This window comes from Streptococcus sp. FSL W7-1342 (genome assembly GCF_037966635.1).
GTDB lineage: Bacteria > Bacillota > Bacilli > Lactobacillales > Streptococcaceae > Streptococcus > Streptococcus salivarius_D.
Window position 1 is genome coordinate 633,335 of record NZ_CP150200.1, and the last position, 57,671, is coordinate 691,005.

General features: G+C 42.9%; 26 protein-coding genes and 3 pseudogenes (2 of these 29 running past the window's edge). 28 read left to right on the plus strand and 1 reads right to left on the minus strand.

What is annotated here, in order from left to right; genetic code table 11:
* The 25 genes and pseudogenes from NSQ79_RS03035 to NSQ79_RS03155 all read left to right on the plus strand — a co-directional run.
* Positions 1-3,907 carry the 3' portion of a ZmpA/ZmpB/ZmpC family metallo-endopeptidase gene (locus NSQ79_RS03035; RefSeq protein WP_164332110.1) on the plus strand. Its footprint begins 2,213 nt before the window's first position, so only the last 3,907 of its 6,120 coding nucleotides appear in the window; its start codon lies beyond the left edge, outside the window; the stop codon is at positions 3,905-3,907.
* Between the two features lie 456 nt (positions 3,908-4,363).
* A complete protein-coding gene (locus tag NSQ79_RS03040; RefSeq protein ID WP_045001585.1) occupies positions 4,364-7,546 on the plus strand; it encodes a YSIRK-type signal peptide-containing protein in 3,183 nt (1,060 codons plus the stop codon).
* A gap of 186 nt (positions 7,547-7,732) precedes the next feature.
* Positions 7,733-8,941 (plus strand): exonuclease SbcCD subunit D, encoded by a 1,209-nt coding sequence (locus tag NSQ79_RS03045; protein WP_045001586.1) that lies wholly within the window; start codon positions 7,733-7,735, stop codon positions 8,939-8,941.
* A complete protein-coding gene (locus tag NSQ79_RS03050; protein ID WP_164332109.1) occupies positions 8,938-12,117 on the plus strand; it encodes an SMC family ATPase in 3,180 nt (1,059 codons plus the stop codon). The genes NSQ79_RS03045 and NSQ79_RS03050 overlap by 4 nt, the downstream gene beginning before the upstream one ends.
* Positions 12,118-12,473: 356 nt before the next feature.
* Positions 12,474-12,701: pseudogene (locus NSQ79_RS03055) on the plus strand (FAD-binding protein); the annotation flags it as partial.
* Positions 12,702-13,110: 409 nt separating this feature from the next.
* Positions 13,111-13,980 (plus strand): CatB-related O-acetyltransferase, encoded by an 870-nt coding sequence (locus tag NSQ79_RS03060; protein ID WP_013990263.1) that lies wholly within the window; start codon positions 13,111-13,113, stop codon positions 13,978-13,980.
* Between the two features lie 123 nt (positions 13,981-14,103).
* A complete protein-coding gene (locus NSQ79_RS03065) occupies positions 14,104-16,197 on the plus strand; it encodes a glycosyltransferase (protein ID WP_155164751.1) in 2,094 nt (697 codons plus the stop codon).
* Position 16,198: 1 nt separating this feature from the next.
* Entirely contained in the window at positions 16,199-17,074 is an 876-nt protein-coding gene (locus NSQ79_RS03070; RefSeq protein WP_138261658.1) for an acyltransferase, read from the plus strand.
* A 139-nt stretch (positions 17,075-17,213) separates the two neighbouring features.
* Positions 17,214-18,422 (plus strand): glycosyltransferase family 8 protein, encoded by a 1,209-nt coding sequence (locus tag NSQ79_RS03075; RefSeq protein ID WP_155164750.1) that lies wholly within the window; start codon positions 17,214-17,216, stop codon positions 18,420-18,422.
* A gap of 60 nt (positions 18,423-18,482) precedes the next feature.
* Positions 18,483-19,985: a glycosyltransferase gene (locus tag NSQ79_RS03080; protein WP_164332108.1), complete on the plus strand. Its 1,503-nt coding sequence runs from the start codon at positions 18,483-18,485 to the stop codon at positions 19,983-19,985.
* On the plus strand, positions 19,966-21,189 hold the full coding sequence (locus NSQ79_RS03085; RefSeq protein ID WP_164332107.1) for a hypothetical protein: 1,224 nt from the start codon (positions 19,966-19,968) through the stop codon (positions 21,187-21,189). The genes NSQ79_RS03080 and NSQ79_RS03085 overlap by 20 nt, the downstream gene beginning before the upstream one ends.
* A 12-nt stretch (positions 21,190-21,201) precedes the next feature.
* The gene (locus NSQ79_RS03090) at positions 21,202-22,212 is read left to right on the plus strand and encodes a sugar transferase (RefSeq protein ID WP_164332106.1); all 1,011 of its coding nucleotides are present in this window, start codon (positions 21,202-21,204) and stop codon (positions 22,210-22,212) included.
* A 35-nt stretch (positions 22,213-22,247) separates the two neighbouring features.
* The gene (locus NSQ79_RS03095) at positions 22,248-23,456 is read left to right on the plus strand and encodes a glycosyltransferase (RefSeq protein ID WP_164332105.1); all 1,209 of its coding nucleotides are present in this window, start codon (positions 22,248-22,250) and stop codon (positions 23,454-23,456) included.
* Between the two features lie 38 nt (positions 23,457-23,494).
* Positions 23,495-24,379, plus strand: coding sequence for a glycosyltransferase family 2 protein (locus NSQ79_RS03100; RefSeq protein ID WP_138261653.1), 885 nt, complete (start codon positions 23,495-23,497; stop codon positions 24,377-24,379).
* Complete coding sequence (locus NSQ79_RS03105; protein ID WP_164332104.1) at positions 24,372-26,831, plus strand: SP_1767 family glycosyltransferase; 2,460 nt, start codon at positions 24,372-24,374, stop codon at positions 26,829-26,831. Before NSQ79_RS03100 ends, NSQ79_RS03105 begins: the two co-directional genes overlap by 8 nt.
* 9 nt (positions 26,832-26,840) lie before the next feature.
* Positions 26,841-28,082, plus strand: coding sequence for a glycosyltransferase family 8 protein (locus tag NSQ79_RS03110; RefSeq protein ID WP_164332103.1), 1,242 nt, complete (start codon positions 26,841-26,843; stop codon positions 28,080-28,082).
* A complete protein-coding gene (secY2, locus tag NSQ79_RS03115; RefSeq protein ID WP_013990275.1) occupies positions 28,082-29,302 on the plus strand; it encodes an accessory Sec system protein translocase subunit SecY2 in 1,221 nt (406 codons plus the stop codon). The genes NSQ79_RS03110 and secY2 overlap by 1 nt, the downstream gene beginning before the upstream one ends.
* Positions 29,303-29,441: 139 nt before the next feature.
* Positions 29,442-31,007, plus strand: coding sequence for an accessory Sec system protein Asp1 (gene asp1, locus NSQ79_RS03120; protein ID WP_164332102.1), 1,566 nt, complete (start codon positions 29,442-29,444; stop codon positions 31,005-31,007).
* Positions 31,000-32,529 (plus strand): accessory Sec system protein Asp2, encoded by a 1,530-nt coding sequence (asp2, locus tag NSQ79_RS03125; RefSeq protein ID WP_004182206.1) that lies wholly within the window; start codon positions 31,000-31,002, stop codon positions 32,527-32,529. The genes asp1 and asp2 overlap by 8 nt, the downstream gene beginning before the upstream one ends.
* A gap of 2 nt (positions 32,530-32,531) precedes the next feature.
* Positions 32,532-32,978 carry an accessory Sec system protein Asp3 gene (asp3, locus tag NSQ79_RS03130; RefSeq protein WP_013990277.1) on the plus strand — a complete coding sequence of 149 codons (447 nt, stop codon included), beginning with the start codon at positions 32,532-32,534 and terminating at the stop codon, positions 32,976-32,978.
* Positions 32,971-35,346 (plus strand): accessory Sec system translocase SecA2, encoded by a 2,376-nt coding sequence (gene secA2, locus NSQ79_RS03135; protein ID WP_138261648.1) that lies wholly within the window; start codon positions 32,971-32,973, stop codon positions 35,344-35,346. The genes asp3 and secA2 overlap by 8 nt, the downstream gene beginning before the upstream one ends.
* A gap of 13 nt (positions 35,347-35,359) precedes the next feature.
* Positions 35,360-35,539: an accessory secretory system protein Asp4 gene (gene asp4, locus NSQ79_RS03140; protein ID WP_004182209.1), complete on the plus strand. Its 180-nt coding sequence runs from the start codon at positions 35,360-35,362 to the stop codon at positions 35,537-35,539.
* 3 nt (positions 35,540-35,542) lie between these two features.
* Positions 35,543-35,767: a hypothetical protein gene (locus tag NSQ79_RS03145; protein ID WP_041817196.1), complete on the plus strand. Its 225-nt coding sequence runs from the start codon at positions 35,543-35,545 to the stop codon at positions 35,765-35,767.
* A 240-nt stretch (positions 35,768-36,007) separates the two neighbouring features.
* Positions 36,008-42,628: an accessory Sec-dependent serine-rich glycoprotein adhesin gene (locus NSQ79_RS03150; protein WP_339313977.1), complete on the plus strand. Its 6,621-nt coding sequence runs from the start codon at positions 36,008-36,010 to the stop codon at positions 42,626-42,628.
* Between the two features lie 401 nt (positions 42,629-43,029).
* Positions 43,030-45,381, plus strand: a pseudogene (locus tag NSQ79_RS03155) (accessory Sec-dependent serine-rich glycoprotein adhesin); the annotation flags it as partial.
* Positions 45,382-46,019: 638 nt separating this feature from the next.
* Here the strand turns inward: NSQ79_RS03155 and NSQ79_RS03160 are convergent.
* Complete coding sequence (locus NSQ79_RS03160) at positions 46,020-46,205, minus strand: hypothetical protein (protein ID WP_041817198.1); 186 nt, start codon at positions 46,203-46,205, stop codon at positions 46,020-46,022.
* An 811-nt stretch (positions 46,206-47,016) separates the two neighbouring features.
* On the opposite strand from NSQ79_RS03160, the pseudogene NSQ79_RS03165 reads away from it, so the two are divergent.
* The 3 genes and pseudogenes from NSQ79_RS03165 to NSQ79_RS03175 all read left to right on the plus strand — a co-directional run.
* A pseudogene (locus NSQ79_RS03165) lies at positions 47,017-53,322 on the plus strand (accessory Sec-dependent LPXTG-anchored adhesin); the annotation flags it as partial.
* A gap of 3,156 nt (positions 53,323-56,478) precedes the next feature.
* Positions 56,479-56,625 carry an LPXTG cell wall anchor domain-containing protein gene (locus NSQ79_RS03170; RefSeq protein WP_142917835.1) on the plus strand — a complete coding sequence of 49 codons (147 nt, stop codon included), beginning with the start codon at positions 56,479-56,481 and terminating at the stop codon, positions 56,623-56,625.
* A gap of 402 nt (positions 56,626-57,027) precedes the next feature.
* Positions 57,028-57,671 carry the 5' portion of an accessory Sec-dependent serine-rich glycoprotein adhesin gene (locus NSQ79_RS03175; RefSeq protein ID WP_339313979.1) on the plus strand. It continues 9,025 nt past the right edge of the window, so 644 of the gene's 9,669 nt are visible here — the first part of the coding sequence; the start codon lies at positions 57,028-57,030; the stop codon falls past the right edge of the window.

The following is a 57,671-nucleotide window of genomic DNA, read 5'->3' on the forward strand; positions in this document are numbered from 1 at the left end:
CTTGACTGCTGACCTAACCAACTTAGACTATTACAAGCCTTATACTCTTACAACAACCATGACCTTTGATCGTGGCAATGGTGAGGAGAGTCAGGTTTTGGCAGACCAAACTCTCCAACTGGATCTCAAGAAGGTTGAGCTTAAAGATTTTGCACGTACAGATTTGATCAAGTATGACAATCAAACAGAAGTGGATGAGACTCGTCTGACAGCTGTGCCTCAAGATCTCACGAATTACTACTTGAAACTGACTTCTGCGGATCAAAAGACGACTTACTTGGCAGTGAAAGCCATCGAAGAAACAACAGTTGATGGCAAGGCGGTTTATAAGGTAACTGCAGAAGCGGACAATTTGGTACAACGTGATGCCCAAAACCATTTTGCACAAACCTATAGCTATTACATTGAGAAACCTAAGGCTAGCCAAGCCAATGTCTACTATGATTTTGCTGAGTTGGTCAATGCCATTCAAGCAAATCCATCAGGTGAATTTAGACTTGGTCAAAGCATGAGTGCTCGTCACGTCGTTCCAAACGGCAAATCATACATCACGACAGAATTTACTGGTAAGTTGCTCAGTGATGGTGACAAACGCTTTGCCATCTATGATTTAGAGCATCCATTGTTTAATGTTATCAATGGCGGAACTATCAAGAACATCAACTTTGAAAATGTAGACATCAATCGCCCTGATCAAAATCAAATCGCGACACTTGGATTTAACCTTAAAAACAAAGGTCTGATTGAAGATGTTAAGGTGACTGGTTCGGTTACTGGTAACAATGACGTGGCAGGTATTGTCAATAAGATTGATGAAGATGGCAAAATTGAGAATGTCGCCTTTGTCGGTAAGATTAACTCTGTCGGTAATAACTCGACAGTTGGTGGGATTGCTGGTTCAAACTACATGGGATTCGTCAACAGAGCCTATGTCGATGCGACTATTACAGCTCAAAATGCCAATGCAAGTATGCTGGTGCCATTTGTTACCTACATGCTCAACAGCTGGAAGTCAGGAACTAAGGCCAAGGTGACCAATTCAGTAGCCAAGGGTGTGCTTGATGTCAAAAACACACGAAATGTCGGTGGTATTGTCGCTAAGACTTGGCCATACGGTGCTGTTCAAGACAACGTGACCTACGCCAAGGTTATCAAGGGCCAAGAAATCTTTGCTTCGAATGATGTCAATGACGAAGATGGTGGACCACATATCAAAGACCTCTTTGGTGTAGTTGGTTACAGCTCCGCCGAAGATGGCACTGGTAAAGATACTAAGAGTCCTAAAAAACTCAAACATTTGACCAAGGAAGAAGCTGACAAGCGTGTTGAAGGTTACAAGATTACAGCTGATACATTTGTCAGCGAGCCATACGCGTTGAACACCCTTAACAACGTTTCTAGTCAAGCAGATTTTGCCAATATTCAAGACTATAATCCAGCATACAAACAGGCTTACAAGAATATTGAGAAATTCCAGCCATTCTATAATAAGGATTATATTGTCTACCAAGCCAACAAACTGGCTAAAGACCACAACTTGAATACCAAAGAGGTGCTCTCAGTAACTCCAATGAATGACAGTAATTTTGTTACAGACTTAAGCGATGCTAATAAGATTATTGTTCATTATGCTGATGGAAGCAAAGACTACTTCAAGCTTTCAGAGAGTTCAGAAGGGTTGAGCAATGTTAAGGAGTACACTGTCACTGATTTGGGTATCAAGTACACTCCAAATATCGTTCAGAAAGACCACTCAAGCCTTATCAATGGCATCGTTGATATCCTAAAACCGATTGAGTTGCAGTCTGATCCAATTTACCAAAAACTTGGTCGTACAGGTCCAAATAAGGTCAATGCTATCAAGAACCTCTTCTTGGAAGAAAGCTTTGAGGCTGTTAAGGCTAATTTGACGAACCTTGTGACTAAGCTGGTTCAAAATGAAGATCACCAGCTTAACCAATCACCAGCTGCTCAACAAATGATTCTTGACAAGGTTGAGAAGAATAAAGCAGCCCTCTTGCTAGGCTTGACCTACTTGAATCGTTATTACGGTGTGAAGTTTGATGATCTTAACATCAAAGAAATCATGCTCTTCAAACCAGATTTCTATGGTAAAAATGTGGATGTCCTTGACCGTTTGATTGAGATTGGCTCTAAGGAAAATAATATCAGTGGTTCAAGAACCTACGATGCTTTCGGTGAAGTTCTCGCTAAGAGTACCCTTTCTAGTGATCTTACCGACTTCCTCAACTACAACCGAAAACTCTTTACCACTATCGACAATATGAATGATTGGTTCATTGATGCCGCTAAGGATAAGGTCTACGTTGTAGAGAAAGCGTCTCAAAATGAAGGTGTTGGTGAGCACAAGTATCGTGTTTATGACAACCTCAGTCGTGGTCTCCACCGCAAGATGATTTTGCCATTGTTGAACCTTGATAAGACAGAAATGTTCCTGATTTCTACCTATGACACCATGTCTTATGGTACAGCTAACAAGTACAACACAACCCTAGAAAAGTTGAAACCTGAGATTGATCTAGCGGCTCAACGTCAAATCAACTACCTTGATTTCTGGCAAAGATTGGCCGCAGATAATGTCAAAAACAAATTGTTCAAAGACATTGTCAATCCAATCTGGGAAGGTTTCTATGTCTGGGGTCATGGTTGGCCAGGTTGGCCAGAGCGCTACGGCCAATTTAAGAACAGTACGGAAGTCTATGCGCCAATCCGTGAAATCTATGGACCAGTCGGTGAGTACTACGGTGATAACGGAGCTATGGCTGGTGCCTATGCTGCCATCTACGACAATCCATATGATAATCGTGCCAAGGTTACCTTCGTCATGTCTAACATGATTAGTGAGTACGGTGCATCAGCCTTCACTCATGAAACAACCCATATCAATGACCGTATTGCCTACTTTGGAGGTTTTGGTCGTCGTGAAGGAACAAATGTCGAAGCCTATGCACAAGGTATGCTACAGTCACCAGCTACTCAAGGTCACCAAGGTGAATACGGTGCCCTAGGCCTTAACATGACCTTTGAAAGAGCCAACGATGGTAACCAGTGGTACAACACCAATCCAAACAAGTTGAACTCTCGTGAGGCCATCGACCGTTACATGAAGGGCTACAACGATACCCTTATGCTTCTAGATTCACTTGAAGGAGAAGCAGTCCTTGGTCAAGGCAAGCAAGAGCTCAATAACGCATGGTTCAAGAAGGTAGATAAACAGCTACGAGGCAATAGTAAAAACCAATACGACAAGGTGCGTGCTCTAAGTGATAGCGAAAAGGCTATTAGTTTGACCACTATTGATGACCTTGTGGATAATAACCTCATGACCAATCGTGGACCTGGAAATGGTGTTTATAAACCGGAGGACTTTTCTTCTGCCTATGTCAATGTGCCTATGATGTCTGCTATTTATGGTGGTAATACCAGTGAGGGCTCTCCAGGTGCTATGTCCTTCAAGCACAATACCTTCAGACTCTGGGGATACTACGGCTATGAAAAAGGTTTCCTAGGTTATGCGACCAACAAGTATAAACAAGAAGCAAAAGCGGCTGGTAAGGATACCCTTGGAGACGACTTTATCATTAGCAAGATTTCTGATGGTCAGTTCAACTCCCTAGAAGACTTCAAGAAAGCTTACTTCAAAGAAGTCAAAGAAAAAGCGTCACATGGTTTGACGACAGTTACGATTGATGGCGCATCAGTAAGCTCTTACGATGATTTGTTAGCCTTGTTTAAAGCGGCAGTCGCCAAAGACGCTGCAAGTCTTAAAACAGATAATAATGGCAATAAATCTGTGTCAACAAGCCATACGACAAAACTCAAAGAAGCTGTCTATAAGAAACTCCTACAAGAGACAGATAGTTTCACAAGTTCTATTTTCAAGTAATAGATGAAAGAAACCCTTTTGGTAAATGCCAAAGGGGTTTTTGATACTGTCGGGAATGCGGGTGGTAGGAGCCTTTAGGTCAGTGTTGGCAAGGGATTGAGAAAGATGTGAGTTAAGCCATTAAAAAAATTCCTTTTGAAGGGAGAGAATTTTGAATTTTAATAAATATCACTATAACTAAAAAATAAGGTTAGAGTGACGAACGTTTTTAATAAAAGATGGTTTGATATAAAAGTATTTTGAAAATTATAGAACTGACAAAATAGGGGATTGTGCTAAACAAAAGTACGAACAATTTGATGTTTCAAAGGACTTAGATAAAAGTTTTAAATTAATGTTTTTTAATAAAAGTTAAACTTTTACACGATTATTAGTATATATTTGACAATTTAATAATTATAGTATAAAATGGAAATCGTATATAAAGTAATTTGGATATTGAGGAAATTTATTATTATGAGAGATATGTTTAATAAACGCCAACGTTTTTCATTAAGAAAATATAGCTTTGGTGTGGCCTCTGTCCTTTTGGGAGTTTCAATCTTCTCAAATGCACAGGGTGCCCAAGCTGACGAAACGGTAGCACCAACTACCGCAGGTATGGAAACAACTGCTGAGCCAGATGTCGTCGTGGAGCAATCAACACCAACAACAGCATCAGTAGCTCCAGCAACAACAGAAAACACACCAAGTTCAATCTCTACTGTGGCCTTGGCTAGTGAACAACCCCAATCAGTAGCTCAAAACAGCCAAGCAACTTCAACAACTAGTCAAACAGCAGCTAGTTCAGAAGTAGCTTCTCAGGCTGCATCGCAAGCGAGCTCTGAATCTGCAGCAGCGGCTGCTTCATCTGTAGTTACTAGTGCACAAGCTCTTAGCTCAGCAGCTGTAGCAGAAACTCCAGCTGCTGGTCAAGTATCAGCACAAACAAGTGTGGCTGCTTCAGTTGCGACTGTAGCAGAAACTGCCAGTGCAGAGTCTACGACTAACGCTGTAAATAGCGTCCTTAAAGTAGCGACTAGCGAGTTGGCTGTGACAAGCAGTGAATTGAATGCTGCTGAAGCAAGCCTTAACTCTGAAAATCTCATCAACGCTATGGGTCTTGCAGTATCAAACCGTAGCCTTCGTACAGCTGATGCGGTTGCTGTTTTGACAAATGCTGGAGCAGGCTCAACAAACCCTGACTTGACAAACCTCGGCTACAAACTTGACTATTTACCAGGGCGTCAACAATACTTTGTTAACATTGACTACATCAACCACCTCAAAGTCGGTCGTGATAACCGTGGAGTAATGAGACCTTATGACTACGTTACAAACGGTAATTACATGGTTGTCGTTAACTATGCCAACCTTGGTATTATTGACTATGTTGATGAAGCAGGAAACAAGATTCCTGGATCTTCAACCTACCGTATCAATAACTCAACTGAAACAATCACAGCAAACGGTAAGACTTACAATAAAATCTACGATGCTGGTGTAACAGAACTTCCACCAGTACCAGCAGGATACCGCATCAAGTATGCAACTGCTGACAAATCAAAAGCTAATGCTTACGTAGATGTCTTGAAGTCAGAACGTCAATACGACTATAACAACGGTGTTGCAACTATCCGTTCTGAACGTGCTTGGGACCGTAACCAAAGTCGTGTGGTTGACCTTGTTCAATTTGCTAACGGTTCACAAGGTTTGGATGCTTCAATTGATGCCAATGGTGGTGGTCAATACCTAGCTCCAGGTTACCATTACCACATTATCGTTGAAAAAGACACTAGAGATGTCACTAAAGCAACAAGTCAAACAGTGACTTACACTGGTGCTGATACGAAGACACCAGCTGCCAACACTCAAAATGACTTTAGCTTCAACGGTAAAGAAGATCCTACAACTAATACAACAACTTGGACTGAAACGACTCACACTTATGGAACAGTTAAGACTCCAGTTGTTACTGGTTACTATGCCGATAAAGCTGTAGCAGGTGGTAAGACAGTTACTCCAGATGCACCAAATGCAACAGACACAGTGACATACAAAGCCTTTGGTAAATTTATCGCTGTGGATGAAAATGGAAATCCAATTCCAGGTGTATCAACAACTGCCTACACAAACGATCCTAATGATGCGACTAAGATGATTGCTATCGACAAGACGCTTCCAAGCATTCCTGGCTACACTGTTAAGGTTGTACCTGCCACACCAGGTGACTTGTCTAGCGATACTAAGGTTGTTTACGTTAAGAACGATCAAAAAGCAAGTGTTACTTACCGTGATGAAACAAGTGGTTCAATCCTTGAAACGGTTGCTTTGGCTGGTAAGTCTGGCGAAGCGATTAACTACTCAACAGCTGAACGTATCAAACACTATCAAGACCTTGGCTATGCCCTTGTGACAGATGGTTACCCAGCTGGTGCAAGCTTTGACTTGGATAGCACAGTTGACCAAGCTTGGACAGTAAGCTTCAAACGTGTAGCACTTGACTTTAATCCAGACAATGCACACGAACCAGGAACTCCAATCTACCCTAACCAACCAAACGGTCCAAAATGGCCAGCTAAGGATGCTTACCTTAAAGATGTTACTTACACTGTTCACTATACAAGCAAGAACAGAAATGCTAAATTGCCAGCTGACAGTGTTCAAAAGGCACAATGGAAACGTTCATTGACCCTTGATTCTGTAACAGGTGACATTCTTGCTGCAGGTGAATGGAAGGCTGATAAGACTAAGTTCGACCTCGTAATCACACCATTGGTTAACGGTTATTTCGCCGATAAAGGCCGTGTGGCTTCTCAAGATGTCACTATGGACAACAAGGTTGAAACTGTTACTTACACTAAATTTGGTAAGATTATTGCCGTTGACGAAAAAGGTAATCCAATCCCAGGTGTTGAAGCAGTTACTTACACAAATGATCCTAACGATCCAACTAAGGCTGCCATGACACTTGTTCCTGAAGTGAAGGGTTACAAGGCCGAGAAGACTGCTGTGACACCAAGCAACCCTGGTGCTGATACAAAGGTTATTTATAAGTTAACTAACGCAGAACCCGCTAAACCGACAACTAACAAAGACCTTGGTACTATCGTTGTCATCTACCGTGATGAATATGGCAACCAAATCAAGATGCCACTCGTTATCACTAACTCTGTTGGTTCTGAAGTTAACGTTCACGGTGACCGTTATATCTACCGGAATGGTGTGAAATACGAATTGATTCGTCAAGAAGGTAAATCTACAGACAAGATGACAAAAGGTCAAACAGTCGTGACCTATATTTATCGTAAGGTCGAAGATGGCTCAACACCTTCAAATGGTAATAATGGTCAATCTGGAAATGGTGGAAATTCAACTTCTAAAGCTGTAAAAGCGGCCTCAAACGGATCTAAAGGATCTAAAGGATCTAAAGGTTCTGGATCAGCAGCCGATGGCGCTTCAGATGGTAAAGGTTCAGATAAGAAGAAATCTGGAAACAAAGATGGTAAGAAGGCAGATGGTTCTGATAAAGCTAAAGAAGGCGACGAACAATTGCCAGTAACAGGTGAGTCAGATAACAACCTCGCAGCAATGGGTGTTGTTGTTATGGGACTTATGTCAGGACTTGCGGCTATGAATCGTCGTAAAAACCAAGACTAAGATTTCCACACCTTATCTCTCATAAATTCCAAAAATAAAATCTCTCTCGAGTGAATTGCTCGGGAGAGATTTTTTGGGTCTTTGTAGATAAAACTCAAGAAAGCTCCGAATGTTTGTGAATCTTTTAAGCAGTATTTAGCTTGATAAGGTACAATAGAGTAAGACAAAACGAATGAGGAGACTGTCATGAAGTTTTTACATACGTCAGATTGGCATGTGGGGCGAACCCTCAATGGCTGGTCTTTGCTGGAGGAGCAGGAGTGGGCCTTTCAACAAATAGTGGATTTGGCAATTCGTGAACAGGTGGATGGGGTCATCATTGCTGGGGATCTCTATGACCGTGCGGTGCCGCCTGTGGATGCGATTAAACTTTTTAATAAGACCTTGGCACGTTTGGTCTTGGAGGAGCAGATTCCCGTCTATGCCATTAGTGGTAATCACGATGGGGCTGAACGCTTGCATTTTGGGAGAGACTTTTTTCAACCTCAGGGTCTTCATTTAAGCACACGTTTGGAGGAGGCCTTTGAGCCGATTGAGTTGGAGGATTGCCAGATTTTCCTACTTCCCTTTATAGATCCTATTGATGCTCGGATTTATTATAAGGACGATGAGGATAAGGAGATTCAGGGGATTGGTGATGCTTTAGCCTACATTCTTGAGGATATGGAGAAAGCTTTTGATCCCGACAAATCACATATTTTGGTGACGCATTTTGCGGTTTCTAAGAAGGATGATAGCGATGGTCAAAGTCTTCGAGAACTGATGTTGTCTGAAACTAGCAATACAGTAGGTGGGCTTACCAATGTGACCAGTGACCTTTTCAGGGCCTTCGATTATGTGGCCTTGGGGCATATCCATACCCGCTTTGCCAGTCCGACCCAGCGCGTGCAATATTCAGGCAGTCCGGTCGCCTTTAATGTCAAAGAAGCCAAGCGCAAGGAAGAAAAGGGTGTTTATATTGTTGAATTGGATGCGACTGGTAACTTGTCTCAGACCTTCCATTCTCTAGAGGTTAGACGGCCGATTTTGACCTTGCAGGCGCCTTTTGAAACCTTGATGTCACCTGAATTTTATAAGAACCAACCCTGTCAAAAGGCTTGGTTTGCCTTTGATATTCAACTGTCCAGCCGTAAGGAATTAGAGGGTATCAATGTGCGTGCCCGTCTGGAAGAAATTTATGGGACAGATATTGTAGAAATCACCTTCAGTCGTCTGGGTGATGTTAGGGAAGAAAACGTGACTGTTGATCAGCACTTAAAAGAGTTGGAAATGCAGTCGCCGCAGGAAATTGTCTCTGATTTTTACCAGACAGTGACTGGGGGCGATGTCTTGTCAGAAAGACAGACTGCCCTTGTGGAAAGTATTTTTGAGGAGATTGGAAGGAGCCGACAATGAGACCAGTCCAGTTAGAATTGACCAATTTTGGACCTTATCGTAAGGAGGTCATCAATTTCACCCAGTTTGACCATGCTCCTCTCTTTTTGATTGGTGGGGACACGGGGGCTGGTAAGAGTACTCTCTTTGATGCCATGACAGTGTCCTTGTTTGCGACAACCAGTGGTGATCGTAATGTCGAGGAGATGCGGTCGACCTTCGCTAGTCCAGAGGATGATTTGACCAAGGTGACTTTTTACTTCCAACAAGGTAACCATCTTTACCGCATTGAGCGAATTCTCCAGCAGGAGAGGGCAAAGCGAGGCGGTGGCACGACCATGCAAAAAGCAACGGCTTCTCTAGTCATTGTGGATAAGATTGGTGGTCAGGAGATTGAAAAGCTAGGAGATAAAATCAAGGAAGTGAGTGACCAGATTGAGCAGATTTTGGGTCTCGATGCTGAGCAGTTCAAACAGATTATCCTTCTTCCGCAAAATGATTTCAGTCGTTTCTTGAAAGAAGATTCCAAGACCAAGACTCAAATTTTGAAGAAAATCTTTGGAACGGGTATTTTTGACCGTTTTCAAAAGAGTTTGGAAGAGCGTCTTCGTCAGAGTAATAAGGGTATGGATAAGCGCCAGGCTCAGCTAGATGGCCATTTTGCCAGTCAGGTTTGGTCTGAGGAGGAATTAGCTGTTCTGGCCCAAACGCCAGCCTCTGAAAAATTGGTACGTCTTGAAGACCTTTTGGCACAACGTCAAGAAAATCTTGAAGAGCAGAAAAGCATTTTGAAGGATGCCCATGAGGATTTGGCTAAGCTGCAAAAGAGCTTACAAACTGCGCAAGATGTAGCAAAGATTTTCCAAGAATTGGAGCAAGCCAAGGAGCGTTACCGTCTGGAAATTGAGGAAGGTGCTCAGGAACAGGCAGAGGCTAAAGTGCATCTGGAGGAATTGCAGTTTGCCCAAGGGTTGCAGGAAACCATTAGTAGCTTGAAGCAGTATCAGAAGCAGTTGTTGCAAGTAGAACATGACCTTGAAATTGCTCAGGAGGAATTAAAGGCTAAGGAGCAGGCTTTTGAGGAAGTCAAGGCTCAAAAAGTGGCACTTGCAGCTCAGACTGAGGATTTTCTTCAAAAAGAAGAGAAACTGGAAGCGTGGAAAGAGGCTATTATCTATGCCCAGAGTCTTGCCCAAGAGCAGGAGAAAATCAAACGGTCGAGTGCTAACTACAAGCAGTTGGAAGAAACTTATCAGCAGGCTTCGAAAGAGATTGAGTCTCTAAACAAGTCTTTGACAGATTTGGAGGCCAATCGTCTTAGTTTAGAGAGTTTACATGAGGCTGAAAAACTCTTCCAGTCTGTGGGCTACAGTGTGGATAAGCAACTGACTCAGGCCCTGAAAGAAATAGAGGCCTTGAATCAGGAGTTAGAAAAGACGGAAAAACGTCATCAAACCTTATCTTTGGATAGTGACCAAGCTCAAGAAATCTTAAATGAACTGGAAGAGAAGTTAAGAACGACTTTGGCTTCACGTCGTCAACTCATGATTGCCCAGTTGCAGGCAGAATTGGAGGATGGACAGCCCTGTATGGTCTGTGGTTCCTTGGATCATCCTAAGGTCGATGGGACACAGGCTGATGAAACGGCCTTGAAGGATCTCATGGACCAGGTGGAGGAGCTTCAAGCTCAAAAAGAAAAGCAAGTTGCCACCTTGTCAAACCGTCAGGCTACCTTGAGCGAAGTTGAGTCTAAACATCAAGATCTGCTTGACCAAGTGGCTAAAGTTAAGTTAACTCTTGAAAAACACTATCAAGAACTCGAAGAGCAAGTTAAGGGACAGTTTGATTTTAACTTTTCAGAGGATTACGGAGCTGTCCGTGGGCAAGCCTTGTTGAGTGCTGTTGAGAAGCATTATCAAGAACTCCAAAAACGCTATGATAAGGAAGAGGCAGACCGTGTCCATTATCAAGAGAAGTTAGGGCAAGTCCAAGAAAAAGCGATAGATTTGGCTAAGAGCTATCAAGAGGCCAAGGCAGCTCTCGATCAAGCTAAGGAGCGTCTAAAAGAATTGCAGGAAGCTCATCCAGAGCTGGAGTCTGTAGAGGTCTATCAAGAACGAATTTCCCTTGCGAAGCAGGAGTTGGACCTCTACAATAGGCAAGTCAAGGAAAATGGTGAAGCCTACAACCAACTTCATGCCGACATTCAAGGCATCAAGGGGCAGCTTGAGAGCTTGACCAAGTCTAAAGAAAAGACCAGCCAAGAAATGAAACGTTTATCAGCTGAGTTGGACCAAAGTCTTAAGGTCGAAGGTGCCCTCACCAATGACCTAGAGCAAATCCAGCTTTGGCTGCTTGAGGTGAACAAGCAAGCTATTCCTAAGCTTCAGGCCCAATTGACAAGTTACCAAACCCTTAAACAAGAATTGCAGACCCAGATTAGTAAGAGCCAAGAGCTTCTCCAAAATCAAGAAAAACCAGATTTGGTCGCTTTAACACAAGAGGTCCAAACCGGTCAGGAAAGTTACGATACGCAATTGGCTCAGGTCTCTGTCATGGAGAAGGGGCTTAAGGATGCGAATGCTACCTACCAGGCAGCCAAAACCCTTCAAGACAGCAATCAAGAGGCCTTTAAGGCCCACCAAGAACTCAGTGATTTGGTGAAGGTGGTTAAGGGAGAAAATACTGCTCTGACTGGTCGTCTCAATCTTGAGGTCTACGTTATCCGTCAGTATTTCCAACAAATCTTGGACTATGCCAATGCCAACTACATCGGTCTCTTAACGGATAATCGCTATTCCTTTGTCTTGAGCGAGGAAGGACGCAGGGCGCGTGATCACTTTGGTTTGGATATTAACGTCTATGACCAGTTGACAGGTAGTGAACGCTCCGTTAAATCCTTGTCTGGTGGTGAAACCTTTATCGCCGCACTGGCCATTGCCCTATCCCTCTCAGAAGTTGTGCAAAATACCAGCAAGGGTGCCGTTGTTGAAGCTCTCTTCATCGACGAAGGTTTTGGTTCGCTAGATAAAGAGGCTCTCACCAAGGCTATCGCGGTCCTAGAACAAATTGGCGAAAACCGTATGGTCGGTGTCATCAGTCACGTGGACGACATGAAAGAAGGCATCGCCCAGCAACTAGCCATCATCAAGTCACATGATGGTAGTAGCCGCATTAAAATTGTGGATAAGGGGTAAAATATAAAAACTATATTGCTGTCAATTAACGAGAACCAAAAAATATATCCTATAACAGGAGTCCATTTGAATTACTAACATTCATCCAATTTTACTATTAGGGTGAGGATAAGATGATAGTTAATAACCCTATTAGATTGTACTTGGATGTAGGTTTTATGTGATATTGTGTTAAGCTTATCAATATAAAATCAGAAAGATTAATCGTAGGTAACGAAAGTCAATAGCTAAAGACCGCTTTCACTGGGAGTTATGGCTGAACTTGAAATGTGATAATATTATAGTAAAGTACTGAGATGTTAAGAATTATACTGACTCCCAAAGTTAGACAGGAAAAATCTAACTCTTTGGGTGCAGTTCAAATTGAAGTAGCAACATTTTATGTGACGCTTCATAAACCAGCACCCCATCACACCATGGGAAGTCTTAAGATTGATACTTAAACACATGTTATTAATGAAGATGGGGATATTATAAAGGGATTTTATGCAGCAGGAGAAGTAGCTGGAGGTCTTCACGCTGGGAATCGCCTTGGTGGAAATTCCTTGACGGATATCTTTACTTTTGGACGTATCGTTGGGTAAACATCTATAAACGAGAATTGTTAGTACAATAGGTATGTCGTAAATAGAAAGAAGAATTTTACAGTTTTTTAGCTAATAAATATTTTTAGACTGGAGATAATTTGTTCCAGTCTTTTTATTTTCTCAAAAAGATGAAATAAAAGGTTTTAAAAATTAAAATGAGATAATGGCTCTTTGACTAAAAATAAGTTATAATTAGAATAAGTGTAATATGTAATTTTTATGGTATTTTTTCTAAAAAGAGATAGCGTCTTTACAAGTTTTTTTTAATAAAGAAAGTAAGACTAGGGATAATTTTTGGAAAAAGACAAAAATATCATAATAATATCCGATAATGAATTGTGTTGACTAGTGAATGGTTGGGTGTACTTAGGTTATCATCACCTAGGTCATGGAGGAGAAGATAGAAGTGATGAATGTTTCAGGCCGATTTTGTGTTTTTTCGCATAAGGATAGACAGCATCAACGTTTTTTTCAATTATTACCTGATGGTAGCATTAGAGATATTGACAGTCCTGGTCATGATAATGAACGCTTTTGGGATTTTCAAAATAATCAGATCTGCTTATATTCTAATCAAAGGCAGTTAACTGCTACTTTTGATTGTTGCTATGAGGAAGAGGGACATTCATACTGGGAAGGTTGGCATCAACACTCTATTCCTTTGGAACTTCGTCTCTATGATATGAAATCTGATCTTTTTGATTTTAAGACGAAGTTTACCAGTAGGTTTTTGATTGATTATGGAGCATTGTCAGTTGGTCCACATACCTATGGTATCCCCTTTTTAGTTGACTATGATCATGGTGGAAAGGTAATTATAGGGGATTACTGTTCTATTGGTCAGAATGTTTATTTTGTGACGGCAAATCACAATTTGGAATTGGTGACTACCTATCCATTTAAAAGTTTAGAGCGATTTTATTCAGATAAGACCTTAGATATAGAAGACGATCACACCCTTCAATCTCCTACTAGGGTTGGTAATGATGTCTGGATTGGGAATAATGTCCAGATTATGGCTGGTGTAACTATAGGTGACGGTGCGGTTATAGCCGCAGGATCTGTGGTTACTAAGGATGTATCCCCCTATGCTATTGTTGGAGGGAACCCAGCCAAGTTGATTCGCTACCGTATTGCAGATGCTAATGATCGATTCAACATGCAAAAGATTTCTTGGTGGGATTGGCCAGAGCATGTAATTTCAGAACGACTTGATAAAATTATGAGTAAGGATATTTCTGCCTTTATTGCAGAATATTTACCCGAAGATGACTAGGCTCAATATTGTATCCATTTATTTGGTTGATGATTCACTCACAGAAGTTCTTGTTAGAGTTCTTCGTATGTGTAAAAGCTTGGACAACTATAATGTGCTATAAATAATAAAAGAAGAAATAAAATGACAGAAAAAGTTAGTGTAATTGTACCCGTATTTAATGTTGAAAAATACCTTAGACAGTGTCTAGATAGTATCCTTCAACAAACCTATCAGAATCTCGAAATTATTATTATAAATGATGGCTCAACAGATGGAAGTGACGCCATATGCCGTGAGTATGCTGGTAAGGATTCACGAATATCTTACTTTGCAAAAGAAAATACTGGGATTTCTGATACAAGAAATGTCGGTATTCGTCAAGCAACGGGTGAGTATGTGACCTTTGTAGATTCGGATGATTGGGTAGAACATACTTATGTTGAAGAGCTTCATGATAAGCTTAAGGCTTATGATGCTGACATTGCTATTACCAATTATTATCTCTTTAATGAGGCCGATAGTCTTTTTTATTTTTATATTACTGATGAGGATTATTATGAACAAGTGTATTCTCCTGCACAGTTGATTGAGGGTCTATATGAAACCAAGTTCAATAAAAGTTTTGCTCTGATTTCAGCTTGGGGGAAACTTTATAAACGCACTCTTTTTGAAGATCTACTTTTTCCAAAAGGACAGATTGGAGAGGATGGCTTTTTTAATCTTAAGGCCTATTTAATGAGTGATCGCGTAATCTACCTCAACAAGGGGTTGTATGCTTACCGAGAAAGACCAGAAAGTTTATCTAGAACCTGGACTGAAGATTGGATGTCAGCATTGGTATATGCTATGGAAGAGCGTCTTGCCTTGTTAGCTAGCAGGGGTTATCCACTTGAGAAGCATATGACTGTTTATCGTATGATGTTAGAGTCTTGCTTGACAAATGGAGCATCTCAGGGCTTAGAAGGAACAGAAGCTTATCGTCGAATCAAGGAAAAATATCAGGTATTAAGTTTAGCACCACAGCACTATAATGAGAAAAAACGATCAATTGTACTTGCTGCAAACTATCCTTATGTTGAGCAGGTGGTAACTACAATCAAATCTATTCTCTATCACCATCGCAATATTCGTTTTTATATAATTAACAGTGATTTTCCACAAGAATGGTTTAAGGGGCTAAACCGTCACCTTGCACGATTTGGTAGTGAGATTGTTAATTGTCGAGTAAGTAGTGCACAGATTTCCCAATATCGCACGGATATTTCCTACACTGTTTTTTTACGCTATTTTATTTCTGATTTTGTCAAAGAGGACCGTGTAATTTATATTGATTGTGATATGGTAGTGACGGGGTCACTTGATGATCTATTTACAATGGATCTAAAGGGATATCCTGTTGCAGCAGTCCGAGATTATGGGGGACGTGTCTTTTACCACCGAGAAATCTTCAATGCAGGCTTTTTAGTTATTGATAATGCATACTGGAGACAGGAACAGATGAGTAGGCACCTTATCGAAATGACTAATGAGTGGCATGATAAGGTTGATCAAGCCGATCAGTCTATCTTGAATATGGTCTTTGAAAATAATTGGTATGAACTTCCATTTGACTTTAACCATGTTGTTTTGCATAGTCATTTTACAGATTATCAATTACCAGAAGGACAAGAATATCCCAAAGTTATTCATTATCTGTCCCATAGAAAACCATGGTTTCCTCTGGCAGCGCAAACTTATCGCGATGTGTGGTGGTTCTATGCACAGTTGGATTGGTCTGATGTAGCTGAGAATGTTAGCTTGGCTCCATTGCAGAGTAGGGCGCTTTATCCTAAAGGTAGACCATTTACCTGTCTAGTTTATACTAGCATTGCTGAAGTTCCTCACTTGGAGGATTTGATTCAAGCTCTTCCTCAAGTTCACTTTAATATTGCTGCCCGTGTCATTGTATCAGATAGCTTAGCGAGATTGATCACTTATCCTAATGTAACAGTCTATTCTGGTATTAATAATATGCGTAGCCTAGATTTGGAATTGGTATCAATAAGTGATTTGTTACTTGATATCAATCCAGGAGAGAAGACTTTAGAAATACTTGATGGTTTCAGATTTGAGGATAAACCTATTTTTGCTTTTGATGATTTAAAATCTCGGAAACACCACCAACGTACATTTCCAAGAGAGCATTGGCAAGAAATGGCGGAAGCAATCAGGAAAATGAGAAAGGCGCAAGATTAAGATGGCAGACTTTCATTTGAACGGTAATTTTCAACAGATTACCATTGACCCTACGGCTCACGTTGAATTGGGGCAGGATATCACCTTGCGTTCCTTTGTTTGTCTAGAGGTGGGTAATGGTGCAACCCTAAAGCTCGGGAATCGTGTTTTCTTCAATAATCACTGTTCTATTCGTTGTGAACATCATATTGAAATTGGTAAGGATACCATGTTTGGAGATGGGGTTCGTATTTTTGATCATAATCATCAATATTCTAACTATCACGTAGAAAAAATCGCCTTTAATTATGGAAAGATATCGATCGGAAAAAATTGTTGGATTGGTGCCAATGTTGTGATTCTTAAGGGAGTCACGATCGGTGACAACGTCATTATTGGTGCAGGAGCAGTCATTCATAAGGATATTCCAAGTAACTCCATTGTTGTAAGTAAAGAGGAACTCATCATAAAAGAGCGGCCACAATTAGAGCACCATGTGTTTACACTGACAGCCTCGGACACTCTGGAAAACCTCACTTATTTGGTAGAAAATCTTCCAGAAGTTTCGTTTCATATTGCAGCCAAGACCAATGTTTCAGATCGCTTAGAAGCCTTTAAAAAGTATGACAACGTAACTCTATACACAAACGTCCATCATGATGATATTATAGAGGATTTATTAGATCAATCAGAAATCTACCTGGATATTAATCATTGGGATCAGGTAGATTCTATTGTCGACCGGGCATTTGAAAAGGGAAAACCGGTCTTCGCTTTTGATAATGTCGTTCACAGAGCAGAGTTGGGTGCTAGTGTATTTTCTCATCAGGACCCTGAAATGATGGTGAAAGAAATTCAGAGACAATTGTTTGGAATTGCCGTGGATACAGTAAACTGAAAAAGGAAGTCTGGTTTATGCTTTTTGGTATCACAAATCATGATAATTGTGGACAAAGTAGGGATTTTCCATGTTTGAGGCGGATTTGAAGATAAATGAGATTAAGTTGGAGTTGGATTGGAAAAGAAAGGTAAGCTAGATGAATAAAGTTATAGCGTTAGGTGCCGACAATGGCTACATGGACAAGGTAGAAACAACGATTAAGTCAGTTTGTGTGCATAATGATAACATTAAATTTTACGTTTTTAATGATGACCTTCCTTCGGAATGGTTTCGTGTGATGAACAAACGTTTGGAGAAAATCAACTCACAAATTGTCAATGCGAAGATTTCAGATAACCACTTACGAAAGTATCATCTTCCAAGGCCTCATTTATCTTATGCAGCTTATTTCCGTTTTTTTATTCCTGAGGTAGTAGAGGAGGAAAGGGTTTTATACCTTGATTCAGATATTGTTGTAGATGGAAACTTGACGGATTTGTTTGAGACGGACCTTGGAGATTGTCCTTTAGCTGCTGTTCGAGACGATTTACAACAGACAAATTTTAATTCAGGAGTCATGTTGATTAATAATAAGTATTGGAGAGAACATGACATTTCCACTCAACTGTTTGAAGTGGCAGATCAATACCATGAATATGAATATGGTGATCAAGGCCTTTTAAATCGTTATTTTATTGGCCAGTGGAAAGAATTAGATATGGATTATAATTTCATGGTTGGTATGGATAGTGTGGCTGCTTCTTCTCCTCAAAGTGATGAGTGGTATATCAAAGCAAAACAGCATAAAAAGGTTTCTATTATCCATTATACGGCTGGTAAGCCCTGGCAGGCGGTGTTTAATAACCGTTTAGGTGATCGTTGGTGGTTCTATTATGCTCTGGATTGGTCAGATGTATTATTGCGTACAGAAATCATAAATCGTGATTTAGGAGCTTTAACCGTACAGGAACCCTACCATACAGCTATTTTCACAAATGCGTGTGAAATGGAACATTTGGAATACCTAATTCAAGCCCTGCCCAATGTGCATTTCCATATTCTAGCTCATACGGTCTTTGCGTCACAGGTGGTTGATTTGCAACGTTATCTAAATGTGACAATCTATCCTTGTTTTAATCAGTATAATTTTGAAACCGTTTTGGAGAAAATAGATTTTTATCTTGATATCAATCATTTTAATGAAATTATGTCGATTACACAGGAAGTTCATAAACTTGGAAAACCAATCTACGCCTTTGACAATACTAGCAAGGACCAGTCTGGAGAAAGTCATGTTTATCCGGTTCAGAACCCTGAAATGATGGTGGAAGAAATTAAATCTTATCTGGCCACATTGGCTGATTAGACTTGTGGAGAGAGACAAAAATCGTTATCAGAGTACAACTGGAACTTGCTTGGAGGAGAGATGATTTACACTTTTAATCTGATGGTGGAATTAGAGCCTAACGGTGTCGATGTTGCCCAGGCTTACCGGGGACAAATCTTTAGGAAACTGGGGTGCCCAGCACGCTTTGTCTTTACGCAAGTTCCTCCTAGATATAAATGGGATTACTATTTATCTTTGGGATATGCGGAAGATGAAATTGTTATAGCACATATGTTATTAACAGATCAGCGTGATATGACCTTGACAATGAGTGTGGAGAAAATGAAGCGAGGTTTGAATCTCCATTCCACTCCAATTGAACGAGATCAAGAGTTAATATTTCCAGAAGAGAATGGGATTTCACTTGTCTTTCATCGAAATACTCTTAAGTCAAATTATGTTGATTATGTCGATTATTATGTAGCTGGTCATCTTCTTTGTAGGGAACATTACGGGAGTGTAAAGCTTTATACAGAATATTTTACAGCTGTTCCCACTGATGCGGGCTTAGAAGCAAGAGTCTTTCAGCGTCTTTTTTATAATTTGGATGGTTCCGTAGCTTTGGAGGAAATCAAAAAGACACCAGGTGATTTGACGAAATCGGTCTATCGGCAGGGGACTCATTGGTTTTACAGTGAGTCGGAGCTTTTGAGCCAAGCGATCGGCACCTTACAATTTTCTACAAAAGACCATATCATTGTTGATCGTTTAGAGCGTCTTACCTTTACGCAGACTCTTTTAAAAATGAAGGGTGAAGCAACCTTATCGTGTGTCCTTCATTCGATACACCATTGGGGCGACTGTATCAATTCAGAATATTTCCTTCTTTTTCAGTATGCTAACTATTTCGACCATATCATTGTATCTACGGAAGCTCAAAAGGAAGAATTAGAACGGGATTTGTCGACGGATAAGCCTGTATCGGTCTTGCCAGTCGGAGGGCTTGAAAGTTTGCAATATTCTGATAATCGCAAGCCTTATAGCCTGATGATTGCAGCACGGTTTGAACGGAGAAAGAGATTGGACCTAGCGATTGATGCGGTAGTGGCCTTGCATGAAAAAATCCCAGAGGTTACATTGGACATTTATGGTCAAGGTATGCTTTGGCAAGAAATAGAAGAAAAAATTAAGCAGTTAAATGCTCAAAGTTATATTCATCTCAAGGGGCACCAAGACCTTCAAACTCGTTTTAAGGAATATGAACTTTATTTGGCCACTTCCGAGTGGGAAACGTTTGGGTTAACTTTACTAGAGGCGATAGGGTCTGGCCTTGTCATGGTGGGAACAGACGTTCCCTATGGGAATCCCACTTTTATTAAAAATGATCGAAATGGTTTTCTCGTTCCCTTTGTAAATCAATCACATGAAGAAGTGGTTGCTGACTTGAAGAGAAGTATGCAGAAGGCTTTTGGAAACTTAAGTTTTCTACGAGAAGGTTCTTATAAATTGGCTGAACGATATATGACAGATCAAATTATTGGACAATGGAGAGAGTTTTTGACGAATAGGGGAAAAAATTACGATGTATTATCTGGTAAATGAATGGACTTCAGATGATGAGAGGTTGAGAGATGACCTAGAACAAATTGGAATACCCATCCAGCCTCTACAGATAGAAAATATTCTGGATTTTATTTTTTCTAATCGAAAAGTAAATTCACCTCTGCATATGACTGGTCTTTCGTTACCCCCGTTTTGGGAAGTGTATGCGAATGGGGATATTGTTTCTGATGGAGTGAGGAGGGGGAGAATAGACTGTTATCAGGATTACCCTCAAAGGGTCAAAAAAGTAGAGTGGTATAATCCAGATGACAATTGTTTTACTTGTGATTATTATGATCTTTCTGGAAGACTTTTTCTGAAAGAAGTTTGGAGTGCAAATGAATGTCATCTATCTGTTTATACGAATGATAAAATGGGAAAACTACATTTATTCCATCAACATGATCGTGCGCTCTATCAAACGACCGATGGTTTAGAACAGGGATTTTCCTCGATAGAAGAAGCGAAAAAAGCCCTTCTTCAAGAAGTTCTTTTGCAGGTTGAAACAGTATTTTTGTCTGATCCAGAATTGTTGAAGGCTTTACCCAAACTTGCGAAGGAGGAGATTATCTTCTATGATCGGTCAACTCTTCCTGAAGCAGAACTTGCTCCTCTATTGGACGAGGGTGTAAAAGTGTTAGTTCGTGATGCTAACGGTAGAGCATCGCATGATCGTCTATTATTTTTCCCTACCTATTTGGGAGATTTGAAGGAATTTCAGCCACAGGTTCTCATTTTGACAAACACTCAAGAAATCGAACAGATTGAAGTTCTTGTGACCGCTCTTCCTCATTTTCAGTTTCATATTGCAGCCTTGACAGAGATGGGGGAACGATTAGTACGTCTCAATGATTATCCGAATGTTCACCTTTATCCAGGAATTTCAGGTGAGAATTATGAGCGGTTATTAAATAAATGCCGTATTTACCTAGATATCGCATATGCGGATGAAATTTTAGACGGAAATCGAATGGCTCTTGAAAGAGGAATGATTTTATATGCATTTGAGGAAACCTGTCACCGACCAGACCTCTATATAAAAGATCACCTGTTTCAAAAAGATGCAATTACAGACTTGCTTGATGAACTATCTCAGCTGGAAGATTCTAAAAGATATCAATCATCCTATGATAAGCAAAAGATGCATCCAATGCTAGCAACAAAAGAAGAGTTGAAGATGATTTTTCGAATGTCAGAAAAATAAAGAAGGGAAACCATGACTAAAGTACATATTACAAATCTATATGGTATGGCAGGGGATAGCACTGTCATCTTAGCTCAGAATGCTGTGACGGATATTGCGCGTACTTTGGGGTATCGAGAGATTGGAATCTATTTTTATAATATCTCTACAGATAGTCCGAGCGAGAGAAGCAAGCGTCTAGATGGGATCATGGCAAGTATCTCATTTGGTGATATTGTGATTTTTCAATCGCCAACTTGGAATGGTTGGGAGTTTGACGCGGAATTTGTAGCGAAGCTGAAAGATTTGAGAGTCAAACTAGTGATTTTTATCCATGACGTTATTCCACTAATGTTCCGTGATAATGCCTACCTAATGCCGACTTATATGGAGATGTTCAATCAAGCAGATGTCATTATTGCGCCTTCACAACAAATGGTTAACCGTCTGTGTGAAGCAGGTCTGACTGTGGAAAAAATCTTGATTCAAGAATTTTGGGATCATCCTCATAACCTCAGTTTGAACCAACCAGTATTTAAAAAAGAGATTTTCTTTGCAGGATCTTTGACACGCTTTCCAGAGTTGCAAAATTGGGTTTATGAAACCCCTTTGCGAGTTTTTGCGAATGAGCCAAAGAGCAATCCAGAAGCCAATTTGGTGATTGAAGGATGGAAGCGCAATGAAGAACTCCTGATGGAACTATCAAAGGGAGGCTTTGGTCTTGTCTGGAATACCCAGTATAACGATGGGGAGAATGTTGATTACTACGAAATGAATATTTCACATAAGCTCAGCACCTATCTGGCGGCAGGAATTCCTGTGATTGTGCCCAACACCTTATCAAATAGTCATCTGATTGAAGAGCGTGGTTTAGGATTTGCTGTGAACAGTTTGGAAGAAGCCAATCAATTGGTTCAAAATATGGCTCCAGAATCCTATCAAGAAATTAGTAGTAGGGCTCAAGGGTTTGCTTTCCTCCTAAAAGAGGGGTATATCACTAAGAAGCTTTTAATAGATGCTATTAATTTCTTATTTACTTTATAAAAGGATAATTGAGAAAAAAGAGGGGGAAAATTTCAGTGAAAAGGGCAATCGTTCTTGCTGGTGATAATGGTTACATGGAAAAGCTAGAGGTAACTATAAAATCTATTGTTGCGACAAACAGTCAAATTATTTTTTATGTGATCAATGACAATCTCCCTCAGGAGTGGTTCTGGTTGATGGGGAGAAGATTAGAGTCTGTTCAATCACAAATTCGGAATATTAAGATTTCTTCTGATCAGATAAAAGGGTATTCGCTACCCATGGATCATTTAAGTTATGCTACTTTTTATCGTTATTTTATTGCAGATGTTGTTACAGAAGACCGAGCACTTTATCTAGATTCTGATATTGTTGTCACTGGAGATTTGACACCTCTCTTCGAAGAAGATATAGAAAATAATGCTTTGGCCGCAGTTACGGATGGCATAGATGCTTCTAAGTTTAATGCAGGTGTGCTCCTTGTGAACACTGCGCTTTGGAGAGAAGAAAAAGCTAGCCACCAGTTGCTGGAATTGACGAATCGCTATCATCAAGAGGAGTTTGGAGATCAAGGAATCCTTAATCGTCATTTTAAAGGACGTTGGAAAAAACTACCAGAAGTCTACAATGTGATGGTTGGTATGGATACGTTTGCTCACACCTTTAACGTCCCTGAATGGTATGATAAGGCAGACCAGCTGGAGAAGGACGCAGTAATCATTCACTATGCGGGAGAGAAGCCTTGGTATCAGTGGAATTTGAATCGTTGTCGGGATATCTGGTGGTTTTATCATGGTCTGGAATGGTCTGAAATCTTGTTACGAAAGGATATTACCAAACGTCATTTTAAGGATTTGGTAGGAAGGCCCAAATTCCAAACAGCAGTATTTACGAATTCGGCAGCTATGGAACATATTGAAACATTTGTGGAAGCATTTCCAAATGTTCAATTTAATATCCTTGCTTACACAAATTTTGCTCCTAGTGTAATTGCTTTAGAAGCCTACTCCAATGTTTCGCTTTATCCTCGTTTTACACGTTACAATGCTCAAGCTGTGTTGGATAAATTGGATTTTTATTTGGATATCAATTATCATGAAGAGATTTATGATATTATTCAAAAGGTTACTGCATTGAGAAAACCTATCTTTTCTTTTGATGTTACCAATCATTGTGAGATTGAAGGGGATAGTAACTGTTTTCATGTAGAGGATATTGATGATATGATTGCTGTTATTCAAGAATATTTAGCTCAATTGAGTTAAATCAGGTATGAATTAGGTTGAAATAAGTGAAGGAAAAAATGGAAAAAATTAGTGTCATCGTCCCTGTGTATAATTCAGAGGCCTATCTTGAAAATTGCTTAAATAGTATAATCCAACAGACCTATCAAAATTTAGAAATTATCTTAGTCAACGATGGTTCAACGGATGGTTCTGCCGCTATTTGCCAACGCTACAAGATTCAGGACCCTCGAGTGAAGGTCTATCATAAGTCCAATGGTGGAGTTGGATCTAGTCGGAATCGTGCTTTAGAAGCGGTGACGGGAGACTACATTCTCTTTGTGGATAACGATGATTGGTTGGAACTGGATCATATCGAGAGTTTATATCATTTGCTGAAAAAAGCAGATGCAGATATTGCAATTGGAAATTTCACTCAATTTATGGAAGAAGAGGGGAACTTTTTAATCCATGTTGGGGGAAATGATTATTTCGAGCGTGTCTATTCTCCTTTTGAGTGGTTCCAACATCAATATGATGGGCAATATAATCTGAGCCAATGTTTCACGGTCCCTTGGGCAAAGCTTTATAAGGCGGAATTGTTTAAAGAGATTGTTTATCCAACAGATAAAACGGTAGAGGATGATTATACGACCTATAAGGTCTATCTACAAGCTGATAAAATTGTTTATATGAACCGGGCTATCTATCTGCATCGTAAACGTGAGACAAGTGTGACTAAAACGGTCAATCTTGCAGATGTTTATCCGTTACAAAGTATCGAAGAACGAATGATGATTCTTCAATTGATTGGAGCTCCAAAGGGCTTAATAGATGCAGAAATTGCTGCTTACAAGTGGCGATTGGCCATTCATGAAGAAGAGACCTTAAAACATGGAGACATGGAAGCTTACCAGCAAGTACTGGTAAAAAAACGGATCAAGGAGAAGAGTGTTCATGCATGATACAAAAAGTCGGGCGATTGTTCTAGCAGGAAATCAGAACTTTATCGCTCAGTTATCGACGACTATAAAATCTATCTTTTATCACAATAAAAATGTGAAAATTTATGTTTTGAATCGAGATATCCTTCCAGACTGGTTTCGAAAACCACGGAAGATGGCTCAGCTCTTAGGGGGCGACCTCATTGATGTCAAATTGAATCCAGACGATGTGAAGGATACCTGGTGGACTCAGGAACATATTAGTCTGGATGCTTATTCCCGCTACTTTATTCCGAAGTATATCTCAGAGGAAAAGGTGCTGTATCTCGATGCGGATTTGCTGGTTCTAAAGAACTTAGAGGATATCTTTGAAATAGATATGAAGGGCCACCCGATTGCAGCCGTGATGGACACAGATAACCAAAGTTTTAATTCCGGTGTCTTATTAATTGATAATGGTTTGTGGAAACGAGAAAATATGACAGAGCAGTTGGTGAATGAGACGAATGGCTCACTCCAGCAAGCTTTAGAAGGAAATATTCCTAAATTTAATGGGGATCAGACAATCTTTAATAAGGTCTTTCGTGATAGATGGTTAGCCTTGGATAAAAGGATGAACCTCCAAGTTGGTCATGACGTGACTGCTTTTATGAGTCATTGGCCAAATCACTTTAAAGATAGTGAAGATCCCTATGTTGTGCATTTTGTCTCACACCGAAAACCATGGGCGACACTAAGTGCCAATCGTTTCCGCCAATTATGGTGGGCTTTCCACGACATGGATTACAGTCAGGTCTTGTCTCACCATATGGGGGACTTCCAGATAGAGATGGATCCAGATTATGAGCTCCATCTGTTCAATTTGACCAATTCTCAATCCTTCAAAAACCTTGAGGAATTGATTCAGGGACATCCGAAGGCCTTGTTCCATATTGCTGCCTATACGGAAATGGGAGAGGAATTGATGCGTCTTGCAAAATATGAAAATGTGAGATTGTATCCAGAAGTCGTCCCTCCAGTATTGGAAGAACTTATCCATCGTTCTGCTGCCTATTTAGATATTAACTATGGTACTGCTGATCAAGCAACCTTGGCGGCTTATGCGAAAACAGGGAAACCGATCTTGTCCTTCCCAGAAACCAGACATAGTGAGCAAGCGCAGTTAGAGGTCAACACGATTGAACAAATGCATTCACTCATTAAAGAGCGTATAAAGACAGGTGAATGGGGAGAAGTTCACGAGCTTCCACGATTGCACTCCTTAACCATGACCCAAACGCAAGATCTCGAGTCGATCGAAGAACTGGTCTGTGCTCTTCCATTTGTGCAGTTTCATATCGGTGCTTGGACAGCTATGGGACCTAAGTTAGTCGAATTAAAGCAACACCCCAATGTTAGTTTGTATCCTGCGATCAATCAGGAGCAGTTGAGCCAGTTGATCCATAGTGCGGATATTTATTTGGATATTAATCATGGCGATGAAGCTGGTGATATTCTATCACAGGTAGAATTGGCGGGGATTCCTAGTTTTGGTTTTTATAAAACCCAACACGGGAACCATGGGCAGTTTCTTTTTTCAAGTGAGCGACCACAGGAACTGATCACGGCGATTGAACAATTGGATGGAGAAGGAAGCTTGCCTAAAATTCTCCCTCTACCAACGGTTAAGTCCATTGATGAGAGTCTGGACTTCATTAGGGAAAATCATTCATCTGTCATTCGTTTTGGAGATGGTGAAATCAATCTAATAGCTGGCCATTCTATCGCCTACCAAGATTATCATCCTGAACTGGCACGAACTCTACGTGAGTTGGTTGGAATGAACAGTTCAGAAAAACTCTTAGTCTGTTTGCCAGATGCTTTCGAAGATCGCTTCAAATTTACGTGGTGGGCAGAAGATTTTTGGAAAAAGCATTTGGATCATTATGATGATTTTTATCGTCAAATTGCACCGGCACCATGGTATGGTTCAACCTTTATCTCACGTCCTTATATTGATTTTTTAGATAAAACAAACGCCGAGTCACAGTTTGAAAAGCTAAAAAGGTTATGGGAAAACAAAAATCTCTTAATAGTAGAAGGAGCTACATCTCGTTCTGGGGTTGGTAATGATTTATTCGATCAGGCCTTATCTATCAAACGTATTGTCTGCTCTTCTCATTGTGCTTATAAGGATGTGGATGCTATTGAGTCAACAATTCGTAAGTATGCGGATAATCATCTTATACTCATCATGTTGGGCCCAACGGCTAAAGTATTAGTTGCAAATCTAGCTAAAGATGGTTATCAAGCCTTGGATATTGGACATATTGACTCTGAATATGAATGGCTAAAAATGGGTGCGACAACAAAAGTTAAACTCAAACACAAACACACGGCGGAGTATAACTTTGACCAAGATATTGAATTCATCGAAGATGAAACCTACACCAAACAAATCGTGGCAGACTTATCTCGTTTGCCGGTAGAATAAGAAAGATATATGAATAATAAAAATACAGTAGTATTGGCAGGAGATTATGCTTATATTCGTCAAATAGAGACCGTTTTAAAATCTCTTTGTTATCACAATCGTCAGCTTAAAATATACCTTTTTAATCAAGATATCCCAGTCGAGTGGTTCCGTGCCACGAGAGAGCATGTGGAGAGACTCGGAGGAGAGCTTCTTGATATTAAGTTAATTGGTCCTCAATTTCAGATGAATTGGACTAATAGGTTGGGACATATCAACCATATGACCTTTGCGCGTTATTTTATACCTGATTTCGTACATGAAGATAAGGTACTTTATCTTGATAGTGATTTGATAGTCACAGGTAATCTAGATAGTCTTTTTGAACAGGAATTGGGAGACAATTATGTCGGAGCTGTTCGTTCATGTTTTGGTGCCGGTGTTGGTTTTAATGCAGGTGTATTGCTAATTAACAATCGTTTATGGAAAGAGGAACATATCCGTCAAAAACTAGTGGATATAACTGAACGGGAGCACGCAAATGTAGGAGAGGGTGATCAATCAATACTCAATATGGTATTTGAAGACCGCTACCTGAATTTACCTGATACTTATAATTTTCAAATTGGTTTTGATGCTGGTGCAGCCGAGGGAGGTCATCGTTTTGTTTTTGAAATTCCTCTTGAACCACTACCTTTGATTTTACATTATATTTCTCCGGATAAACCGTGGAATCAGTTTTCAGTAGTACGACTGCGTGAGGTTTGGTGGCGGTACTGTCTCATGGAATGGTCTCAAATTTTGAAAACATGGACAAATCGGGGCTTTGAGTTAGAATCTAACCGTGAATCTACCGTGTTGACGTGTTATACTTTGACGAACTCCTACTTATTGGAACAGATTGAATACTTAGTTCAGCATCTGCCTCAAGTTCATTTTATCATCGCTGCCTATACCTATATGGCTACAGAACTTTTAGTGTTATCTCGCCATCCAAATGTAACCCTTTATCAAAATACCTATCCTTTGCTTGTTGAATATGAGCTATCTAAAGTTGATTTCTATCTGGATATTAATCATTATGATAAATTACCAGAAATCTATGGGTACGTAACTCAAAATCAGCTTCCTTTACTAACTTTTGAGAATACACAAGCTCCAAATCAATCTTATCAAGCTATTTTTTCACATGAAAATCCTGAATTGATGGTGAATGCTATTAATCAATTGGTTGCTAAGCGTATTAGTGAGAAGGAGGAGAGTGGCTGCTAATGAAAAAAATATTACAATCTATTGTTTTTAAACGTTTATCTTGGACAGTTCTTTTCCTCTTTATTTATGTTTTGGGAAGCCATTTAGTCTTACCATTTATAGATTTGAAGCACCCAAAACTCTTAGGAGGGTTATCCAATTCGATAGCCTTCACAAGTGCTATGATGGGTGGTAATTTAAGTTCATTTTCACTTTTTTCTGTGGGCTTGTCCCCTTGGATGTCAGCCATGATTCTTTGGCAGATGTTTTCGTTTTCAAAAAAGTCTGGTTTAAGTAAGCTACCAATAGAAATACAGGATCGACGCAAAATGTATTTGACCTTTGCCATCGCTCTCATCCAGTCTTTAGCGGTGTCTCTAAGCCTTCCGATTGAAGTAGGAATTCCTAAAGGATTGGCTATCCTAACGAACACTATCCTTCTAATTGCGGGAACCTTCTTTTTAGTCTGGCTATCGGATTTGAATTCTTTCTTTGGTATAGGAGGTTCTATTGTCATTTTGATGGCCAGTATGGTTGCTAATCTACCTAGGCAAATTGGAGAGAGTATTACACGACTACATATAGGATTACCGATTATTCTCTCTCTGATTATCATGGGTTTGCTCTTCTTATATATTGCAGTTATTGTCCAAAGAGCACGGTATCGCATTCCCATCAATAAGGTTAATATTCATAATCGTTTTAGCCAGTATTCCTATCTTGATGTTATGCTTACCCCAGCAGGTGGGATGCCCTTCATGTACGCAATTTCTCTAGTCTCTATTCCTCAATATCTTCTTATCTTGATTCAGATTTTATTTCCTAAAAACAGTTGGACAAATACTTGGATTGAAGCTCTGACAGTGGGACATCCGATTTGGCTTGTTCTCTATCAAGTGGTCTTATTTGTTTTGGGGATTGCTTTTGCTTTCGTAAACGTTAGTGGTGAACAAATTGCAGAACGCATGCGAAAATCAGGAGAGTACATTTACAATGTTTATCCTGGCCCTGATACAAGCCGTTATATCAATAAAGTTGTCATGAAATTTGCTGTTATTGGGGCAATTTATACAGTTATCATGGCAGGTGGCCCTATGATGATTGTGCTTATTAATCCGCAGTACTTACAACTCAGTATGATTCCTGGAATGTTTTTGATTTACAGTGGAATGGTATACAATGTACGCGAAGAAATTGCAGCTATGACCCTAAATGAATCCTATAAAGGTTTGTTTGACTAGATTAAAAGTTAAAATTATTTATATCACCTCAATTATTCATTTGAGAGTGATAGGTAGTCTGGTGATCTTTTTGACCTGCCTACCTATCATCCTTAATATATCGTTAATTATTTTGAATTCATAAAAAATGGGAGAACATATGTATTATTTAATTCCGGCTTGGTACGGTCAAGGGGCAGAGTTTTGGCAACCTGACTTAACACCGTGGTATTTTAGAACCTCGAAAATAGAATTTGATGATACTTTACACCAAGCACGTATTTTTCAAGGCCAAGCTATGTCGCCTAGATTATTACTTTTAGCTTATCAACCACATCTACGTTATTTTCTGCACCGCTTTGATCTCTTAGAAGTGTCGCATTTTTCAGTGTTTGATGCTATTCAAGGAATCAAAGATCAGCCCATGCGTTGTCTACAAGTATCTGACTTGGATTGGGATGATGATTGTGACTTTATTTTTACCCCCTTCATTATTGTTGTTGAGAAACATCATCAGCGTTTTGCCGAAATAGAGTTGGGACCAGAAGGATATTTGAGTCTTATTCGATATTATCAGGATGGTCTGATTTTAAGAGAAGAAATTTATGATGACAGAGGATTTGTTTCTAGTATCCTTCATTTTGAAAATGGTCAGGCGACACACCGAGATTATTTGAATGAAGATGGCATTTGGCAACTTTGTCATTTCTTTGATGGACGAGGGATCGTAAGTAATCCAAGAACAGATCATCGTTTTAAGAAAAATTACTATATCAGTATGGAAGAAGTCATTTGGGAGTTCTTTGATGCTTATATTGCTCAAAAATTGACGCCTTCGGATTGCTTTGTTGTTGCGTCGAAAAGTAATCTGAATCAAACTCTTTATAGTCATCTACCAGAGGCTAATCAGAAAATCTTGACCTACTTCAAAGAACGCAATCAAAATGACCCCTTAGAGGATTATGCTTCTTATTTGCAACTTGTTGATCTGATTATTAGTGATTCTCAGGACTTTTCTACAGAATTAAGAAAACTATTTCCAGAGCAAGCTGAGAAGATTCAGCATATGGCATCTTATGATACCCGTCTAGCACTTGGAAAGAGCCAACGTCATAAGTCATCTAAACTCTATTATCAGGTAAATTTAGATGATATCAGTTGGGAAGCTATCTATCAGGTTTTAGATTTTGTAGCAAATCATCAGAATACTCATATTGTATTTGGAACTTTCAATGCGAATCCGCATGATTTTGATAGATTTAAGGAAGAAGTAGAGCACCTTATCTCTGAAAAACTGAATAAGAAAAAATTCAAACACATAAAAGATAATCAAAGTGCAGAAAACTACCTCGCTGAAAATGAGGAAGTTGAGTATCGTTATGATTTTGTTAACTTGATTGATGAGACAGCCTTGATTAAAGAATTTGAGTATACCCGTCTTATTGTTGATCTCAGCTTGGAACCACATCGTTATACTCAAATTGCAGGCATTAGTGCTGGGATTCCACAGATAAATAGGGTCACTTCGGACTATGTAACACATTTGAAAAATGGTTATATCCTAGAAGAAGTAACACAATTTGAGGAGGCAGCATCTTATTATCTTGATCAGTTAAAGTACTGGAATCAAGCTTTAATTGAAGCAATTGAGAAAATCAGAGAAAATACAGGAGAGCGTTTTGTTGAAAAATGGGAGCACTATTTGAAGGAGGATAAGTATGTCTAAAATTAGCATTTTGCAGGTTGGACGAGATAATTGGTCAAATACTTATGAGCTCCCCGATAATGTTCGTTTTTTCTACCTTCGTGCAGGGCTTTCTAGTGATATTCTCCAATGTTTGAAACAAGCTAAACTAAGAAATTTTAATGCGGTCCTTGTTGATAGTCAGGAATCCTTACTCATGCTGATGGACTTGCGTAAGAGCTTAGTTCCTTATACCATCTTCTATGATGCTGACCTTTTGATAGAGGACCATCGAGTAGGCCGCTTTCTGAAAGAGATTTGTGCTATACCAGCAGATTTTTCAGATAAGCAAGATCTGCTAGATACCCTGTCTAAGGCACTTTTTGCTGGACAATATGGTGATAAATTGTTCCCTTATCAGATCCAGGTTCATCCTCGATTCAAAGGGAAAGTTATTTATAATGGTTTTGAAAGTATCTCTTTAGATGGGAATTACGGCGATTCCTTTAAGCCTATTCTTAACTGGAGTTTTAATATTCGAGTAGCTGAGGATTTCCCTGTTGAACTTTGGTTAGAATTTGAGAAGGCTCAGACCTGTCAATGCCAATTAGTGTTGCGCATTATTCCTGAAGGTTCAGTTTCAGAAATCGTGAGAACAATTGTAGTTAGCGAGGAAGAAATGCGTAAAGGTGCCATTGTTTTAGATCAGGGGAGAACTTATATTTTATCAGCAACTTTAGAAGCTAAAGGAAATGGTGCTCTAAGAGTTGGGAATTTCCATCAACGATGGACACGTTTTCAATTTGGAAAGTTTGTATTGGGTGGGGGGATTCTCCATGATAGTAAACGTCAGGAAATCAATTATTTCTTTTATCCTGGGGATTTCAAGCCACCGCTGTCCGTCTACTTTTCAGGTTTTCGTCCTGCCGAAGGTTTTGAAGGATTTGGTATGATGAGGGCTATGGAGACACCTTTCCTGCTATTTTCTGATCCTCGCCTAGAGGGGGGGGCTTTCTACATGGGAACTGAAGAGCTTGAAAATAGTATCAAGGATACTATCCAACATTATTTGGATTACCTAGGCTTTGACAGTGATCAACTTATTCTCTCTGGGATGTCCATGGGAACTTTCCCATCTATGTACTATGGTGCGGACTTTGAACCTCATGCCATTATCATGTCTAAACCTCTAGCCAATGTTGGTACCATCGGTAATCGTGCCAGACTTTTGGCACCAGAGGTTTTCCCGACAGGAATTGATGTCTTGCATTTGCAGACGGGACGTTTGGACAATGAAGGCGTCGAGGCCCTTAATCAGAAGTTCTGGGATAAGTTTGAAAAAGCAGACTTCTCAAACACGACCTTTGGGGTTTCTTACATGAAAGATGAGGATATGGACCCAACAGCCTTCGAGGATATTACTAAAGTCCTATATTCTTCGGGAGCACGAATTCTTAGCAAGGGAACTTCTGGACGACATAATGATGACCATTCAACTGCGACAGCTTGGTTTCTCAATTTTTATCGTATGATTTTAGAAAATGATTTTGGAAGAAAGGGATGAACATGATTCATAAGAATAACTCTCAGATTCAATGGGGAACGAATGTGAGATCCTATATGTTTGGTTCCCAAATTGAACATCATCCAGATGGCTCAGTCAATTTCAGTAACCCCTTGATAGCATCAGGAACTGAGATTCATTCCTGGCTGGCTATTCAAAATTATCAGGCGAGTCGAAAGCAACCTAGCTTACCTTTGTTAAAAAAGGGATATATTTATCGTCTCGAATCACAATTTACAACAGTTCCTGAAGGTACGGTTTATCTTAAATTAAGCTTCTTAAATCGTTATGGTGAGGAAGTTAAGCAGATGATTGAAAAAAAACAATCTTTCACTTTCGTCTATCCTCATGAAGCCTACAATTATTCCATCTCCCTCTTGAGTGCTGGAATGGTAGAATTGGATTTTAAGGGAATGACAATCACTGAAGTAGGAGAAGAAAATGTTTAATTCTTTAAATCCTTTAAAACCAGTAAAAAGTGTACTCAAGCAAGTTAATGGTTGGGCTGAGCAGATGGCACAACTGGATGACCAGTCATTAAAAGATAAAACTACTGAATTTAGAGAACGGCTAGACAAAGGCGAAAGTTTAGATGATTTATTACCAGAGGCTTACGCAGTAGTACGTGAAGCAGCTAAGCGTGTATTAGGTATGTTTCCCTATGATGTTCAGGTTATGGGAGCAATCGTTATGCATCAGGGAAATATTGCTGAGATGAGTACAGGAGAAGGTAAGACCTTAACAGCAACCATGCCAGTTTACTTAAATGCACTGACAGGACAAGGAGCAATACTTGTAACGACAAACGAATACTTAGCAAAACGTGATGCTGAAGAAATGGGACAGGTTTACGAGTTTCTAGGTCTAACCATTGGCGTTCCTTTTGCAGAGGATGGTGAAGAACTTGATACCTTTGAAAAAAGGGAGATTTACGCTTCTGATATTATCTATACGACAAATAGTGGTTTGGGCTTTGACTATCTTATTGACAATCTAGCTTCGAATAAAGACGGTAAATACATGCGTCCTTTTAACTTTGCTATTATTGATGAGGTTGATTCCGTCTTACTGGATAGTGCGCAAACTCCCTTGGTTATTTCAGGTTCTCCTCGTGTTCAATCCAACTATTATGCTATGATTAATACACTCATGACGACATTGGTTGAGGATCAGGACTATATTTTCAAGGAAGAAAAGGGTGAAGTTTGGCTGACAACTAAAGGTGCAAAGTTAGCTGAAAATTATCTAGGAATTAGTAACCTCTATGCCAAAGAGAATGCTACATTTGCGCGTCACCTTATTTATGCTCTCCGAGCTCATACCCTATTCAAAAAGGATAAAGATTATATTGTTCGTCAAGGAAAAGATGGACCAGAAGTTGTTCTTTTAGATAAAGCGACTGGACGCTTGATGGAATTGACCAAACTCCAAGGAGGCATGCATCAGGCAATTGAAGCCAAGGAGCTTGTAAAGTTATCTCCCGAAACACGTGCCATGGCTTCTGTCACCTATCAAAGCCTTTTTCGTAAGTTCAAAAAGATTTCAGGTATGACTGGGACTGGTAAGACCGCAGAAAAAGAATTTTTGGATACTTACGGAATGCAAGTTGTTCAAATTCCGACCAATCGTCCGAAACAAAGGATAGATTATCCAGACAATCTTTATGTAACTTTACCAGAAAAGATCTATGCTTCCCTAGAGTATGTAAAGCATTATCATCGAAAAGGGAATCCTCTCCTAATATTCGTTGGTTCGGTTGAAATGTCTGAATTATATTCTAACCTTCTCCTAAGGGAAGGAATTGCCCACAATCTTTTAAATGCTAATAATGCTCCTAGAGAAGCTGAGATGATAGCTGAATCAGGTCAGATGGGTGCTGTCACGGTAGCTACTTCTATGGCGGGACGAGGGACCGATATTAAGTTGGGACCTGGAGTCGCCGAATTAGGTGGTCTTGTTGTCATTGGGACTGAACGTATGGAAAGTCAGCGTATTGATTTACAAATCAGAGGACGTTCAGGACGTCAGGGAGATCCTGGAATGTCTAAATTTTTTGTTTCACTTGAAGATGATGTTATCAAAAAGTATGGCCCTAACTGGGTACATAAATATTATAAAGACTACACTATTGATGAGAAAACTGAGAGTATAGAATTAGTAGGGCGACGCTACAGACGTTTGGTTGAGAAGGCGCAAAGAGCTAGTGACAGTGCGGCACGTTTTTCACGTAAGCAAACACTAGAATATGCTGAGAGTATGAACATTCAACGGGAACTCATTTATGCCCAACGAAATCACCTTATTAATCAAGATCAGGATTTAACAGATACCATTGAGCAGGTTCTTGATGACTATATTGATATTGCTCTGGTTGAAGAAGATCTTAGCGAGAAGGAGAAGTTGTATCACTTTATTCTCAAAAACATTAGTTTTCATATTGAGAAAATTCCAGATAATCTGGATATTGATGATGTCGAAGCTGTGGCTGAACTTATCTATCAGTTTGCTTATAGGGAAATAGATGATAAAAAGAAACAATTAGACACCATTGATCTTTTTGGATATTTCCAATGTCTATCACTTCTTAAGGCTATTGATGATAATTGGATTGAACAGGTTGACTATTTACAACAACTCCAACAAGCTATTGGGAGTCAAACGGCTAGTCAGAAGAATCTAATTGTTGAATATTATCAGGAAGCATTTGCAGGTTTTGAAACCATGAAGAAGCAGATCAAAAAAGACATGGTTCGCAATCTTTTACTCAGTCAAGTGCTTGTTAGTGAGGATGGTAATATCGTGACCTACTTCCCATAGGAAAGAGAGAAATATGACAAATAAAGACTTATTTCATAATGCGGTTGAAGGCCGTATGGAGGAGCTAAAACAAAAGCCCATAGTGGAGGAAAAAGAAACTAGGGGCGAGAAAATAAATAAGATTTTCTTTTTTATGTTAGGCTTTGTTATTATAATTAGTTTAATTTTTACTTTAATAGGTATGTTGAGGTAGTCTATGCAAATATTCTTTATGATTTTACTCATCATTTTAAGTGTGTCACTTATTATTACTGTAACACTGCAGCCTAGGCAAATTCAGATTTTTTCGAGTGATGCCACGAGTAATATTGGTAGGACCAGTTACTGGGCGAGCCAAACTCTTCTAAAGGGCCTAACCCTAGGGCTTAGTTCTGCATTATTTGTTGTTCTATTGGTCATGATGGTTATCTCTTATCATTAGTTATAGTTGATTATCATAGATTAATGGGATTAAACTGACTATTTTTATAAAGTAATTTTCCCTCAAACATTAAGTTTCTGAGGGATTTTTTATGTTTCTTTGATTTACAAAAAAAGTTGAGAATAATAAAGTTTGAAAAATAAGTTATAGTACTAATTTTTTGACTATTTTTATGATAAAATAGGATAATATGCTTATGAAAAAGATATAGAAATAAAAAATAAATGAAAAGGTTTATATATGTTTTTTAGAAGAAATGAGGGTCAGTACCGAGAAACTGATCGTGTGACACGTTTTAAATTGGTAAAGTCAGGGAAACATTGGTTACGTGCCGCAACCTCTCACTTTGGGCTTTTTAAGATAATAAGTGGTCGTGTGGATGCGTCATCTGTATCAGTTCATCAAGTTGAGGAAGAAGTACCTTTAATCACAAGTGACAGACTTTTAAAGGGAGTAGCCGCGACTGGAGCTCTACTAGGTGGAGGAGTAGCGACTTATGTGGTTCAAGCTGATGAAGCAACAAGTCCATCAGCGGTAGAGCATACGGTTAGTCCGACGACAGATGTTTTGGCAGCTTCTGATTCAGCGGTTTTGGGTCATTCTGGAGCTATTACAGAATCTGCAGTCAGAGGGGATGTTGTTAGCCAGTCAGCCTCAGCCACAGATTCAGTATCAAACTCAGTAGACTCAGTCTCGCTATCGCTATCAGCAAGTCATCAGGCTTCTGCGTCAGTATCAGTGAGCCTTTCGACCTCAGTCTCAACCTCTGCTAGTATGTCAGCTTCGACAAGTGCGAGTGAGTCAGCCAGCACCAGTGCTTCGGCTTCACAGAAAGCTTCGGAGTCTACTTCAGTTTCAATGAGTGGTTCAAAAGCGACAGGGCATGCCAGTGAGACATCAAGTAGTCATGTTACTGCTACGAGTCAGACGGGGTCTGAGAGTGGTGCAGTCTCAATGCGTTCAGAAGGCTTAGACACTAATGAGACATCACGTTTATCAGATTTAACAACAAGAGCGTCAGTACCGACAGTCTCAGCACAAGCAGCAGAAGTGGCCTCAGAAGCTACAGCAGTAGCTAATACTGCTGTGGTAGCGAGTATTGAGGCGGATAAGAAGCGTCAAGAGCAAGAAGCCAAGCTTACCTCACTGTCTACTGAAATTGGAACCTATCTTGGTCGATTAGCTCAGTTAGGTGATACGGAAAGTTATATTCTTTCGGTTAAGCCAAGTCTAGAAACTATGGAGTCTGCCTTATCTGCTTCAACATCAGATTTGACCAGTCTTGTTAGCCAAGCAAGTATTGTAAAAGATACCTTGTCTAATTTTGAATCTCAAGCGATTGGAAGTGCTTCGGAGTCTTTGAGTTTACATACATCAGAGATACTATCGCTTGCTTACAGTGAATCTACTAGTCTGTCTCTTGAAGACTTAGGATCAACTGAAGTAGCAAATAGGCTTTCAATGAGTAAGACTACTCTGGAACAAAATGCATCTGAAGCACAATTACTTGTCAGTTTGGCAGACCGTTATTTAAATAGTGTGACGGATGCCCAAGCTCGCGCAGATCTTAGTGAAGCCATCCAAACTGTTCGCACTGAGTTGACAAAAGCTAACACTTTGCTTTCTCAAAATGAGGGAGATTTTGAAGGGCAACGCAGTCGTTTAGGCTTGGCTGTTGAGCAAATGATGAGCACCATGCAACAGACTGGTTTCACAGGAAATGTGGTCAATTCAAATGGTTCTCAAAGCATCGCCATCAATTTAGCAGCAACAGCTAATGCTGTTCAAACTTATCTTGATTCAAATGGTCGTAGACAGTATATTTATTCAGGTACTTTGACAGGATCAGATGTTTCTGAGGGTGGGAAAAATACGATTATCCAATCGATGACCTATTCTTATGATACTGGAACCAACAAGACTACTTGGGTAGTAACGGTTAAGCCGTCCTTTAATACGAATAATGAATTTGGTATTTTAGTAACATCAGATGATACCATTAATTCTGTAACCATGACTTACCATGATAATGGGAATTTGATTACAACAGAAGATTGGACTTCAAAATTGACTAAAGCAAGTTCAATGCCCTATTCAAATTTGAAGGCAGTTCGTCAGCAGTGGAGAACCATTGGTGGTGGTGTTGCGGATAATATGAAATGGACAATTGTTACCGAAGGGTCAAATCGAAACCTTTATGTTCGAACTGCAACAGCAATCGTTGAATCAACACTGAGTGGAATTCTGACATCGGATGGGAATACGGCTTATCAACAACGTTATGATGAGTCGCCTCTAGCCGGTTTGGATATTGATGATAAAAATGATGCTATTCTGTCAGATTCCGCTAGCCAGTCTGCTTCGACAAGTGCGAGTATGTCAGCCAGTACGTCGGCCTTACAAAGTGCTTCAACAAGTGCTAGCGCATCAGCACGGACGTCTGCTTCGATGAGTGCCTCAATCAGTGCCTCACAAAGTGCTTTAACGAGTGCGAGTGAGTCGGCAAGTACGTCAGCATCGATGAGTGCCTCAACCAGTGCTAGCGAATCTGCAAGTACATCTGCGTCAATGAGCGCCTCAACCAGTGCATCAGAATCAGCAAGTACGAGTGCCTCAACAAGTGCTAGCGAGTCCGCCAGCACATCCGCATCGCAAAGTGCTTCAACCAGCGCCAGCGAATCAGCAAGTACGTCCGCGTCACAGAGCGCCTCAACAAGTGCATCTGAATCAGCAAGTACGTCCGCGTCAATGAGTGCTTCAACTAGCGCCAGTGAATCTGCAAGCACCAGTGCGTCGATGAGTGCCTCAACGAGTGCGTCTGAATCAGCAAGTACGTCCGCGTCAATGAGTGCCTCAACGAGTGCTTCAGAATCAGCAAGTACGTCGGCATCCATGAGTGCGTCAACCAGTGCCAGTGAGTCCGCAAGTACATCAGCGTCGCAAAGTGCGTCAACCAGCGCAAGTGAATCCGCAAGTACCAGTGCCTCACAGAGCGCTTCAACGAGTGCATCAGAGTCAGCAAGTACGTCAGCATCGATGAGTGCCTCAACCAGTGCTAGCGAATCTGCAAGTACATCTGCGTCAATGAGCGCCTCAACCAGTGCATCAGAATCAGCAAGTACGAGTGCCTCAATGAGTGCCTCAACCAGCGCCAGCGAGTCAGCAAGTACGTCGGCTTCCATGAGCGCCTCAACAAGTGCCAGCGAATCCGCAAGTACAAGTGCTTCCATGAGTGCCTCAACCAGTGCGAGTGAGTCCGCAAGTACGTCAGCGTCACAGAGCGCTTCAACAAGTGCGAGCGAGTCAGCAAGTACGTCAGCATCCATGAGCGCCTCAACCAGTGCTAGCGAATCTGCAAGTACATCTGCGTCAATGAGCGCCTCAACCAGTGCATCAGAATCAGCAAGTACGAGTGCCTCAATGAGTGCATCAACCAGCGCCAGCGAGTCAGCAAGTACGTCGGCTTCCATGAGCGCTTCAACAAGTGCGAGCGAATCCGCAAGCACGTCCGCTTCAATGAGTGCATCAACGAGTGCGTCTGAATCAGCAAGTACGTCAGCATCCATGAGCGCCTCAACAAGTGCCAGCGAATCAGCAAGTACATCTGCCTCACAGAGTGCATCAACGAGTGCGTCTGAATCAGCAAGTACGTCAGCATCCATGAGTGCCTCAACAAGTGCATCTGAATCAGCCAGCACTTCAGCATCGCAAAGTGCATCAACGAGCGCATCAGAGTCAGCAAGTACATCAGCATCGATGAGCGCTTCAACAAGTGCTTCAGAGTCCGCAAGTACCAGTGCGTCGATGAGCGCCTCAACGAGTGCAAGTGAGTCCGCAAGTACGTCGGCTTCCATGAGCGCTTCAACGAGTGCTTCAGAGTCTGCAAGTACTTCAGCGTCACAGAGTGCCTCAACAAGTGCATCTGAATCAGCCAGCACTTCAGCATCGCAAAGTGCTTCAACAAGTGCTTCAGAGTCCGCAAGTACGTCGGCTTCCATGAGCGCCTCAACCAGTGCATCAGAATCAGCCAGCACTTCAGCATCGCAAAGTGCCTCAACGAGCGCATCAGAATCCGCAAGCACGTCCGCTTCAATGAGTGCATCAACGAGTGCTTCAGAATCAGCAAGTACGTCGGCATCCATGAGTGCGTCAACCAGTGCCAGTGAGTCCGCAAGTACATCAGCGTCGCAAAGTGCGTCAACCAGCGCAAGTGAATCCGCAAGTACCAGTGCCTCACAGAGCGCTTCAACGAGTGCATCAGAGTCAGCAAGTACGTCAGCATCCATGAGCGCCTCAACAAGTGCCAGCGAATCAGCAAGTACATCTGCCTCAATGAGTGCCTCAACCAGTGCGAGTGAGTCAGCAAGTACGTCAGCGTCACAGAGCGCTTCAACAAGTGCATCAGAATCAGCCAGCACTTCAGCATCGCAAAGTGCCTCAACGAGCGCATCAGAGTCAGCAAGTACATCAGCATCGATGAGCGCTTCAACAAGTGCTTCAGAGTCCGCAAGTACCAGTGCGTCGATGAGCGCATCAACGAGTGCAAGTGAGTCAGCAAGTACGTCGGCTTCCATGAGCGCTTTAACGAGTGCTTCAGAGTCTGCAAGTACTTCAGCGTCACAGAGTGCCTCAACAAGTGCGAGCGAATCCGCAAGTACATCTGCGTCCATGAGTGCCTCAACAAGTGCTAGTGAGTCAGCAAGTACGTCAGCGTCCATGAGCGCCTCAACAAGTGCGAGTGAATCTGCAAGTACTTCAGCGTCCATGAGTGCGTCAACTAGCGCATCAGAATCGGCAAGTACGTCGGCTTCCATGAGTGCCTCAACAAGTGCGAGCGAATCCGCAAGTACATCGGCCTCAATGAGCGCCTCAACAAGTGCATCAGAGTCCGCAAGTACTTCAGCATCCATGAGTGCATCGACCAGTGCGAGCGAGTCAGCAAGTACGTCAGCGTCGATGAGCGCTTCAACAAGTGCGAGTGAATCAGCAAGTACGTCAGCATCGATGAGTGCATCGACAAGTGCGAGCGAGTCCGCAAGCACTTCAGCATCGCAAAGTGCTTCAACAAGTGCTTCAGAATCGGCAAGTACTTCAGCGTCGATGAGTGCGTCAACAAGTGCGAGCGAATCAGCAAGTACGTCGGCATCCATGAGCGCTTCAACAAGTGCCAGTGAATCAGCAAGTACGTCAGCATCGATGAGTGCGTCAACCAGCGCTAGCGAATCCGCAAGTACATCTGCGTCACAAAGTGCGTCAACCAGCACATCAGAGTCAGCCAGCACGTCAGCATCCATGAGTGCCTCAACGAGCGCATCTGAATCAGCAAGTACGTCAGCGTCACAGAGTGCATCAACCAGCACATCAGAGTCAGCCAGCACGTCAGCATCCATGAGTGCCTCAACGAGCGCATCTGAATCAGCAAGTACGTCAGCGTCACAGAGTGCATCAACAAGTGCTTCAGAATCCGCAAGTACCTCAGCGTCACAGAGTGCTTCAACAAGTGCGAGCGAATCAGCAAGTACGTCAGCTTCAATGAGCGCTTCAACGAGTGCGTCGATGAGCGCTTCAACAAGTGCGAGTGAGTCCGCAAGTACTTCAGCATCGCAAAGTGCTTCAACAAGTGCGAGCGAATCAGCAAGTACGTCTGCATCAATGAGTGCTTCAACGAGTGCGTCTGAATCGGCAAGTACGTCAGCGTCACAGAGTGCATCAACAAGTGCGAGCGAATCCGCAAGTACTTCAGCATCACAAAGTGCATCAACAAGTGCGAGCGAATCCGCAAGTACATCAGCGTCCATGAGTGCATCAACAAGTGCGAGCGAATCCGCAAGTACAAGCGCCTCACAGAGTGCATCAACAAGTGCATCTGAATCAGCCAGCACTTCAGCATCACAAAGTGCATCGATGAGCACCTCAACCAGTGCCAGTGAGTCCGCAAGTACGTCAGCATCGATGAGTGCGTCAACAAGTGCTAGCGAGTCCGCAAGTACCTCAGCGTCGATGAGTGCATCAACCAGCGCCAGTGAGTCAGCAAGCACAAGTGCATCGATGAGCACCTCAACCAGTGCCAGTGAGTCCGCAAGTACCTCAGCTTCAATGAGTGCGTCAACAAGTGCTAGCGAGTCCGCAAGTACCTCAGCGTCGATGAGTGCATCAACCAGCGCCAGCGAATCCGCAAGTACCAGTGCTTCAATGAGTGCCTCAACCAGTGCGAGCGAATCGGCAAGTACTTCAGCTTCAATGAGTGCGTCAACAAGTGCTAGCGAGTCCGCAAGTACCTCAGCGTCGATGAGCGCTTCAACAAGTGCTAGCGAATCCGCAAGTACCAGTGCTTCAATGAGTGCCTCAACCAGTGCGAGCGAATCGGCAAGTACTTCAGCGTCCATGAGTGCATCAACGAGTGCGTCAGAATCAGCAAGTACTTCAGCGTCAAGCTCAGTTATCACAAGCATGGGAGAACCTGCGATTCACTCCCTTGACAGTGTTGATATTAATAGTGTTATTGTTTCTGATTCGATTAGTATGTCAGTATCGGCCTCGATTTCTCTATCAGTAAGTGCTTCAACTTCAGCAAGTATCAGTGCGTCACAGAGTGCCTCATCCAGCGCTAGTGAATCCGCAAGTACGTCAGCGTCCATGAGCGCCTCAACCAGTGCTAGTGACTCATCACCTACGTCTGTAGCTAGTGCTTCAAGCTCTGAAAGTATGTCTCCTAAGGATCATACTGAAGCCAAACAACTTCCGAAGACTGGAGAAACTGAATCGTCGTTAGCTACACTCTTCGGTGCCTTAGCGACGGCAACTGTTCTCGCCTTTCTTGCCAAACGCAAGAAGGACGACCCAGAAGATGACAGTTTATAATTTTAGTGTTAGGTAGTCATTGTCAATTTTTTAATAAAATACCACTCTTATTAGTACATTGTTAAATAAGAGTGGTGTTTTTTGCTGTCTAGTGATATTAAGATGAAAACTTTAGAAAGAGGTACTCATCAGATATAATTAGAAAATTCGGAATTCTGATTAATCTTACTAAGAGGAATTTTCCTTAATCATTTTTTTCGAGAGATGTCATATTCTATTTCTACCTTTTCATTGTTATCATCCTGGGGAAATCACCCTTTTTTAGACTTGTAAAAGCAATGTAGGAAAGGGCGATAAAAAAATTCAAAAAATAAGATACTATATTAGATTTTTGGGTTAAGGATATGATAAAATAAATAGTAATATACTAATAAACTAGCTAAAAATGAAAAGGTGTATATATGTTTTTTAGAAGAAATGAGGGTCAGTACCGAGAAACTGATCGTGTGACACGTTTTAAATTGGTAAAGTCAGGGAAACACTGGTTACGTGCCGCAACTTCTCACTTCGGACTTTTTAAGATAATAAGTGGTCGAGTGGATGCGTCATCTGTATCAGTTCATCAAGTTGAGGAAGAAGTACCTTTAATCACAAGTGACAGACTTTTAAAGGGAGTAGCCGCGACTGGAGCTCTACTAGGTGGAGGAGTAGCGACTTATGTAGTTCAAGCTGATGAAGTAACAAGTCCATCAGCGGTAGAGCATACGGTTAGTCCGACGACAGATGTTTTGGCAGCTTCTGATTCAGCGGTTTTGGGTCATTCGGGAGCTATTACAGAATCTGTAGTCAGAGGGGATGTTGTTAGCCAGTCAGCCTCAGCCACAGATTCAGTATCAAACTCAGTAGACTCAGTCTCACTATCGCTATCGGCAAGTCATCAGGCTTCTGCGTCAGTATCAGCGAGCCTTTCGACCTCAGTCTCAACCTCTGCTAGTACGTCAGCTTCAACAAGTGCTTCGGCTTCGCAGAAAGCTTCGGAATCTACTTCAGTTTCAATGAGTAGTTCAAAGGCGACAGGGCATGACAGTGAGACATCAAGTAGTCAAGTTACTGCTACGAGCCAGACGGGGTCTGAGAGTGGTGCAGACTCAATGCGTTCAGAAGACTTAGATACCAATGAGACATCACGTTCGTCAGATTTAACAACAAGAGCGTCAGTACCGACAGTCTCAGTACAAGCAGCAGAGGTTACCTCAGAAGCTACAGCAGTAGCTAATACTGCTGTGGCGGTGAGTATTGAGGCGGATAAGAAGCGTCAAGAGCAAGAAGCCAAGCTTAACTCACTGTCTACTGAAATTGGAACTTATCTAGGAAGACTAGGCAATCGTGAAGGGGCGGAAAGTGCCCTTCTAAAAGGAAAGACTACGATTGAAGCGATTCAAAATGCTTTGACAGATCCAAACGCTGACCTCAACGCCCTTATCTCTGAAGCTACTAGAACCCGTAATACTGTGGTCAATACGGTGTTACGTGCAAATTCTGGACTTCGAGACAGCCGTAATGGGAGAGCACTTCCGACAGGAACAGGTTTCAGAGCAGCAACAAATATTGGAAATGCTACTTACACGCCAAAAGCAGCACTTCATGTTACGCCGGAAGATCAAGAAGATTATTTCGAGACGAAGGGGACAGCGTCTTTAAATAATGGTGTGGTAACCTTGACGAATACTAAAAGTCAAGCTGGTTCCTATACCTTGAAAAACAAGATTGATATGAACGAAAGTTTCGTACTAAAAGGGAAAATCAATCTAGGTGATGCTTATGAGGGGAACTCTTCAGCAGGTCACACTGGTGGTGATGGTATTGGAACAATCTTTTCTACAGGTGCTGTAGGAGAACTTGGAACTAACGGCTCTGGTGCTAGTCTTGGTATGGGGGGAACGAATTTAAAATATTCCTTTGGATTTAAATTAGATACCTATCATAATACAAGTAACCCAGCTGCAAATGCTTTTGCTTTTGCGGATCCTAGTAATGTACGAGGGGGTGGTGCCTTTGGTGGTTGGGTTCAATCGGAAGGAAGCGGAAAGGTCAGAACCTATGATGCGAATAAGTTAACTGTAAATCCTACAAATAATACCCTTCGAGACTATACTGTAAGCTACAATGGTAAAACGAAGGAGATGACTGTTACTTATGCTGGACAGACCTTCACAAAAAATGTTTCCACTTGGCTTTCGCAATCACGTACTACAACCCGTCAATCAGCTGGGAATGAAGAATTAGCTTTTGCACTATTTGCATCCACAGGTGGTGCATGGAACCTACAGCAATTCCAATTGGAATCCTTCGATTACACCACAGGTGGATCTTACATTACGATCAAGTATGTAGATGATATTACAGGAGCGGAGCTCAAGCCATCTAAAACCATTTCTGGTCTAGGAGGCAATGTCCAAGATTTAACAAGTTACTTGGACATTCCTGGTTACAAAGTTCAACGTAATAATGCCAACACTTATAATCTCTACAGAGGCGGAAACAAGATTGAATTTAAACAAGGAAAGGTAACGGTTACCTATACCTATTCTCCTACAGTAGAGAAAAAGGTAGATCGTATCTATACCTATGTTGGTGAAAATGCTTCTGATTTAACTGTTGCTCAAAATTTTGTAAAGACTCAAACGGGTGTGACTTTACCTAGCAATACGAAGTATGAATTTGTATCTGGTTTTGATACGACAGATCAAGGAGATAAACAGGCTACTGTAAAAGTCACCATGCCGAATGGTTATGTTCAAACAGTTGATATCCCCTACACCGTTTATCCATCTCTTAGTGCCAAAAGTCCAATCTACGATTTTAAAGGAGAATCACTGACAAATGGTTCAGCTTCAGGTGGTGGTTATTACAATTACCTTACGAAATTAGGTACGGGTGGTTGGTACCCTTCAGGAATGTCTTGGGGACTTTATGATGGAACCACGAAGATTGATGATATCAATACCGATACGGTAGGTTATAAAGACTATACGTTAAAAGCAGTTTTTCCGAAGGGTCGGTATGGTGAAACGGAATCTAGCAAGTTACTGACGGTTTCATCTACTTTCCGACACATTGTTTATGATCTTGTTGCCAACCCGACACCAAACCCTACGAGATCTTGGGTCTTTACTCAAGGTGACAATGTTACAATTAATGCAATCAGCGCAGTGCAGTATGCATCTGGTTCGAATGCAATCACTCCTGTGGCCAATGATACCTTCACCTGGAAAAACAATGATGCTCCGAGCATGGATCAAATCGGAAAATTCACGAAAACAGTTATTGTAAAAACTGGTGAGGATGGAGCAGGACATAGAGCCACTAAAGAGATTGATGTTGTCGTAACGGTCAATCCAAAAGTAGCAACGATTACGACTGATTTGACCGGTAAAGCTGGTATGAAGAATCAGCAGATTGCAGTAACAGCTTCACCAGGTGCAACCGTTACGTTGAGCAATTCAGCAGGGAGGGCTATTGGAACTGCAGTAGCTGATGCATCTGGGAATGCAACTGTCACAGTCACAACAGCTTTGCCATATGGAAATATCCAAGCAAGTACATCTAAGACAGGGCCGACAGAAACAGGTGGCACAGCGACTTACACAGCTTCTGGAAATTCAAAATTAGCGACTTATGCTGCACCTAAAGCGAAGGCGGATAGGCTCTATGCCCTTCATCATGAAGGTTCTCCAGAATTAAGTATTCCAAGTAATTTTGTAAAATTAGCCAATGATTTAGCTTTGCCTTCAGGAAGTTCAGTACGTTGGAAGACATCAAAAGATCTAATCAATACCAATACGGTAGGGGATCGAGTTGCGGAGGTTACTGTTCAACTTCCAGGGGATTCTCAAACTTACACGGTTTCAGTTCCTTACACCATTTTACCGACGATTGAAGCTAAGAGTCCTATTTATGATCTTAAAGATGAAGGTCTTCATAATGGAACGGATGAGAGTAATTATATTAAGTCAGATACTACAGATGTTTCTTATACAACACAATGGACAGATGCGTCTGGAGTCAGCTCTACCACTATCCCATTAACAGTTGATAACACAGGAACATTTACCTATGCCATTAAGCGGATTTATGATGTGGGGCGTTATGGAGCAACGACAGATACTTCTAAATTAATTACGACTTCAACGACACTCGAACACCGTGTTATTGAACTCACAACCAAACACAAAGTTTTCCATCAAAATGTAGAAGATGAAAATTATAGAACTAGTAAAGATCCGGCTAGTTGGGTGACTATTACGGGAAATCCTAATTTTATAGGGGAATTCAGAGATGGCTTAGGACCAGACATTACAACTGCTGGGAAAGCTACATTAGACATTGCTTATACGATCACAGATGATAAGTCAGATATCCCTCTGACGATTCCAATAACTGCCGAATATACGGTTATCCCTACTCCAGTGATCTCTGAGGACTCAGTGACAGAGACAGGTGGCTTACCAGGTAAATCTATTCAAGTCACGAACGTTCTACCTAGTTCCACGGTCACTTTGACCTTGAATGGGCATCAGTTTACCAAGGAGGCAGGAGCTAGTGATGAAAGTGTTACTTTTACGGCACAGGATCTGAAGCAAGCCTATGATGATAACAATGGCTTGTTGCCTGTAGGTACTGTTACGGCTACAAGCACATTTGAAGGGGAAACTTCAGAGAAGGCTACAGCGACGATTACGGCAGAAACAGTGAAACCAACTGTTGAGTATAAGGTTAAGGTAAACGGCAAAGATCCTCAGATAGGAATAAATGGCGACTATGTTTTCTATGCTGGAGATGTCATCCAAGTGACCGTTACTGGTAAAGACAACAGCGGCAAGCTTGCTACCTTACGAGTAACTGGGAATGCGACTGTCCTTTCAGATTTCTTCCAGGGAAATACAAACTGGGGAACGGGTGCTATTCCAAATATTATCAATACCGTTATGAGCGATGACCAGACAACCTTTACCTTTACCGTTGTTCCAAAGAGTGACTTGATTTGGGGAGCAGGTAATCGTTGGGGACGTCGTGTAGAAGCAGTCGACCTAAGTGGAAATAGGACTTTATCTGATGAATTTGGTGTTAGACAAGGTCAATTAAAAGATCTATTTAACAAGCCTTCGATAACTGTTACACAAGTAAAGGATATCGGTCACTTAACAGAGATAGATAAAGCTAAAGTTCGTGAAGAAATCATGAAGGCACATGATAGGGTGATTGCAAATGGCCGAGATCGTATTGCAAGTATTGAAATCAGTAACGATGGTGTTGCAACAGTCTATTACAAAGATTTCGATAAGAATCAAACAAATCAATCTCAATACCCACTAACAACATATACACAAAGTGAAACGGTATCAGATACTGTGTACAAGTCAGAATCAACAAGTACAAGTACATCTGCCAGTGAATCAGCAAGCACATCCGCAAGAGAAAGTGAATCTGTAAGTACAAGCGCCAGTGAATCCGCAAGTACATCCGCATCGCAAAGTGCTTTAACGAGTGCGAGTGAGTCGGCAAGTACGTCCGCGTCGATGAGTGCCTTAACTAGTGCTTCAGAATCCGCAAGTACATCCGCGTCACAGAGTGCATCGACAAGTGCAAGCGAATCCGCAAGTACAAGTGCATCGATGAGTGCCTCAACAAGTGCGAGCGAGTCCGCAAGTACTTCAGCGTCACAGAGCGCTTCAACGAGTGCCAGTGAGTCAGCAAGTACAAGTGCATCGATGAGTGCCTCAACAAGTGCGAGCGAGTCCGCAAGTACCAGTGCCTCACAGAGTGCCTCAACGAGTGCAAGCGAATCCGCAAGTACAAGCGCTTCACAAAGTGCCTCAACCAGCGCCAGTGAGTCAGCAAGTACGTCTGCATCGATGAGTGCTTCAACCAGTGCTTCAGAATCCGCAAGTACTTCAGCGTCCATGAGCGCCTCAACCAGCGCTAGCGAATCGGCAAGTACATCTGCATCCATGAGTGCTTCAACAAGTGCCAGTGAGTCCGCAAGTACGTCGGCTTCCATGAGTGCCTCAACAAGTGCGAGTGAATCCGCAAGTACCAGTGCGTCGATGAGCGCTTCAACCAGCGCCAGCAGCGCCAGCGAGTCCGCAAGTACAAGTGCATCGATGAGCGCTTCAACCAGTGCGAGCGAATCAGCAAGTACGTCAGCGTCCATGAGCGCCTCAACCAGTGCAAGCGAATCAGCAAGTACAAGTGCATCGATGAGTGCCTCAACAAGTGCGAGCGAGTCCGCAAGTACTTCAGCGTCACAGAGCGCTTCAACGAGTGCCAGTGAGTCAGCAAGTACAAGTGCATCGATGAGTGCCTCAACAAGTGCGAGCGAGTCCGCAAGTACCAGTGCCTCACAGAGTGCCTCAACGAGTGCGTCTGAATCAGCAAGTACGTCGGCCTCAATGAGTGCCTCAACGAGTGCGTCTGAATCAGCAAGTACGTCAGCGTCCATGAGCACCTCAACAAGTGCAAGCGAATCAGCAAGTACAAGTGCATCGATGAGTGCCTCAACAAGTGCGAGCGAGTCCGCAAGTACGTCCGCATCGCAAAGTGCATCAACCAGCGCCAGTGAGTCAGCAAGTACAAGTGCATCGATGAGTGCCTCAACAAGTGCGAGCGAGTCCGCAAGTACAAGTGCATCGATGAGCGCTTCAACAAGTGCCAGTGAATCCGCAAGTACCAGTGCATCGATGAGCGCTTCAACAAGTGCGAGCGAATCAGCAAGTACGTCGGCCTCAATGAGTGCCTCAACGAGTGCGTCTGAATCAGCAAGTACAAGTGCATCGATGAGTGCCTCAACAAGTGCGAGCGAGTCCGCAAGTACAAGTGCATCGATGAGCGCTTCAACAAGTGCCAGTGAATCCGCAAGTACCAGTGCATCGATGAGCGCTTCAACAAGTGCGAGCGAATCAGCAAGTACGTCGGCCTCAATGAGTGCCTCAACGAGTGCGTCTGAATCAGCAAGTACGTCGGCCTCAATGAGTGCCTCAACGAGTGCGTCTGAATCAGCAAGTACGTCAGCGTCCATGAGCGCCTCAACCAGTGCAAGCGAATCCGCAAGTACAAGTGCATCGATGAGTGCCTCAACAAGTGCGAGCGAGTCCGCAAGTACTTCAGCGTCACAGAGCGCTTCAACGAGTGCCAGTGAGTCAGCAAGTACAAGTGCATCGATGAGTGCCTCAACAAGTGCGAGCGAGTCCGCAAGTACCAGTGCCTCACAGAGTGCCTCAACGAGTGCAAGCGAATCCGCAAGTACAAGCGCTTCACAAAGTGCCTCAACCAGCGCCAGTGAGTCCGCAAGTACGTCTGCATCGATGAGTGCTTCAACCAGTGCGTCAGAATCCGCAAGTACTTCAGCGTCCATGAGCGCCTCAACCAGCGCTAGCGAATCGGCAAGTACATCTGCATCGATGAGTGCATCAACAAGTGCTAGCGAATCGGCAAGTACGTCCGCATCGCAAAGTGCCTCAACCAGTGCATCAGAATCAGCCAGCACTTCAGCATCGATGAGCGCCTCAACCAGTGCATCAGAGTCCGCAAGTACTTCAGCGTCACAGAGCGCTTCAACGAGTGCCAGTGAGTCAGCCAGCACTTCAGCATCGATGAGCGCTTCAACCAGCGCATCAGAATCAGCCAGCACGTCAGCATCGATGAGTGCATCAACAAGTGCCAGCGAATCAGCCAGCACTTCAGCATCCATGAGTGCATCGACAAGTGCGAGTGAATCTGCAAGTACGTCCGCGTCACAGAGCGCTTCAACAAGTGCGAGCGAATCCGCAAGTACATCTGCGTCACAAAGTGCGTCAACGAGCGCATCAGAGTCCGCAAGTACATCAGCGTCAATGAGTGCCTCAACGAGTGCTAGTGAATCCGCAAGTACCAGTGCCTCAATGAGTGCATCAACAAGTGCTAGCGAGTCCGCAAGTACGTCTGCCTCAATGAGCGCCTCAACAAGTGCGAGCGAGTCCGCAAGTACCAGTGCCTCACAGAGTGCCTCAACGAGTGCAAGCGAATCCGCAAGTACAAGCGCTTCACAAAGTGCCTCAACCAGCGCCAGTGAGTCAGCAAGTACGTCTGCATCGATGAGTGCTTCAACCAGTGCTTCAGAATCCGCAAGTACTTCAGCGTCCATGAGCGCCTCAACCAGCGCTAGCGAATCGGCAAGTACATCTGCATCCATGAGTGCTTCAACAAGTGCTAGCGAATCGGCAAGTACGTCGGCCTCAATGAGTGCCTCAACGAGTGCGTCTGAATCAGCAAGTACAAGTGCATCGATGAGCGCTTCAACAAGTGCGAGTGGGTCAGCAAGTACGTCTGCATCGATGAGTGCTTCAACCAGTGCGAGCGAGTCCGCAAGTACAAGTGCATCGATGAGCGCTTCAACCAGTGCGAGCGAATCAGCAAGTACGTCAGCGTCCATGAGCGCCTCAACCAGTGCAAGCGAATCAGCAAGTACAAGTGCATCGATGAGTGCCTCAACAAGTGCGAGCGAGTCCGCAAGTACTTCAGCGTCACAGAGCGCTTCAACGAGTGCCAGTGAGTCAGCAAGTACAAGTGCATCGATGAGTGCCTCAACAAGTGCGAGCGAGTCCGCAAGTACCAGTGCCTCACAGAGTGCCTCAACGAGTGCGTCTGAATCAGCAAGTACGTCGGCCTCAATGAGTGCCTCAACGAGTGCGTCTGAATCAGCAAGTACGTCAGCGTCCATGAGCACCTCAACAAGTGCAAGCGAATCAGCAAGTACAAGTGCATCGATGAGTGCCTCAACAAGTGCGAGCGAGTCCGCAAGTACGTCCGCATCGCAAAGTGCATCAACCAGCGCCAGTGAGTCAGCAAGTACAAGTGCATCGATGAGTGCCTCAACAAGTGCGAGCGAGTCCGCAAGTACAAGTGCATCGATGAGCGCTTCAACAAGTGCCAGTGAATCCGCAAGTACCAGTGCATCGATGAGCGCTTCAACAAGTGCGAGCGAATCAGCAAGTACGTCGGCCTCAATGAGTGCCTCAACGAGTGCGTCTGAATCAGCAAGTACAAGTGCATCGATGAGTGCCTCAACAAGTGCGAGCGAGTCCGCAAGTACAAGTGCATCGATGAGCGCTTCAACAAGTGCCAGTGAATCCGCAAGTACCAGTGCATCGATGAGCGCTTCAACAAGTGCGAGCGAATCAGCAAGTACGTCGGCCTCAATGAGTGCCTCAACGAGTGCGTCTGAATCAGCAAGTACGTCGGCCTCAATGAGTGCCTCAACGAGTGCGTCTGAATCAGCAAGTACGTCAGCGTCCATGAGCGCCTCAACCAGTGCAAGCGAATCCGCAAGTACAAGTGCATCGATGAGTGCCTCAACAAGTGCGAGCGAGTCCGCAAGTACTTCAGCGTCACAGAGCGCTTCAACGAGTGCCAGTGAGTCAGCAAGTACAAGTGCATCGATGAGTGCCTCAACAAGTGCGAGCGAGTCCGCAAGTACCAGTGCCTCACAGAGTGCCTCAACGAGTGCAAGCGAATCCGCAAGTACAAGCGCTTCACAAAGTGCCTCAACCAGCGCCAGTGAGTCCGCAAGTACGTCTGCATCGATGAGTGCTTCAACCAGTGCGTCAGAATCCGCAAGTACTTCAGCGTCCATGAGCGCCTCAACCAGCGCTAGCGAATCGGCAAGTACATCTGCATCGATGAGTGCATCAACAAGTGCTAGCGAATCGGCAAGTACGTCCGCATCGCAAAGTGCCTCAACCAGTGCATCAGAATCAGCCAGCACTTCAGCATCGATGAGCGCCTCAACCAGTGCATCAGAGTCCGCAAGTACTTCAGCGTCACAGAGCGCTTCAACGAGTGCCAGTGAGTCAGCCAGCACTTCAGCATCGATGAGCGCTTCAACCAGCGCATCAGAATCAGCCAGCACGTCAGCATCGATGAGTGCATCAACAAGTGCCAGCGAATCAGCCAGCACTTCAGCATCCATGAGTGCATCGACAAGTGCGAGTGAATCTGCAAGTACGTCCGCGTCACAGAGCGCTTCAACAAGTGCGAGCGAATCCGCAAGTACATCTGCGTCACAAAGTGCGTCAACGAGCGCATCAGAGTCCGCAAGTACATCAGCGTCAATGAGTGCCTCAACGAGTGCTAGTGAATCCGCAAGTACCAGTGCCTCAATGAGTGCATCAACAAGTGCTAGCGAGTCCGCAAGTACAAGTGCATCGATGAGCGCTTCAACCAGTGCGAGCGAATCAGCAAGTACGTCAGCGTCCATGAGCGCCTCAACCAGTGCAAGCGAATCAGCAAGTACAAGTGCATCGATGAGTGCCTCAACCAGCGCCAGTGAGTCAGCAAGTACGTCAGCATCGATGAGTGCTTCAACAAGTGCTTCAGAATCAGCAAGTACAAGTGCTTCGATGAGCGCCTCTACAAGTGCTTCAGAGTCAGCAAGTACGTCAGCATCGCAAAGCGCTTCAACAAGTGCGAGTGAATCCGCAAGTACGTCGGCTTCCATGAGCGCTTCAACAAGTGCTAGCGAATCCGCAAGTACGTCTGCCTCAATGAGTGCTTCAACAAGTGCTAGCGAATCCGCAAGGACGTCCGCATCGATGAGTGCCTCGACAAGTGCGTCAGAATCCGCAAGTACGTCAGCGTCGATGAGTGCCTCAACAAGTGCATCTGAATCAGCCAGCACTTCAGCATCGCAAAGTGCATCAACCAGTGCGAGCGAGTCAGCAAGTACGTCAGCGTCGATGAGTGCTTCAACTAGCGCCAGTGAGTCAGCAAGTACGTCAGCGTCGATGAGTGCCTCAACAAGTGCAAGTGAATCCGCAAGTACTTCAGCGTCGATGAGCGCCTCAACAAGTGCTAGTGAGTCCGCAAGTACAAGTGCCTCACAAAGTGCCTCAACGAGTGCGTCAGAATCAGCAAGTACGTCAGCGTCGATGAGTGCCTCAACAAGTGCAAGTGAATCCGCAAGTACGTCTGCATCCATGAGCGCTTCAACAAGTGCGAGCGAGTCAGCAAGTACCAGTGCGTCCATGAGCGCTTCAACGAGTGCGTCTGAATCCGCAAGTACGTCCGCGTCACAGAGTGCCTCAACCAGAGCTAGCGAATCTGCAAGTACAAGTGCTTCCATGAGCGCTTCAACCAGTGCATCAGAATCAGCCAGCACTTCAGCATCGCAAAGCGCTTCAACGAGTGCCAGTGAATCCGCAAGTACATCTGCATCCATGAGTGCCTCAACAAGTGCGAGCGAGTCAGCAAGTACGTCCGCATCGATGAGCGCTTCAACAAGTGCCAGTGAATCGGCAAGTACTTCAGCGTCGATGAGTGCCTCAACAAGTGCTAGCGAATCCGCAAGTACGTCGGCTTCCATGAGTGCCTCAACAAGTGCTAGCGAATCAGCAAGTACATCTGCCTCAATGAGCGCCTCAACAAGTGCGAGCGAGTCAGCAAGTACGTCCGCATCGATGAGCGCTTCAACAAGTGCCAGTGAATCGGCAAGTACTTCAGCGTCGATGAGTGCCTCAACAAGTGCTAGCGAATCCGCAAGTACGTCGGCTTCCATGAGTGCCTCAACAAGTGCTAGCGAATCAGCAAGTACATCTGCCTCAATGAGCGCCTCAACAAGTGCGTCTGAATCAGCAAGTACCAGTGCGTCCATGAGTGCTTCAACAAGTGCCTCAGAATCTGCAAGCACTTCAGCATCGCAAAGTGCTTCAGAATCGGCAAGTACTTCAGCGTCGATGAGCGCTTCAACAAGTGCTAGTGAGTCCGCAAGTACGTCCGCATCGATGAGCGCTTCAACGAGTGCGAGCGAGTCAGCAAGTACCAGTGCATCGATGAGCGCTTCAACAAGTGCTTCAGAATCGGCAAGTACTTCAGCGTCGATGAGTGCGTCAACAAGCGCTAGCGAATCCGCAAGTACGTCTGCCTCAATGAGCGCTTCAACGAGTGCGAGCGAGTCAGCAAGTACAAGTGCTTCCATGAGCGCTTCAACAAGCGCTAGCGAATCAGCAAGTACGTCAGCGTCCATGAGTGCTTCAACAAGTGCGAGCGAATCCGCAAGTACGTCGGCCTCAATGAGTGCCTCAACGAGTGCGTCTGAATCAGCAAGTACGTCGGCCTCAATGAGTGCCTCAACGAGTGCGTCTGAATCAGCAAGTACGTCAGCGTCCATGAGTGCTTCAACAAGTGCGAGCGAATCCGCAAGTACGTCGGCCTCAATGAGTGCCTCAACGAGTGCGTCTGAATCCGCAAGTACGTCGGCCTCAATGAGTGCCTCAACGAGTGCGTCTGAATCAGCAAGTACGTCGGCCTCAATGAGTGCCTCAACGAGTGCGTCTGAATCAGCAAGTACCTCAGCATCACAGAGTGCATCGACAAGTGCGAGTGAATCTGCAAGTACGTCCGCATCCATGAGTGCCTCAACAAGTGCGAGCGAGTCAGCAAGTACTTCAGCCTCAATGAGTGCTTCAACGAGTGCGTCTGAATCTGCAAGTACAAGTGCTTCCATGAGTGCATCGACAAGTGCCAGTGAGTCCGCAAGTACGTCGGCTTCCATGAGTGCCTCAACAAGTGCGAGTGAATCCGCAAGTACCAGTGCGTCGATGAGCGCTTCAACCAGCGCCAGCAGCGCCAGCGAGTCCGCAAGTACTTCAGCTTCAATGAGTGCTTCAACAAGTGCCAGTGAATCGGCAAGTACTTCAGCGTCACAGAGTGCCTCAACAAGTGCGAGTGAATCCGCAAGTACGTCGGCTTCCATGAGCGCTTCAACAAGTGCTAGCGAATCCGCAAGTACGTCTGCCTCAATGAGTGCTTCAACAAGTGCTAGCGAATCTGCAAGTACGTCCGCATCCATGAGTGCCTCAACCAGCGCCAGCGAGTCAGCAAGTACTTCAGCCTCAATGAGTGCTTCAACGAGTGCATCAGAATCGGCAAGTACTTCAGCATCGATGAGTGCATCGACAAGTGCCAGTGAGTCAGCAAGTACGTCAGCATCGCAAAGTGCATCAACAAGTGCATCAGAATCCGCAAGTACGTCCGCGTCGATGAGTGCTTCAACAAGTGCTAGCGAGTCAGCAAGTACATCGGCCTCAATGAGCGCATCGACAAGTGCATCAGAATCGGCAAGTACCAGTGCATCCATGAGCGCTTCAACAAGTGCTAGCGAGTCCGCAAGTACGTCAGCATCCATGAGTGCCTCAACCAGCGCCAGTGAATCCGCAAGTACCAGTGCATCCATGAGCGCTTCAACAAGTGCGAGCGAGTCAGCAAGTACCAGTGCGTCGATGAGTGCTTCAACAAGTGCCTCAGAATCTGCAAGTACGTCCGCGTCCATGAGCGCCTCAACAAGTGCGTCTGAATCAGCAAGCACTTCAGCGTCGATGAGTGCTTCAACAAGCGCTAGCGAATCTGCAAGTACGTCTGCATCAATGAGCGCTTCAACGAGTGCGAGCGAGTCAGCAAGTACCAGTGCATCGATGAGCGCTTCAACAAGTGCTAGCGAGTCAGCAAGTACCAGTGCATCGATGAGCGCTTCAACAAGTGCGAGTGAATCCGCAAGTACGTCTGCATCAATGAGTGCTTCAACAAGTGCCAGCGAATCAGCAAGTACAAGTGCATCGATGAGCGCTTCAACAAGTGCGAGCGAGTCAGCAAGTACAAGTGCATCGATGAGCGCTTCAACAAGTGCGAGCGAGTCAGCAAGTACGTCAGCATCCATGAACACTTCAACCAGTGCTTCATCAAACTCACAGATATCTTCAATGAGTTCAGAGCAATTGACAAACACTTCACTGATAATTAACACATCAGAAAGAACTAGTCTTTCTGTTAATGATCGCAATTCTGACAGTTTCATTCTTAAGGCTAAGGCTGATAGACTTTTGGTACAACCAGAATCTAGGATGCTTCCTAAGTTTATTGAGAGAAGTAATCCACTTGCAACGGTGTTAGGAGTTCTATCTACTGCAACTGGTCTTGCCTTTCTTGCTAAACGCAAGAAGGATGACCCAGAAGATGACAGTTTATAATTTTAGTGTTAGGTAGTCATCGTCAATTTTTTAATAAAACACCACCCTTATTAGTACATTGTTAAATAAGGGCGGTGTTTTTTTGCTGTCTAGTGATATTAAGATGAAAACTTTAGAAAGAAGTATTTATCTGATATGATTGGAAAAATCAGAATTTTTATTAATCTTACCAAGAGGAATTTTCCTTAATCATTTTTTTCGAGAGATGTCATATTCTATTGCTACCTTTTCATTGTTATCATTCTGGGGAAATTACCCTTTTTTAGACTTGTAAAAGCAATGTAGGAAAGGACGATAAAAAAATTCAAAAAATAAGATACTATATTAGATTTTTTGGTTAAGGATATGATAAAATAGACAGTAATGTGCTAATAAACTAGCTAAAAATGAAAAGGTGTATATATGTTTTTTAGAAGAAATGAGGGTCAGTACCGAGAAACTGATCGTGTGACACGTTTTAAATTGGTAAAGTCAGGGAAACATTGGTTACGTGCCGCAACTTCCCACTTTGGGCTTTTTAAGATAATAAGTGGTCGTGTGGATGCGTCATCTGTATCAGTTCATCAAGTTGAGGAAGAAGTACCTTTAGTCACAAGTGACAGACTTTTAAAGGGAGTAGCCGCAACAGGAGCTCTACTAGGTGGAGGAGTAGCGACTTATGTGGTTCAAGCTGATGAAGCAACAAGTCCATCAGCGGTAGAGCATACGGTTAGTCCGACGACAGATGTTTTGGCGGCCTCTGATTCAGCAGTTTTGAGTCATTCTGGAGCTATTACAGAATCTGCAGTCAGAGGAGATGTAGTTAGTCAGTCAGCCTCAGCCACAGATTCAGTATCAAACTCAGTAGATTCAGTCTCACTATCGCTATCAGCAAGTCATCAGGCTTCTGCGTCAGTATCAGCGAGCCTTTCGACCTCAGTCTCAACCTCTGCTAGTACGTCAGCTTCGACAAGTGCGAGTGAGTCAGCCAGCACCAGTGCTTCGGCTTCACAGAAAGCTTCGGAGTCTACTTCAGTTTCAATGAGTAGTTCAAAGGCGACAGGGCA

Excerpts from the sequence above, each read along its gene's own strand:
- NSQ79_RS03040 (WP_045001585.1), top strand. The coding sequence starts at position 4,364 with ATGAGAGATATGTTTAATAAACGCCAACGTTTTTCATTAAGAAAATAT.
- NSQ79_RS03045 (WP_045001586.1), top strand. The coding sequence starts at position 7,733 with ATGAAGTTTTTACATACGTCAGATTGGCATGTGGGGCGAACCCTCAAT.
- NSQ79_RS03050 (WP_164332109.1), top strand. The coding sequence starts at position 8,938 with ATGAGACCAGTCCAGTTAGAATTGACCAATTTTGGACCTTATCGTAAG.
- NSQ79_RS03065 (WP_155164751.1), top strand. The coding sequence starts at position 14,104 with ATGACAGAAAAAGTTAGTGTAATTGTACCCGTATTTAATGTTGAAAAA.
- NSQ79_RS03070 (WP_138261658.1), top strand. The coding sequence starts at position 16,199 with ATGGCAGACTTTCATTTGAACGGTAATTTTCAACAGATTACCATTGAC.
- NSQ79_RS03075 (WP_155164750.1), top strand. The coding sequence starts at position 17,214 with ATGAATAAAGTTATAGCGTTAGGTGCCGACAATGGCTACATGGACAAG.
- NSQ79_RS03080 (WP_164332108.1), top strand. The coding sequence starts at position 18,483 with ATGATTTACACTTTTAATCTGATGGTGGAATTAGAGCCTAACGGTGTC.
- NSQ79_RS03085 (WP_164332107.1), top strand. The coding sequence starts at position 19,966 with ATGTATTATCTGGTAAATGAATGGACTTCAGATGATGAGAGGTTGAGA.
- NSQ79_RS03090 (WP_164332106.1), top strand. The coding sequence starts at position 21,202 with ATGACTAAAGTACATATTACAAATCTATATGGTATGGCAGGGGATAGC.
- NSQ79_RS03100 (WP_138261653.1), top strand. The coding sequence starts at position 23,495 with ATGGAAAAAATTAGTGTCATCGTCCCTGTGTATAATTCAGAGGCCTAT.
- NSQ79_RS03105 (WP_164332104.1), top strand. The coding sequence starts at position 24,372 with ATGCATGATACAAAAAGTCGGGCGATTGTTCTAGCAGGAAATCAGAAC.
- NSQ79_RS03110 (WP_164332103.1), top strand. The coding sequence starts at position 26,841 with ATGAATAATAAAAATACAGTAGTATTGGCAGGAGATTATGCTTATATT.
- secY2 (WP_013990275.1), top strand. The coding sequence starts at position 28,082 with ATGAAAAAAATATTACAATCTATTGTTTTTAAACGTTTATCTTGGACA.
- asp1 (WP_164332102.1), top strand. The coding sequence starts at position 29,442 with ATGTATTATTTAATTCCGGCTTGGTACGGTCAAGGGGCAGAGTTTTGG.
- asp2 (WP_004182206.1), top strand. The coding sequence starts at position 31,000 with ATGTCTAAAATTAGCATTTTGCAGGTTGGACGAGATAATTGGTCAAAT.
- asp3 (WP_013990277.1), top strand. The coding sequence starts at position 32,532 with ATGATTCATAAGAATAACTCTCAGATTCAATGGGGAACGAATGTGAGA.
- secA2 (WP_138261648.1), top strand. The coding sequence starts at position 32,971 with ATGTTTAATTCTTTAAATCCTTTAAAACCAGTAAAAAGTGTACTCAAG.
- asp4 (WP_004182209.1), top strand. The coding sequence starts at position 35,360 with ATGACAAATAAAGACTTATTTCATAATGCGGTTGAAGGCCGTATGGAG.
- NSQ79_RS03145 (WP_041817196.1), top strand. The coding sequence starts at position 35,543 with ATGCAAATATTCTTTATGATTTTACTCATCATTTTAAGTGTGTCACTT.
- NSQ79_RS03150 (WP_339313977.1), top strand. The coding sequence starts at position 36,008 with ATGTTTTTTAGAAGAAATGAGGGTCAGTACCGAGAAACTGATCGTGTG.